The sequence below is a fragment of the Bacillus sp. ISL-55 genome, assembly GCF_018613155.1.
Lineage (GTDB): Bacteria > Bacillota > Bacilli > Bacillales > Cytobacillaceae > Mesobacillus.
Map to the genome: position 1 here is coordinate 1 of NZ_JAGGQU010000034.1, position 54,778 is coordinate 54,778.

Annotated in this window: 71 protein-coding genes and 2 other annotated features (1 of these 73 cut by a window edge); of the genes, 6 read left to right on the forward strand and 65 right to left on the reverse strand. The window is 44.0% G+C overall.

The features are described 5' to 3' along the window. Window positions 1–254 precede the first annotated feature (254 nt). Window positions 255–482 (reverse strand): hypothetical protein, encoded by a 228-nt coding sequence (locus J7E32_RS16085; RefSeq protein WP_214909404.1) that lies wholly within the window; start codon window positions 480–482, stop codon window positions 255–257. Window positions 483–627: 145 nt separating this feature from the next. Here J7E32_RS16085 and pdaB point away from each other — a divergent pair, with 145 nt between their 5' ends. Beyond that, on the forward strand, window positions 628–1,380 hold the full coding sequence (gene pdaB, locus J7E32_RS16090; protein WP_214909237.1) for a polysaccharide deacetylase family sporulation protein PdaB: 753 nt from the start codon (window positions 628–630) through the stop codon (window positions 1,378–1,380). Between the two features lie 8 nt (window positions 1,381–1,388). Here pdaB and J7E32_RS16095 read toward each other — a convergent pair whose 3' ends face one another. Continuing rightward, window positions 1,389–2,060: a KinB-signaling pathway activation protein gene (locus J7E32_RS16095; protein WP_214909239.1), complete on the reverse strand. Its 672-nt coding sequence runs from the start codon at window positions 2,058–2,060 to the stop codon at window positions 1,389–1,391. 148 nt (window positions 2,061–2,208) lie between these two features. Here J7E32_RS16095 and gerD point away from each other — a divergent pair, with 148 nt between their 5' ends. Further along, on the forward strand, window positions 2,209–2,847 hold the full coding sequence (gerD, locus tag J7E32_RS16100) for a spore germination lipoprotein GerD (RefSeq protein WP_214909241.1): 639 nt from the start codon (window positions 2,209–2,211) through the stop codon (window positions 2,845–2,847). Window positions 2,848–2,933: 86 nt separating this feature from the next. On the opposite strand, the gene J7E32_RS16105 is transcribed toward gerD, so the two are convergent. Then, window positions 2,934–3,989 (reverse strand): P-loop NTPase, encoded by a 1,056-nt coding sequence (locus tag J7E32_RS16105; protein WP_214909242.1) that lies wholly within the window; start codon window positions 3,987–3,989, stop codon window positions 2,934–2,936. A gap of 166 nt (window positions 3,990–4,155) precedes the next feature. Between J7E32_RS16105 and J7E32_RS16110 the strand changes: the two genes are divergently transcribed. Then, a complete protein-coding gene (locus tag J7E32_RS16110; protein ID WP_214909244.1) occupies window positions 4,156–4,314 on the forward strand; it encodes a hypothetical protein in 159 nt (52 codons plus the stop codon). Between the two features lie 69 nt (window positions 4,315–4,383). On the opposite strand, the gene cwlD is transcribed toward J7E32_RS16110, so the two are convergent. Further along, window positions 4,384–5,100, reverse strand: a complete 717-nt coding sequence (gene cwlD, locus J7E32_RS16115; RefSeq protein ID WP_214909253.1) for an N-acetylmuramoyl-L-alanine amidase CwlD — start codon at window positions 5,098–5,100, stop codon at window positions 4,384–4,386. A gap of 73 nt (window positions 5,101–5,173) precedes the next feature. Continuing rightward, window positions 5,174–5,617: a YbaK family protein gene (locus J7E32_RS16120; RefSeq protein ID WP_214909255.1), complete on the reverse strand. Its 444-nt coding sequence runs from the start codon at window positions 5,615–5,617 to the stop codon at window positions 5,174–5,176. A gap of 259 nt (window positions 5,618–5,876) precedes the next feature. On the opposite strand from J7E32_RS16120, the gene J7E32_RS16125 reads away from it, so the two are divergent. The 3 genes from J7E32_RS16125 to J7E32_RS16135 all read left to right on the forward strand — a co-directional run bounded on the left by J7E32_RS16125 (window position 5,877) and on the right by J7E32_RS16135 (window position 8,654). Beyond that, the gene (locus tag J7E32_RS16125) at window positions 5,877–6,842 is read left to right on the forward strand and encodes a S8 family peptidase (RefSeq protein ID WP_214909257.1); all 966 of its coding nucleotides are present in this window, start codon (window positions 5,877–5,879) and stop codon (window positions 6,840–6,842) included. Then, on the forward strand, window positions 6,839–7,612 hold the full coding sequence (locus tag J7E32_RS16130) for an endonuclease I family protein (protein ID WP_214909264.1): 774 nt from the start codon (window positions 6,839–6,841) through the stop codon (window positions 7,610–7,612). The genes J7E32_RS16125 and J7E32_RS16130 overlap by 4 nt, the downstream gene beginning before the upstream one ends. 349 nt (window positions 7,613–7,961) lie before the next feature. Then, window positions 7,962–8,654, forward strand: coding sequence for a hypothetical protein (locus J7E32_RS16135; protein ID WP_214909266.1), 693 nt, complete (start codon window positions 7,962–7,964; stop codon window positions 8,652–8,654). A gap of 370 nt (window positions 8,655–9,024) precedes the next feature. On the opposite strand, the gene rpsI is transcribed toward J7E32_RS16135, so the two are convergent. The 60 genes from rpsI to ispD all read right to left on the reverse strand — a co-directional run. Further along, window positions 9,025–9,417 carry a 30S ribosomal protein S9 gene (rpsI, locus tag J7E32_RS16140; protein WP_207503058.1) on the reverse strand — a complete coding sequence of 131 codons (393 nt, stop codon included), beginning with the start codon at window positions 9,415–9,417 and terminating at the stop codon, window positions 9,025–9,027. Window positions 9,418–9,437: 20 nt separating this feature from the next. Further along, window positions 9,438–9,875 carry a 50S ribosomal protein L13 gene (gene rplM / locus J7E32_RS16145; protein WP_041966504.1) on the reverse strand — a complete coding sequence of 146 codons (438 nt, stop codon included), beginning with the start codon at window positions 9,873–9,875 and terminating at the stop codon, window positions 9,438–9,440. A gap of 175 nt (window positions 9,876–10,050) precedes the next feature. Next, window positions 10,051–10,815, reverse strand: a complete 765-nt coding sequence (gene truA, locus J7E32_RS16150) for a tRNA pseudouridine(38-40) synthase TruA (RefSeq protein WP_214909274.1) — start codon at window positions 10,813–10,815, stop codon at window positions 10,051–10,053. A 5-nt stretch (window positions 10,816–10,820) separates the two neighbouring features. After that, window positions 10,821–11,618: a cobalt ECF transporter T component CbiQ gene (gene cbiQ / locus J7E32_RS16155; protein ID WP_214909281.1), complete on the reverse strand. Its 798-nt coding sequence runs from the start codon at window positions 11,616–11,618 to the stop codon at window positions 10,821–10,823. Next, the gene (locus J7E32_RS16160; RefSeq protein ID WP_214909282.1) at window positions 11,615–12,484 is read right to left on the reverse strand and encodes an energy-coupling factor ABC transporter ATP-binding protein; all 870 of its coding nucleotides are present in this window, start codon (window positions 12,482–12,484) and stop codon (window positions 11,615–11,617) included. The genes cbiQ and J7E32_RS16160 overlap by 4 nt, the downstream gene beginning before the upstream one ends. Beyond that, window positions 12,460–13,299: an energy-coupling factor ABC transporter ATP-binding protein gene (locus J7E32_RS16165; protein ID WP_214909284.1), complete on the reverse strand. Its 840-nt coding sequence runs from the start codon at window positions 13,297–13,299 to the stop codon at window positions 12,460–12,462. Before J7E32_RS16165 ends, J7E32_RS16160 begins: the two co-directional genes overlap by 25 nt. A 422-nt stretch (window positions 13,300–13,721) precedes the next feature. Continuing rightward, window positions 13,722–14,084: a 50S ribosomal protein L17 gene (rplQ, locus tag J7E32_RS16170; protein ID WP_214784119.1), complete on the reverse strand. Its 363-nt coding sequence runs from the start codon at window positions 14,082–14,084 to the stop codon at window positions 13,722–13,724. Window positions 14,085–14,161: 77 nt separating this feature from the next. After that, window positions 14,162–15,106, reverse strand: coding sequence for a DNA-directed RNA polymerase subunit alpha (locus J7E32_RS16175; RefSeq protein WP_214909286.1), 945 nt, complete (start codon window positions 15,104–15,106; stop codon window positions 14,162–14,164). Between the two features lie 175 nt (window positions 15,107–15,281). Next, complete coding sequence (rpsK, locus tag J7E32_RS16180; protein WP_044393872.1) at window positions 15,282–15,671, reverse strand: 30S ribosomal protein S11; 390 nt, start codon at window positions 15,669–15,671, stop codon at window positions 15,282–15,284. A 24-nt stretch (window positions 15,672–15,695) separates the two neighbouring features. Then, window positions 15,696–16,061 (reverse strand): 30S ribosomal protein S13, encoded by a 366-nt coding sequence (gene rpsM, locus J7E32_RS16185; RefSeq protein WP_214909288.1) that lies wholly within the window; start codon window positions 16,059–16,061, stop codon window positions 15,696–15,698. Between the two features lie 23 nt (window positions 16,062–16,084). Further along, complete coding sequence (gene rpmJ, locus J7E32_RS16190; protein ID WP_003156543.1) at window positions 16,085–16,198, reverse strand: 50S ribosomal protein L36; 114 nt, start codon at window positions 16,196–16,198, stop codon at window positions 16,085–16,087. A 34-nt stretch (window positions 16,199–16,232) separates the two neighbouring features. Continuing rightward, window positions 16,233–16,451: a translation initiation factor IF-1 gene (infA, locus tag J7E32_RS16195; RefSeq protein WP_019157108.1), complete on the reverse strand. Its 219-nt coding sequence runs from the start codon at window positions 16,449–16,451 to the stop codon at window positions 16,233–16,235. Window positions 16,452–16,678: 227 nt separating this feature from the next. Further along, on the reverse strand, window positions 16,679–17,425 hold the full coding sequence (gene map, locus J7E32_RS16200; RefSeq protein ID WP_214909299.1) for a type I methionyl aminopeptidase: 747 nt from the start codon (window positions 17,423–17,425) through the stop codon (window positions 16,679–16,681). Beyond that, the gene (locus J7E32_RS16205; RefSeq protein ID WP_214909301.1) at window positions 17,425–18,075 is read right to left on the reverse strand and encodes an adenylate kinase; all 651 of its coding nucleotides are present in this window, start codon (window positions 18,073–18,075) and stop codon (window positions 17,425–17,427) included. Before J7E32_RS16205 ends, map begins: the two co-directional genes overlap by 1 nt. 57 nt (window positions 18,076–18,132) lie before the next feature. Continuing rightward, complete coding sequence (gene secY, locus J7E32_RS16210) at window positions 18,133–19,428, reverse strand: preprotein translocase subunit SecY (RefSeq protein ID WP_214909303.1); 1,296 nt, start codon at window positions 19,426–19,428, stop codon at window positions 18,133–18,135. Beyond that, entirely contained in the window at window positions 19,428–19,868 is a 441-nt protein-coding gene (gene rplO / locus J7E32_RS16215; RefSeq protein ID WP_041966516.1) for a 50S ribosomal protein L15, read from the reverse strand. The genes secY and rplO overlap by 1 nt, the downstream gene beginning before the upstream one ends. A gap of 31 nt (window positions 19,869–19,899) precedes the next feature. Beyond that, window positions 19,900–20,082 (reverse strand): 50S ribosomal protein L30, encoded by a 183-nt coding sequence (gene rpmD / locus J7E32_RS16220; RefSeq protein WP_023626413.1) that lies wholly within the window; start codon window positions 20,080–20,082, stop codon window positions 19,900–19,902. Between the two features lie 13 nt (window positions 20,083–20,095). After that, window positions 20,096–20,596, reverse strand: coding sequence for a 30S ribosomal protein S5 (gene rpsE / locus J7E32_RS16225; RefSeq protein ID WP_214909310.1), 501 nt, complete (start codon window positions 20,594–20,596; stop codon window positions 20,096–20,098). 24 nt (window positions 20,597–20,620) lie between these two features. Further along, window positions 20,621–20,980, reverse strand: a complete 360-nt coding sequence (rplR, locus tag J7E32_RS16230; RefSeq protein ID WP_192472775.1) for a 50S ribosomal protein L18 — start codon at window positions 20,978–20,980, stop codon at window positions 20,621–20,623. A 32-nt stretch (window positions 20,981–21,012) separates the two neighbouring features. Beyond that, window positions 21,013–21,549 (reverse strand): 50S ribosomal protein L6, encoded by a 537-nt coding sequence (gene rplF / locus J7E32_RS16235; protein WP_214909312.1) that lies wholly within the window; start codon window positions 21,547–21,549, stop codon window positions 21,013–21,015. Between the two features lie 32 nt (window positions 21,550–21,581). Continuing rightward, entirely contained in the window at window positions 21,582–21,980 is a 399-nt protein-coding gene (rpsH, locus tag J7E32_RS16240; protein WP_023626417.1) for a 30S ribosomal protein S8, read from the reverse strand. A gap of 30 nt (window positions 21,981–22,010) precedes the next feature. Then, a complete protein-coding gene (gene rpsN / locus J7E32_RS16245; RefSeq protein ID WP_009499044.1) occupies window positions 22,011–22,196 on the reverse strand; it encodes a 30S ribosomal protein S14 in 186 nt (61 codons plus the stop codon). 25 nt (window positions 22,197–22,221) lie between these two features. Next, window positions 22,222–22,761 (reverse strand): 50S ribosomal protein L5, encoded by a 540-nt coding sequence (gene rplE, locus J7E32_RS16250; RefSeq protein ID WP_041966519.1) that lies wholly within the window; start codon window positions 22,759–22,761, stop codon window positions 22,222–22,224. 26 nt (window positions 22,762–22,787) lie between these two features. After that, on the reverse strand, window positions 22,788–23,099 hold the full coding sequence (gene rplX, locus J7E32_RS16255) for a 50S ribosomal protein L24 (RefSeq protein ID WP_125482132.1): 312 nt from the start codon (window positions 23,097–23,099) through the stop codon (window positions 22,788–22,790). 34 nt (window positions 23,100–23,133) lie between these two features. Continuing rightward, window positions 23,134–23,502, reverse strand: a complete 369-nt coding sequence (gene rplN, locus J7E32_RS16260) for a 50S ribosomal protein L14 (protein WP_023626420.1) — start codon at window positions 23,500–23,502, stop codon at window positions 23,134–23,136. 40 nt (window positions 23,503–23,542) lie between these two features. Further along, the gene (gene rpsQ, locus J7E32_RS16265; RefSeq protein WP_023626421.1) at window positions 23,543–23,806 is read right to left on the reverse strand and encodes a 30S ribosomal protein S17; all 264 of its coding nucleotides are present in this window, start codon (window positions 23,804–23,806) and stop codon (window positions 23,543–23,545) included. A 19-nt stretch (window positions 23,807–23,825) separates the two neighbouring features. Continuing rightward, a complete protein-coding gene (rpmC, locus tag J7E32_RS16270; protein WP_023626422.1) occupies window positions 23,826–24,026 on the reverse strand; it encodes a 50S ribosomal protein L29 in 201 nt (66 codons plus the stop codon). Next, on the reverse strand, window positions 24,016–24,450 hold the full coding sequence (gene rplP, locus J7E32_RS16275) for a 50S ribosomal protein L16 (protein ID WP_214909320.1): 435 nt from the start codon (window positions 24,448–24,450) through the stop codon (window positions 24,016–24,018). Before rplP ends, rpmC begins: the two co-directional genes overlap by 11 nt. 1 nt (window position 24,451) lies before the next feature. Continuing rightward, the gene (rpsC, locus tag J7E32_RS16280; RefSeq protein ID WP_144481258.1) at window positions 24,452–25,108 is read right to left on the reverse strand and encodes a 30S ribosomal protein S3; all 657 of its coding nucleotides are present in this window, start codon (window positions 25,106–25,108) and stop codon (window positions 24,452–24,454) included. Window positions 25,109–25,111: 3 nt separating this feature from the next. Further along, window positions 25,112–25,453: a 50S ribosomal protein L22 gene (rplV, locus tag J7E32_RS16285; RefSeq protein ID WP_023626425.1), complete on the reverse strand. Its 342-nt coding sequence runs from the start codon at window positions 25,451–25,453 to the stop codon at window positions 25,112–25,114. Window positions 25,454–25,471: 18 nt separating this feature from the next. Beyond that, window positions 25,472–25,750: a 30S ribosomal protein S19 gene (gene rpsS / locus J7E32_RS16290; protein WP_023626426.1), complete on the reverse strand. Its 279-nt coding sequence runs from the start codon at window positions 25,748–25,750 to the stop codon at window positions 25,472–25,474. A 57-nt stretch (window positions 25,751–25,807) separates the two neighbouring features. After that, window positions 25,808–26,638: a 50S ribosomal protein L2 gene (rplB, locus tag J7E32_RS16295; RefSeq protein ID WP_214909322.1), complete on the reverse strand. Its 831-nt coding sequence runs from the start codon at window positions 26,636–26,638 to the stop codon at window positions 25,808–25,810. A 29-nt stretch (window positions 26,639–26,667) separates the two neighbouring features. Further along, window positions 26,668–26,955 carry a 50S ribosomal protein L23 gene (gene rplW, locus J7E32_RS16300; protein WP_176167189.1) on the reverse strand — a complete coding sequence of 96 codons (288 nt, stop codon included), beginning with the start codon at window positions 26,953–26,955 and terminating at the stop codon, window positions 26,668–26,670. Further along, window positions 26,952–27,575 (reverse strand): 50S ribosomal protein L4, encoded by a 624-nt coding sequence (gene rplD, locus J7E32_RS16305; RefSeq protein WP_167834095.1) that lies wholly within the window; start codon window positions 27,573–27,575, stop codon window positions 26,952–26,954. Before rplD ends, rplW begins: the two co-directional genes overlap by 4 nt. Window positions 27,576–27,601: 26 nt before the next feature. Then, window positions 27,602–28,231 (reverse strand): 50S ribosomal protein L3, encoded by a 630-nt coding sequence (rplC, locus tag J7E32_RS16310; RefSeq protein ID WP_023626430.1) that lies wholly within the window; start codon window positions 28,229–28,231, stop codon window positions 27,602–27,604. 38 nt (window positions 28,232–28,269) lie between these two features. Next, a complete protein-coding gene (rpsJ, locus tag J7E32_RS16315; RefSeq protein ID WP_207503082.1) occupies window positions 28,270–28,578 on the reverse strand; it encodes a 30S ribosomal protein S10 in 309 nt (102 codons plus the stop codon). Window positions 28,579–29,668: 1,090 nt separating this feature from the next. Then, on the reverse strand, window positions 29,669–30,856 hold the full coding sequence (tuf, locus tag J7E32_RS16320) for an elongation factor Tu (protein ID WP_214909324.1): 1,188 nt from the start codon (window positions 30,854–30,856) through the stop codon (window positions 29,669–29,671). A gap of 124 nt (window positions 30,857–30,980) precedes the next feature. Continuing rightward, complete coding sequence (gene fusA, locus J7E32_RS16325) at window positions 30,981–33,059, reverse strand: elongation factor G (protein WP_214909331.1); 2,079 nt, start codon at window positions 33,057–33,059, stop codon at window positions 30,981–30,983. A gap of 48 nt (window positions 33,060–33,107) precedes the next feature. After that, window positions 33,108–33,578 carry a 30S ribosomal protein S7 gene (gene rpsG, locus J7E32_RS16330; protein ID WP_214909338.1) on the reverse strand — a complete coding sequence of 157 codons (471 nt, stop codon included), beginning with the start codon at window positions 33,576–33,578 and terminating at the stop codon, window positions 33,108–33,110. Window positions 33,579–33,620: 42 nt separating this feature from the next. Continuing rightward, on the reverse strand, window positions 33,621–34,043 hold the full coding sequence (rpsL, locus tag J7E32_RS16335) for a 30S ribosomal protein S12 (protein ID WP_023626436.1): 423 nt from the start codon (window positions 34,041–34,043) through the stop codon (window positions 33,621–33,623). 101 nt (window positions 34,044–34,144) lie between these two features. Then, window positions 34,145–34,393: a 50S ribosomal protein L7ae-like protein gene (locus J7E32_RS16340; RefSeq protein WP_214909340.1), complete on the reverse strand. Its 249-nt coding sequence runs from the start codon at window positions 34,391–34,393 to the stop codon at window positions 34,145–34,147. A gap of 186 nt (window positions 34,394–34,579) precedes the next feature. Further along, window positions 34,580–38,182 (reverse strand): DNA-directed RNA polymerase subunit beta', encoded by a 3,603-nt coding sequence (gene rpoC / locus J7E32_RS16345; RefSeq protein ID WP_214909342.1) that lies wholly within the window; start codon window positions 38,180–38,182, stop codon window positions 34,580–34,582. Between the two features lie 113 nt (window positions 38,183–38,295). Beyond that, window positions 38,296–41,859, reverse strand: a complete 3,564-nt coding sequence (gene rpoB, locus J7E32_RS16350) for a DNA-directed RNA polymerase subunit beta (RefSeq protein ID WP_214909344.1) — start codon at window positions 41,857–41,859, stop codon at window positions 38,296–38,298. Between the two features lie 245 nt (window positions 41,860–42,104). Continuing rightward, window positions 42,105–42,707 carry a class I SAM-dependent methyltransferase gene (locus tag J7E32_RS16355; RefSeq protein WP_214909346.1) on the reverse strand — a complete coding sequence of 201 codons (603 nt, stop codon included), beginning with the start codon at window positions 42,705–42,707 and terminating at the stop codon, window positions 42,105–42,107. Window positions 42,708–42,865: 158 nt separating this feature from the next. Continuing rightward, window positions 42,866–43,228: a 50S ribosomal protein L7/L12 gene (gene rplL / locus J7E32_RS16360; RefSeq protein ID WP_041966533.1), complete on the reverse strand. Its 363-nt coding sequence runs from the start codon at window positions 43,226–43,228 to the stop codon at window positions 42,866–42,868. 57 nt (window positions 43,229–43,285) lie between these two features. After that, window positions 43,286–43,786 carry a 50S ribosomal protein L10 gene (gene rplJ, locus J7E32_RS16365; protein WP_041966534.1) on the reverse strand — a complete coding sequence of 167 codons (501 nt, stop codon included), beginning with the start codon at window positions 43,784–43,786 and terminating at the stop codon, window positions 43,286–43,288. 32 nt (window positions 43,787–43,818) lie between these two features. Beyond that, window positions 43,819–43,955: a sequence feature (ribosomal protein L10 leader region), on the reverse strand. 50 nt (window positions 43,956–44,005) lie between these two features. Further along, entirely contained in the window at window positions 44,006–44,698 is a 693-nt protein-coding gene (gene rplA / locus J7E32_RS16370; RefSeq protein ID WP_214909348.1) for a 50S ribosomal protein L1, read from the reverse strand. A gap of 282 nt (window positions 44,699–44,980) precedes the next feature. Next, window positions 44,981–45,406, reverse strand: coding sequence for a 50S ribosomal protein L11 (rplK, locus tag J7E32_RS16375; RefSeq protein WP_023626445.1), 426 nt, complete (start codon window positions 45,404–45,406; stop codon window positions 44,981–44,983). 171 nt (window positions 45,407–45,577) lie between these two features. Then, entirely contained in the window at window positions 45,578–46,111 is a 534-nt protein-coding gene (nusG, locus tag J7E32_RS16380; protein WP_214909411.1) for a transcription termination/antitermination protein NusG, read from the reverse strand. A 205-nt stretch (window positions 46,112–46,316) separates the two neighbouring features. Continuing rightward, window positions 46,317–46,499 carry a preprotein translocase subunit SecE gene (secE, locus tag J7E32_RS16385; RefSeq protein WP_041966537.1) on the reverse strand — a complete coding sequence of 61 codons (183 nt, stop codon included), beginning with the start codon at window positions 46,497–46,499 and terminating at the stop codon, window positions 46,317–46,319. 51 nt (window positions 46,500–46,550) lie between these two features. Beyond that, window positions 46,551–46,700 carry a 50S ribosomal protein L33 gene (rpmG, locus tag J7E32_RS16390; protein ID WP_079504286.1) on the reverse strand — a complete coding sequence of 50 codons (150 nt, stop codon included), beginning with the start codon at window positions 46,698–46,700 and terminating at the stop codon, window positions 46,551–46,553. Window positions 46,701–46,847: 147 nt separating this feature from the next. After that, a complete protein-coding gene (gene sigH, locus J7E32_RS16395) occupies window positions 46,848–47,498 on the reverse strand; it encodes an RNA polymerase sporulation sigma factor SigH (RefSeq protein ID WP_214909350.1) in 651 nt (216 codons plus the stop codon). A gap of 68 nt (window positions 47,499–47,566) precedes the next feature. Continuing rightward, a complete protein-coding gene (locus tag J7E32_RS16400) occupies window positions 47,567–48,076 on the reverse strand; it encodes an NYN domain-containing protein (protein WP_214909352.1) in 510 nt (169 codons plus the stop codon). A gap of 2 nt (window positions 48,077–48,078) precedes the next feature. After that, window positions 48,079–48,807 carry a 23S rRNA (guanosine(2251)-2'-O)-methyltransferase RlmB gene (gene rlmB / locus J7E32_RS16405; RefSeq protein WP_214909414.1) on the reverse strand — a complete coding sequence of 243 codons (729 nt, stop codon included), beginning with the start codon at window positions 48,805–48,807 and terminating at the stop codon, window positions 48,079–48,081. Between the two features lie 244 nt (window positions 48,808–49,051). Then, window positions 49,052–49,501 carry a Mini-ribonuclease 3 gene (locus J7E32_RS16410; RefSeq protein ID WP_214909416.1) on the reverse strand — a complete coding sequence of 150 codons (450 nt, stop codon included), beginning with the start codon at window positions 49,499–49,501 and terminating at the stop codon, window positions 49,052–49,054. A gap of 3 nt (window positions 49,502–49,504) precedes the next feature. After that, on the reverse strand, window positions 49,505–50,902 hold the full coding sequence (gene cysS / locus J7E32_RS16415; RefSeq protein ID WP_214909354.1) for a cysteine--tRNA ligase: 1,398 nt from the start codon (window positions 50,900–50,902) through the stop codon (window positions 49,505–49,507). Then, window positions 50,892–51,578, reverse strand: coding sequence for a serine O-acetyltransferase (cysE, locus tag J7E32_RS16420; protein WP_214909356.1), 687 nt, complete (start codon window positions 51,576–51,578; stop codon window positions 50,892–50,894). Before cysE ends, cysS begins: the two co-directional genes overlap by 11 nt. 370 nt (window positions 51,579–51,948) lie before the next feature. Further along, window positions 51,949–52,181: a binding site (T-box leader), on the reverse strand. Between the two features lie 68 nt (window positions 52,182–52,249). Further along, on the reverse strand, window positions 52,250–53,707 hold the full coding sequence (gene gltX / locus J7E32_RS16425; RefSeq protein ID WP_214909358.1) for a glutamate--tRNA ligase: 1,458 nt from the start codon (window positions 53,705–53,707) through the stop codon (window positions 52,250–52,252). 85 nt (window positions 53,708–53,792) lie between these two features. Continuing rightward, window positions 53,793–54,275, reverse strand: a complete 483-nt coding sequence (gene ispF, locus J7E32_RS16430) for a 2-C-methyl-D-erythritol 2,4-cyclodiphosphate synthase (protein WP_214909366.1) — start codon at window positions 54,273–54,275, stop codon at window positions 53,793–53,795. A 41-nt stretch (window positions 54,276–54,316) separates the two neighbouring features. Next, window positions 54,317–54,778, reverse strand: the 3' portion of a protein-coding gene (gene ispD, locus J7E32_RS16435; protein WP_214909368.1) for a 2-C-methyl-D-erythritol 4-phosphate cytidylyltransferase. 234 nt of this gene lie beyond the right edge of the window; only the last 462 of its 696 coding nucleotides appear in the window; its start codon lies off the right edge, out of view; its stop codon occupies window positions 54,317–54,319.

The following is a 54,778-nucleotide window of genomic DNA, read 5'->3' on the forward strand; positions in this document are numbered from 1 at the left end:
ATAATAGAAGCCATGATCATTTATTGTTTGTTGACGCTTGTTTGTTTAGTTTTCAAAGAACAATTTGTTGTCTAGCCGCCCAGAAGCGACTTTCATAATATATCATGTGAATGATTTGATGTCAACCACATTTTTTATTATTTTTCCCGCCGATCACCGTGTTACCGAGTGGCTCAGCAGCGACGTTTATTAATATAACAGGATAATTTATTTACGTCAACTAGTATTACGAAAAAAGTTTCTTTTATTGTTTATTATCCTTTATACATGCTTTTCTTTGCTGGCATATACTTAAGACATTCCTTAGGAGGTGCTACTCTTTTAAAAAGCGAAAAAAGTATTTGGTATCTTTCTTTCATCGACCTCTTTACTACATGATCAATACGATCATCCTTCAGATCGAATAGGATTTCATCCATTTCCCTTTTTATTAAGTATTCTAGCTCTTTCATTTCCTTTTCATTGATCAGAACACCAAGCATACATACACTCCTGTTCATTTTCACATAGTGCTTGTAGTGTTGTCTTTTTTTTGGATATTTATAATCTGATTTTTTTATTATCATATCTTTTTGACCTGCGGAATAAAAATGAGACAAGGAGTGCATTGGACGAGGTGGTGAGAAAATGAATTTCTTTTATGTAATGAATGCTAAGTCGATTAAAACAGTTTTTGTTATTGTGATCGCAGCCTTTTTTACAGCTTGGTTCTTTTACATGGAAAACATGGTCCAACTCCCTGCTTTTTCAGCAAAAGATGGTCCTAAGGCCATTTATAAAGGAGAAAAGGATTTAGCTTTGACCTTTAATATTGGCTGGGGCGATGAGAAAGCGGAACCGATTCTTGACGTTCTGAAGGAAGAGAAAGCAGGAGCTGTCACCTTCTTCTTGTCAGGGTCCTGGGCAGAAAGACATCCAGACCTGGTGAACCGGATGGTGAAAGATGGGTATGAAATTGGCATGCTTGGATATGAGTATAAGGATTATACCGATTTAGAGGAAGATAAAATCAGGCGTGATATCCTAAAAGCTCAGGAAGCATTTAAAAAGCTTAATGTTAAGAACATTGAGCTGCTGCGTGCCCCTACTGGCCATTTTGATCAACGCACCTTAAAAATTGCCGAACGACTCGGGATTACGGTCGTCCACTGGAGTCTTGATACAAAGGATTGGACGAATCCTGGCACTGAGGTCATTGCCGAGAATGCTGCAAAGGCAAAGAAAGGTGATATCCTGTTGATGCATGCTTCTGATTCAGCTAAACAAACAGCCGAAGCACTGCCTCTGGTGTTAAAGGATATCAGATCAAAGAATCTGAAGATGGTCACAGTTTCAGAAATGATTGCCAATGGCGACTCTAAATCATCAGAAATAAAATAACCGTCCAACTATGCGTTGGACGGCTTTTTTTGTGCTTTTTCATTCTTTTTTGTTTTAGTCTTTTTTTCAAGGGCTTTTCGCTCTTGCTGTGATTTCTGATTAAGCTTATGCAAAACCAGCAGCTGATAGGCATTACATGCTAACAATGGAAACAGCATGAGATAAAGCCAGCTGTGCTCGTTCACACGGAGTACAGGCACCCATTCAATTACTGTTACAACAATCATGAAGAACAATGCTGGTATTAAAGCTTCTTTGCTGGTTTGCTTAACCTTCAAAAACGCTACAATCAACCCAGCTGCCAGGACGATTACCGCGAGGCCTATGTAAGGCATGATGCTCTCGCCGCTTTCCGCGAAGGCATTAAAACGCAGATAGACGAGGTCAAACAATACAAAAGCAATCAACAGGACTTGTACCGCATTCCATAGAGATTTAAAAATACCTAGGCCAAAACGATGTACGGTCAAATAAGCGAAGAAGCCCATTTGGCTAAGAATGCTAAATATAAGACCCACACCCATAAGCCATACTAAAATTGAAAGGAATTCAAGAATGTTGAAATCACTTAACAGTTGCTGGAATTCACTCCAGCGGACAATAAAACCAACCACAGCAGTTGTCACCGCTCCAACAACCAGGGTGGTGAGAAATAAGTGTACCCAATTACGGCTAGTCACGATTTTTTCCCCCAAAAGAAAATTAAACTTCACCATTTGATTGTACCAATGCGGGTTTGAAAAATCTAGGTGTCGTTATTCGTGTATAACAATTTGTCATTTTACTCATCCTAAAATTAGGGCTGTCTATGTGAAAGGGGAATGGAAGATGAAGAAGATCATGAAGTTTTTACTCCCTGCTTCCTTTTTACTTTTAGCTGCAGGCTGTGCTTCTCCAGCCGAGTCAGCAGGGGAAGTCGATTATGAGGAAACAAAGAAAATGGTTGTCGACATCCTGAAGACTGATGATGGAAAAAAAGCAATTCAGGAAGTCATGGGCGACGATGGCATGAAGGAAAAGCTAATAATGGACCAGCCGGTCGTAATTGATACAGTCGAAAAGACAATGACCTCTGAAAAAGGCATGGAGTTTTGGAAAAAATCCTTCGAGGATCCAAAATTCGCGGAGAGCGTCGCAAAAAGCATGAAGAAGGAAAATGAAAAGCTGTTAAAGGACCTTATGAAGGATCCAGAATATAAAGGCATGATGATCGAAGTCATGAAGGATCCGGAACTTGAAAAGGAATTAACTAACGTCCTCAAAAGCAAAGAATACCGGGAACATTTACAAAAGGTGATGACTGAAACCTTCGAGAGCCCATTATTCAAAGCAAAGCTGCAGGCATTGATTGTCAAAGCCGCTGAGGAAATGCCAACCCAAAAGTCTGAGGGCGGTGCCGAAGAAGGCGGCGGTTCAGGTGGCGACGGTGGCGGAGCATCTGACAGCGGCGGTTCAGGAGGTCAATAATAATTGCTTTGGTCAGCCCCGACCAGCAAGCAAGCCAAATGATATGAAAGAGCCTCTCCTGATGAAGGAGAGGCTCTCTTGTTTTATTACTTACCAAGCATTTGGACAACTTGCTGGGCAATATTTGTATAAAATGCGCCAATCTTATCGTCTTCTTGATAAATGGATGGTGCAAAGTCTTCTTCATTCCAGGTTGGCTGGCCTAATGGCAGTTTGCCTAACAACTTAGTGTTTAGCTCGTCTGCAAGCTTTTCACCGCCGCCTTGTCCAAAGACATATTCTTTTTCCTCACTCAGCTTGCTCTCAAAGTAAGACATGTTTTCAATGACACCGAGGATTTCATGGTCTGTACGAAGCGCCATCGCACCTGCACGCGCAGCAACGAATGCCGCAGTTGGATGAGGTGTAGTCACAATGATTTCTTTACATGATGGCAACATGGTGTGTACATCCAATGCCACGTCCCCTGTTCCTGGCGGCAAGTCCAACAGGAGATAATCCAGTTCTCCCCACTCTACTTCATTGAAGAAGCTATTAAGCATTTTGCCGAGCATCGGTCCGCGCCAAATAATTGGTGCGTTATCTTCAACAAAGAATCCCATAGAGATAACTTTGACTCCATGTCTTTCTACTGGAATGATTCTTTCTCCTCTTACAACCGGACGCTTTGTGATACCCATCATGTCAGGAACACTGAAACCATAGATGTCAGCATCAACAAGTCCAACTTTTTTACCTAAACGAGCAAGTGAGACAGCAAGGTTGACGGAAACAGTAGATTTACCTACTCCTCCTTTTCCGCTCGCGATCGCGATAAATGTTGTTTGGCTATTAGGAGACAGCAAGCCTTCCTCTTCTTCAGGAGCCGCTGTCTGGAATTTCGATAGAACTTCTGCAGGCAGTTCAGAGAAACGCAATCCTACAGATGCCGCTCCAGCGCTTTTTAAGATATTGACAATTTCCGTTTGCAGCTGCAACTGTTCTGCAGTGCCTGTTTTCGCGATAGCTATTTTAACGCTTACATGGTTCTTCTCTTCTTTAATCTTGATTTCTTCGATTGCATTTATCTCTTCGAGTGTTTTATGTAAAAATGGTTCCTTAAGGTCTTTTAAACTTTCACGCACCTTAGCTTCAGTTAACATAATGACACCTTCCTCTGTAAAAAATTATCTCCAAAGACAGTATAACATATTGATAAAATTCCTAAGTGTTAAACCTATCACACTTTTCTAAAAGAAAAGCGCAAGCGCCTTGGTCAGCCCCGACAAGCGTTGGAGGGCCGACCAGTGAAGTCGTTCTTTGACTTCATTGGGCGGACCGAAACGTCTCGAGGGGCTAGGCGCTGAAGCTGGACAAAGAAAAGCGGAGGCGACTGCCCAACTCCGACAAGCGTTGGAGGGCCTGACAGTGAAGTCGCTCTTTGACTTCATTGGCAGGACCGAAACGTCTCGAGGAGTTAGGAGCTGAAGCTGGACAATTATCAAAGTTAATTTTCCTATTATTACTCAAAGAAAAAGAAGGATCAAGGACCCCTCTTTATTTTTCCCAAAATTTCTGTTCATCGGTAAAATATCTGAGCATACCTTCATAAATTGATCCTGCAACTTTTTCCTGATAAGCCTCATCTCTCAGGTTTGCTGCTTCCTGTGGATTTGATAAGAAACCTATTTCGACCAAAACCCCAGGTTTATTCGTATGCTTCAATAAATAGATGCTATTCGCCGCCTTTGCATCCCGGTCTGTGTTTTCAAGGTTTCGGCGTAACTCATCCTGAATCAGTTTGGCGGCTCGTTTGTTTTCCTTGTAATTCGTGGAGTAGAATGTTTGCGCACCTTTCCATTTGGAGGATGGGATCGCGTTCAAGTGTATCGTTGCAAAAAAATCGGCTTCAGACTCATTTATCAAATCCAGTCGTCTTTTTAAATCCTGGACCTTTCGCTTACTGTAGCCCTTTAGTCCTTTATCCGCGAGATCGACATCTGTCTCGCGAGTCATGATGACAAGGGCTCCCTGTTGCTGCAGATAATCCCGCAATTTCAAGGACACGTTAAGCGCGATATCTTTTTCAAAGGGTTCTTCTTCTCCTGCCCCCGGATCAACGCCTCCATGTCCTGGATCAAGATAGATGATTTTTCCTGAAAGCGGAAGGTTCCAGGATTCCCAGGAGTCATGCTCGGTAAAATCATATTGCAATATAAGGAACAGCACGGCTAGGCCGGCTGCAAATAATACGAATTTTAGTTTCTTAAGCATGTTCTAAACCATCCTTCCCAGCTAGTCCCTGATAATAAACTATATGGGACAGGTCGACGGTTTAGAACTTCTGCTAGTGCAGCCTCATTTTATATTTCTTTTCACCCTTCATGAATCCTTCTCTCCACCAGCTGTCTACATACTGTTCACACAGGTAATAAAGCTCTTCTGAACCTACTCCCTCTTCACCCTTCCCCCAAAAAAGGAAAAAGTTATATAAGGTGTCAATCAAATGCCGCTCTTCTTTTTCACAGCGGGGTTTAACCGCCTCTATCGGTTCACCGAAATATCCAAAACGGCTGAACTTTGCGCCCAGTAAATATGCTTCTATTGCTACATCATAGCAAGCTTCTTCGATTCCTGAATTCATGATGAGATTCGAGGTCAGCCTTGATGAGCCAAAATATTGTTTCACCCTGCCTTGCAGGATGTTGATTGATAATTCACGGAGCATCGATCGCTCATATTTCACTTGTTTTTGTTTTCTTTTATCTATAAATGTCGTTACGACGTTCAAAGTAATCTCACCCCTTAGAAAGTAGTGTTCAACCTTCGAGAGGGAGTAATGCAATTTTGAACGACGAATCCTTTTCCAGTTTTCTCAGACGTTTACTGAATAAAATTTATGTGTTCTCATTAGGATGAAATGCCCAATTATGGATATTTCATCTCTAGTAAATACCCTACTAACGGTCCTGTTCAATAATAGTCAGAATTGTTAGACTTATTATTGCAACTAGAACTAGCTTCAATTTTATCTCTAAGGAGGGAAAGAAATGGAGCAAGGTGTTCGTGTTATTCCTTATACCCTGATTGATGAGGCTGAGGAGATTAAAGAGGTGCCCAAAGGTGTTGAGCTGATCCAGGCACCCAAGCTTTGGAACGAAACGAAAGGAAAGGGAATGAAGGTTGCTGTTTTAGATACTGGCTGCGAAACGGAACATCCAGATTTAAAGGACCGGATAATTGGCGGCCGAAATTTTACAGATGATGACCGAGGCAATCCTGATCTCTATACCGACTATAATGGTCATGGTACACACGTGGCTGGCACGATTGCCGCACAGGAAAATGAGGCAGGCGTCATCGGTGTTGCACCAGAGGCTGGCCTGCTGATCGTCAAAGTCTTGAACAAAGCCGGTTCAGGCAAATATGAATGGATTATCAATGGAATTTATTATGCCATTGAGCAAGAAGCCGATATTATCTCTATGTCGCTCGGCGGACCAGCTGACGTCCCCGAATTGCATCAGGCGATCCATGCCGCTGTAAAAAAGAATATCCTTGTCGTCTGTGCCGCTGGCAATGAAGGAGATGGCGACGATTCAACAAATGAATTTGCCTACCCTGGTGCTTATAACGAAGTCATCAGTGTCGGAGCAGTAAACCTTGAACGAGGTTCATCCGATTTTACCAACTCACATAATGAAATAGATGTCGTGGCTCCAGGCGAGCGGATCACTTCAACTTATCTGAACGGAAAATATGCAACCTTGAGCGGTACCTCTATGGCTGCTCCGCATGTATCCGGTGCACTGGCATTGATCAAGACATATGCAAAAACCCACTTTGAACGAGAACTGACAGAACCTGAACTGTACGCACAGCTGGTCAAGCGTACGGTACCGCTCGGCAATTCACCAAAGCTCGAAGGCAATGGACTCGTATACCTGACTGTTCCTGAGCACCTGGCCGAAATCTTCGACCAGAGCTTCAAAACGATGGTCATGGATGCGATATGATTCTGTCGGCTAGTGAGCTGTATATTCATAACATCGAGCATAAAACGTATTATGATGCAGTGTTGGACGCGAGCAAACGCGATGAGTATTACTGTGACGCTATTTTTACACCGGAAGAACTTCATTCACTGCTGGTCAGAACCCACTCCTACCATTTGAAGTATTCGCCACATGAGTACGTTTATCCATGGGTGGATTTGCAGGAGAACCTGCAGTTGAAGAGCCTTTATTCCGGGCAGGATCTTGACCCGGTGGAGGTGATTGAAGAGGATCTGCGACTCATGAATACTTTAAGAGAAGGAGGCTTCATAGCTAGTTCCGAGATTTTATTCAATACCGAACATGTTGTGCCCCAATCGTGGTTTGATGGCGATGAGCCAATGCGAGGCGATCTCCACCACTTGTTTGCATGTGAACCTGGATGCAATAGCATGAGGAGCAATCTTCCGTATCACGATTTCCAGTCCTATGAACCTGAGTTTGCTGCTTCTGGTATCAGGACAGGCTGCGGCATGGTGGAAGCAGGCAAGTTTGAACCCGAATATGGAAAAGGAGTTGTTTCGAGAGCCGTGTTTTACTTCGCTTTAAGATATAAGGATGTTATCAGGCTTGATGGCCAGATGAACCTCGGCCTTCTGCTTAGCTGGCATCATGAACAGCCCGTCACTATATACGAAAAGCATCGGAATGCAGCTATCCAGGAACTTCAGGGGAATCGGAACCCTTTTATTGATTTTCCGGATTTGGCTGAAGACATGCTTGGCTTGTAGAAGAGAACCGGCCGCCTGGAAACGTGAGCACAGGCGGTTTTTCTTCTGATATTTACTTTGGTTTATTGATAAAAGTGACACTGCTTTTACCCTTTTTCTCCTTCTTCACCCATTTAGGGCAATGCAAGACTTCTGCTTTTACCCTTTTTCTCCTTCTCCACCCATTTTGGGCAATGCAGCGCCTTTCTTTTTACTCTTTTGACTCCATTGTCGCATTTCCGGACAATGCAGGCGTTCATCCTGCTTGTACACAGCCACCTCGAATTTAATTTTCCTTTAATTTACTAACAAGGATATTGTGGACAACAGGGCAAGCTAAACGTGAATACAGATGAAGGGATGGATTTCTATGTCTATGGAATGGTTCGATCGTGTCGTTGGAGAGTTGCAGGATCATCTTGAATCTATTTGTGAAAAGTATGATCAAGAAGGCCAGATGGCAGTTGAGAGAGGCTCGAAGCATCCAAGGATACAGTTCTTTGTGGATTATGCTGATGGGGAAAGAGACTATTTCTATATTTTATATTTTGATCCGCATAATGAAGAATTCTATACGGAAACCATCGATGAGGATCTGGAGCAGCCCGCGCGTGTCATTCTTTCGGATATTGATGATATTGTCGATGCGGTTCATGAAGGTTTTCACGATTACATAAACGATGATGAGGACGATCTTGACGTCATTTATGCAACGGAAGATGATGACACGGTTTATTATGAAGACGAAGGAATCGATGATGATGATGAGCTCTATGTGGCAGAGCTTATAGACGATGACGATATTCTTGAGGAAATCGATGTTGAGTGGGAAACACCTGAAGTTACGGCATTTATAAAAGAAGCTGAAGTCGAGGTTACCTACCAGTTCGGCCTTGTCGAGTCGACGGGCGACGGAGTCCTGCGCCGCATCAACCGGATCTGGACTGAGGATGAAGAAATGATTCGAGACGAAACGAACTTTATTTTCACAAAGGAAGAAGCTCCAACCATCATCGCGATGATCGCAAGCCATATGGATTCAATGCAAGGATATGAGGATTAAAGAGTTTAGGCGGGGGCATAGAATGATGCCTCCGCCTTTTTAGGCTCGTTTCTTACTGCAATTTGCTATTCGGACAATAAAATACTTACGTTCATAGAGCAAACAACAATAATCGCGATCATAAACGACTGTTTTTAGCATACGAAAAATTTTATTGGCGGTTTTCACAACTTTATTGGCGATTTCTTCATTTTATTGGCGATTTACAAATTTTATTGGCGAAAATCACCCACTTATTGGCGAAAATCAAGATATATTGGCGAACTGGAAATTCGGCGCGCTTTTTTCCAGTTGGAGATCCTCCTCCCCGCACCTCCCCCAAAAAAAAGACCCCCAACCAAAGGTTGAGAGTCTTTCCGAAGCGTAAAGATTAACGCTTTGAGAACTGAGGTGCACGACGAGCGCCTTTAAGACCGTATTTCTTACGTTCTTTCATACGAGCGTCACGAGTCAGTAGTCCTGCACGCTTAAGTGTTGGACGGAATTCTGGGTCAGCTTGAAGTAACGCACGAGCGATACCGTGGCGGATTGCGCCAGCTTGACCAGTGTATCCACCGCCATTTACGTTTACAAGGATATCGTAGCTTCCTACAGTTTCAGTAGCCACAAGCGGCTGCTTAACTACTTCACGTAGAGCTGCAAATGGGATATAGTCTTCGATTTCACGATCATTGATTGTAATTTTTCCAGTGCCTGGTACTAAACGAACTCGCGCAACGGAGCTCTTACGACGACCGGTACCGATATATTGAACCTGTGCCAAGTTAATTACCTCCTTAATAATTATCCGCGAAGTTCGTAAACTTCAGGTTGTTGTGCTTGATGTGGATGCTCGTTACCTGCATATACATGAAGCTTTTTAAACATTTGGCGTCCAAGAGAGTTCTTTGGAAGCATGCCTTTGATTGCAAGTTCAAGCATCTTTTCAGCGTAGTTAGTACGCATTTCAAGAGCTGTTCTTTGCTTCAATCCACCTGGGTGCATTGTGTGGCGGTAGTAGATTTTGTCAGTCAATTTCTTACCAGTAAGTTCGATCTGAGAAGCATTGATGATGATTACGTGATCACCAGTGTCAACATTTGGTGTGAAAGTTGGTTTATGTTTACCACGTAGAATAGCTGCAACTTCAGTTGAAAGGCGACCAAGAGTCTTGCCTGCAGCGTCAACTACGTACCATTTACGCTCGATATTGTTGGCATTTGCCATAAACGTTGTACGCATGAGTTTCCCTCCTAAATAGTCAAAAAAAAATCAAGTTCATTGTTGGTATATTTTCAAACACGATAAAGCTCTTCCGGGGCTGATCGTGGGTTTAAAATACATACATATGATATCTTAACCTGTGGTTGAGAGATTGTCAACACCAGGATTAGTTGTCATATCATTTTTTTAAAATTTATTTTGGAATTGCTAAAACTTCTTCGTCATAAAAAACCTTCCACAGGTAGAGTCCGTGACCAGGGGCTGTCTTGCCGGCGAGAGTTCGGTCCTGGTCAGCAAGCAGCTGAGGCATGGTGTCAGCTGATCTCCTGCCTGTCCCTACCTCTAGCAATGTTCCTACAAGTATCCTAACCATATTGTACAGAAAGCCATCACCGACAAACCTGAATACCAGCAGCCCGTTCTCCTCGTAAAAATCGATTTCCTTCAACGTCCTGACCCGGTCTTCTACTTCTGTTTTAGCCGAGCAAAAACTAGTGAAGTCATGTGTCCCAAGCAGCAGGTTGCTAGCTTCCCTCATTGCGTCATGATCGAGTTCATACTGGAACTGGTAGGCATAGTTCCGCTGGAAAGGGTCACGATGCTTTGATAGCAGCAAGAAATAACGGTACTCCTTGCCGACTGCATCAAAGCGTGCATGAAAATCCGGTTTCGCTATGTCTACTGAAAGAACGGCAATATCATCAGGCAGTAATGAATTAAGCGCTATTTGCCACCTGGCAGGCTCAATTTCAAGCGTTGTGTCAAAATGGATAACCTGGCCGAGGGCATGTACTCCTGCATCTGTACGGCCAGATGCATTGACCCTGGTGCTTGTACCCTTGTTCATCTTTTCCAGAACCTTTTCCAGCTCACCCTGGACAGTCCTTTTGCCAGGCTGCACCTGGTAGCCGGAAAAACCAGTGCCATCGTATGAAATTGTGCATTTGATTCGCGGCATATTGATTACCCTCTTAAAACTATTAATAGAACCGTGACAGCAGCCAGGAACAGAATCATCATAGAGTCCGGCACACCCCATGTCAGCTGGCGATATTTAGTGCGTCCTTCGCCACCCTTGTAGCCTCGGGCTTCCATTGCGACTGCCAGTTCCTCAGCCCTCTTGAACGAACTGATGAACAACGGGATCAGCAATGGCACAATCGCTTTGATCCGGTCTTTGATGGGACCGCTGTTATACTCCACTCCCCTGGCAGTTTGAGCCTTCATGATTTTGTCGGTTTCCTGCATGAGTGTCGGAATGAATCTCAGGGAAATCGACATCATCAATGCCAGCTCATGGACAGGGAATTTTAATTTCTTTAATGGGTTCAGCAATGTCTCCAGGCCATCCGTGATTTCGATGGGCGTAGTCGTCAAGGTCAATAGTGACGTGATCAAAATAAGCAGCAGGAACCTCAGTGAAATGAAGATACCTTGCCTGAGACCTTCTTCATATATTTTCAGCCACCCTAATTCAAAGATGACATCGCCTTCTTTTGTCATGAAGATGTGGAGCAGGAACGTAAAAATCACCAGAAAAAATACTGGCTTTAGCCCGCCATATAAGAACCTCAGCGGAATCCTCGACAATCCGACCATAATAAGTGTATAAGCAGCTAACACTCCGTACGTCAGCACATTGTTGGCGATAAATACGACAATCACGAAAAGGAATACGATGATCAGCTTGGAACGCGGATCCATCCGATGAAGGATAGAGTCTCCCGGCACATAACGTCCAAAAATCATTTTTTCCATCATTTTGGACCGCCCCCTTCCATAAACTCTGCCACCATTTCGGCAAGTTCATCCTCGGAAAGGCTGATTTTACTGAACTTAGTATTAAAGGCTTCTTCGATCTTCAACTGCAGGCCAACTACTTCCGGTACATCCAGTCCCAATTCCAATAAAGCCTTAGGATTCGAGAAAATCTGGTCAGGCGTCCCTTTTGTAAAAACTTTTCCCTGATGCATGACGACTATATCATCCGCATAGCGGGCAGCATCTTCCATGCTGTGTGTAACAAGTACAGTAGATAGATTTCTTTTTTTATGAAGTGAATAAAATAAGTCCATTATTTCTTTACGTCCGCGTGGATCCAGACCAGCAGTAGGCTCGTCCAATACAATGACCTCCGGCTCCATTGCCAGCACTCCGGCAATGGCTACACGGCGCATTTGGCCGCCTGAAAGATCGAATGGTGATTTTTCAAGGATTTCTTCCGGTAAACCGACCAGATTGATTGCGGTTCTTGCCCGTGCCTTCGCTTCTTTCTCTGTAACGCCAAAATTCATCGGGCCAAACATAATATCCTTTTCGACCGTCTCCTCGAATAACTGATGTTCCGGAAATTGAAAGACAATGCCCACCTTCTCGCGGACACCCTTTAAATTCTTCTCTTTGCGTCCAGCCTTGATTTCCCTGCTGCCAATCAAAACAGAGCCCTTTGTCGGCTTCAAAAGCGCATTCAAGTGCTGCAGCACAGTGGACTTGCCAGATCCTGTATGGCCAATAACAGCTATATACTTTCCTGAAGGGATATCGATGGATACATCTGTAATCGCGAGACGCTCGAATGGGGAATCTGCCTGGTAACGATATTCTACATTTTTGAGTGAGATGTCCATAATTCCGTCACCAGCTCTTCTTCTGTCAAATATGATTTCGTAAGTGTAATTCCTTTTTCACGCATGATTTTGCTCATTTTTACAGGGAAGGGAATATCCAGGCCCAGCTTAACCAGCTCTTCATCCATTTCAAAAATTTCCTCGGGAGTTCCTTCACGGTATAGCTCCCCTTTGTTCATGACGATGATCCTGTCCGCTTTCGCAGCTTCTTCAAGATCATGGGTTATCGAAATGACCGTAATGTTCTCACGATCCTTCAGCTCACGAACCGTTTGGATTACCTCTGCACGGCCTCTTGGATCGAGCATGGATGTTGCCTCATCCAGGATAATGATCGACGGCTGCAGTGCCAGGACACCAGCAATGGCAACACGCTGTTTTTGGCCGCCAGAAAGATGGTGCGGCTCTTGATTTAGAAAGGTTCCCATATTGACTTTATCAAGTGAAGTCTGCACGCGCTCTACCATTATTTCTCTAGGTATGCCGTGATTTTCCAGACCAAAAGCCACATCATCCCGAACCGTTGTTCCAACGAATTGGTTATCAGGATTTTGAAAAACCATTCCTACATTTTCTCTTACATCCCAAACAGAATCCTCTGACAAAGTGACTCCACAAACCTCAATCAAACCTTGCTGCGGAAATTGCAGACCATTCAAAAGCTTTGCAAGCGTAGATTTGCCAGAACCGTTATGCCCGACAATCGCCAGCCACTCTCCTTCAAAAATATCAAAACTAATATTTTTTAACGCGGGAGTATCCTGCCCTTCATAACTGAAAGATACATTTTCTATTCTAACTAAGGGTTTGTTCATTTCCGCCCTCCTCTCAACTCTTCTTAACTGGCTCTTCTCTTTGTTTTTACTTTTTTATAATATGAAAATTCTTTACATATAAAAAAAGCCTGCACCTCTCCCCGGGCGGAAGCGATCCGCAACTGCAGGTCCTATAAGGACTGGGGAGAGGTACATGAGCTAGACGAGACAGGCAGAACAGCTCCGATTATAAATAGATGAAGCATCTATTCCTAACCGATTCAGGACAGTCCTGAAGTAACCGGCCGATGAGGCCAGTGAACTCATCTTTCCAAGTGGCCTGCTCATCATAACGCTCGTTTTGGCTTGTGCTGCTTTATTAGTTTTCGACAGAGGCGTTTGACCTCAGTATAAGAAAAAAAGGGGATGAAACAAGTTTGTATAAACTGTCCATCGCCCTTGTTTGAGTGTGTTTAATGGTATTAAACTAACTCGATAATTACCATTGGTGCACCATCACCGCGACGTGGTCCAAGTTTCATTATACGAGTGTATCCACCTTGGCGCTCAGCATAGCGTGGAGCGATGTCAGCGAATAATTTTTGAACTGCATCCTGGTTTGTTTCAGCGTTTGCAACTTCGTTACGAACCCAAGAAGCTGCTTGACGGCGAGCATGAAGGTCTCCGCGCTTTCCAAGAGTAATCATTTTCTCAACAACTGAACGAAGTTCTTTCGCACGTGTTTCAGTAGTTTCAATACGCTCATTGATAATCAAATCAGTTGTTAAGTCACGTAACATTGCTTTACGCTGGGCACTTGTGCGTCCTAACTTTCTGTATCCCATGAGTGTTTCCCTCCTTTGTTGAAGTCATAAGCCGGCAGTGTAACGACTGTCAGCAAAATGGCCGGTCAATCAATAACTCAGTCATCTTTGCGTAAGCCTAAGCCTAGCTCTTCTAGTTTTGCTTTTACTTCTTCTAGTGATTTTCTGCCTAGGTTGCGAACCTTCATCATATCTTCCTCTGTCTTATGAGCAAGCTCCTGGACAGTGTTGATACCGGCACGCTTTAAGCAGTTATATGAACGAACAGAAAGGTCAAGTTCTTCAATTGTCATTTCCAGAACTTTTTCTTTTTGGTCTTCTTCTTTCTCTACCATGATCTCAGCGTTTTGAGCTTCGTCAGTCAAACCAACAAAAATGTTCAAGTGCTCAGTCAGGATCTTTGAACCTAGTGCAATAGCTTCCTTAGGACCAGTGCTGCCATCTGTCCATACGTCAAATACCAGCTTGTCAAAATTCGTCATTTGCCCTACACGAGTGTTTTCTACTTGATAAGATACGCGTGAAACCGGTGTATAGATTGAGTCGATTGGAATGACACCGATCGGCTGGTCTTCCCGCTTGTTTTGGTCAGCAGGATTGTATCCGCGGCCTCTTCTTGCATTAAGGCGCATACGCAATGAACCTTTGCTTGAAAGAGTAGCGATATGAAGATCCGGATTAAGGATTTCAACGTCACTATCATGCGTGATTGCAGCTGCAGTTACTGGACCCTCACCCTGTAAGTCGATTTCAAGTGTCTTCTCTTCATCAGAGTAGATTTTCAACGCTAATTTCTTAACGTTTAGAATGATTGATGTTACATCTTCCACGACGCCTTCAATTGTTGAGAACTCATGAAGTACTCCATCGATTTGAATCGATGTGACAGCTGCACCTGGGAGTGAGGATAATAGGATACGACGTAAGGAGTTACCCAAAGTTGTACCATATCCACGCTCAAGCGGTTCTACGACAAACTTGCCGTACTTGGCATCATCGCTGATCTCAACCGTTTCGATTTTTGGTTTTTCTATTTCGATCATCAAATATACCCTCCTTCAAAACGTCGAAACCCCGGCAGGTTCTTACCTTACCGAAATTCCCCCATGTATACGTTCCCGTTTGTGCACAACAACTGGATTAATAATTTCTGTATACCTAGAAAATATTTGTATCATATCCCATTATAGACAGGACTACAAATTCTATACAGAAAAATTAAACACGGCGACGTTTTGGCGGGCGGCAGCCGTTATGTGGAACCGGAGTTACATCTCTAATAGCTGTAACTTCAAGACCTGCAGCTTGAAGAGCACGAATTGCTGCTTCACGACCTGCACCTGGTCCTTTAACAGTTACCTCTAAAGTTTTTAAACCATGTTCCATCGAAGTTTTAGCTGCAGCTTCAGCTGCCATTTGTGCTGCGAATGGAGTGGATTTACGTGAACCCCTGAAACCAAGCGCACCTGCACTAGACCATGATAATGCATTACCATGTACGTCTGTAATAGTTACGATAGTATTGTTGAAAGTTGAACGAATATGCGCAACTCCACTTTCAATATTCTTTTTGACGCGGCGTTTGCGTGTATTAGTTTTACGAGCCATTTAAATGTTACCCTCCTTTACGTATTATTTTTTCTTGTTAGCTACAGTCTTACGTGGGCCTTTACGAGTACGTGCGTTGTTCTTCGTGTTTTGACCGCGAACAGGCAAGCCACGACGATGACGCAAGCCACGGAATGAACCAATCTCCATTAGACGCTTGATGTTTAATGAGATTTCACGGCGAAGGTCTCCCTCAACCTTTAACTTGTCGATGATATCACGGATTTTGTTAAGTTCTTCTTCTGTAAGATCGCGAACGCGAGTGTCTTCAGAAACACCAGCTTCAGCTAGAACCTTCTCAGCAGTTGGTCTGCCGATTCCGTAAATGTATGTTAAAGCAATAACTACACGCTTTTCACGTGGAATATCTACACCAGCAATACGTGCCATCTAGATGCGCACCTCCTTTAATATTATCCTTGTTTTTGTTTATGTTTAGGGTTTTCACAGATCACCATAACTTTGCCTTTTCTGCGAATAACTTTACATTTTTCACAGATTGGCTTAACAGATGGTCTCACTTTCATTACTCTAACCTCCTTGATAGTACGGAGTCACGGTTTATTTAAAGCGGTAAGTAATTCTTCCGCGAGTCAAATCATATGGAGAAAGCTCTACTGTTACTTTATCTCCTGGCAGGATACGAATGAAGTGCATTCTTATTTTACCGGAAACATGAGCCAACACTGTATGACCATTCTCTAATTCTACCTTAAACATTGCATTAGGCAAAGTTTCTAATACTGTGCCTTCAATTTCAATTACATCATCTTTCGCCATAAACTGGTCTCCCTTCTTTATTCAAATCGTATTAAATCAAATACTCCGCGTTGACGGAATGTAGCTTCCTATTTGTGACACGTTCTAAGCAGCATGCAATTGAGAATATCATTGAGAAATACTCAACCTTATGATTATATCATAAAGCTGGCATCCCGTCCGCATAGAAATCACATTTCCGCCTATTTAAAGACTAAAAAACAGATCCAGACGGCCAATCACTGCAATCAGGCTTTGGTTAATATCTCAAAACCAGTTTCTGTGATCGCGATTGTATGCTCAAAATGGGCACACATTTTACCGTCAACCGTTACAACAGTCCAATCATCGGCTAACGTATTAACATAGCGGCTTCCTGCGTTCACCATCGGTTCTATACATAGAACCATTCCAGGCTTCAGCCTAGGTCCTCGGTTAGGAGGTCCGTAATGAGGAATTTGCGGGTCCTCATGCAATTCTTGCCCAATTCCATGGCCGACATACTCACGAACAATAGAAAAGCCTTCTGATTCCACATACGTTTGAATCGCATGGGAGATGTTCGAAAGACGTTCTCCTGGCTTAGCTTCTTTCAAGCCTCTGAACAACGACTCTTCAGTCACGTCCAATAGACGCTGGGCTTCCTCATCTATCTTTCCTACCGGATAAGTCCAAGCAGAGTCCCCGTGGTATCCGTTGTACTTAGCTCCGATATCAATACTGATGATGTCACCTTCATTAAGAACCCGTTCGCCAGGTATCCCGTGAACTAGTTCGTTATTGACTGATGCACAGATGCTGCCGCGAAAACCATTATAACCTTTAAAAGAAGGAGTTGCACCGCGTTTGAGGATAAAATCCTCTGCAATGGCATCCAGCTCTTTAGTTGTAATGCCAGGAGCAATATGCTTTTTCAACTCCTGGTGTGTCATCGCTACAATGCGACCTGCTTCTCGCATAATCTCTATTTCACGAGAGGTTTTACAAACGATCATTAATTTAAGCCCCCAAGCAACTCTTCGATATCAACAAATACGACATCAATGTCTTGCTGACCGTTAATATTGCGTAAGTAGCCTTTATCTTCATAGAAGTTCAACAGAGGCTTTGTTTGCTGGACATTTACATCCAGACGGTTCTGAACAGTTTCGGCGTTATCATCAGCGCGCTGGTAAAGCTCGCCGCCACAACGGTCACATACACCTTCCTTTGCAGGAGGGTTGAACACAAGGTGGTAGGTAGCGCCGCAGTTCTTACAAATCCTGCGTCCTGTCAGACGTTCCATTAAGATGCTTTGATCAACATCAATGTTGATGACATAATCGATTTTTTTGCCAAGATCAGCAAGCATGCTGTCCAGTGCTTCAGCCTGTGCAACTGTACGCGGGAAACCATCAAGAAGGAATCCATTTTCACAGTCTTCTTTGCTTAAGCGTTCCCGGACAATCCCGATCGTTACTTCATCAGGAACGAGCTCTCCCTTGTCCATAAATGATTTTGCCTGTAATCCAAGTTCCGTTCCTTCTTTGATAGCTGCACGGAACATATCTCCTGTTGAGATATGAGGGATGTTGTATTTACCAACAATTTTATCGGCTTGCGTGCCCTTCCCGGCACCCGGAAGCCCCATCAGAACCAAATTCACAAGATTTCCCCCCTCAGTCTCTATTAAAGATTAAGGGAACCAGGAGTCCCCTAAATCTTATTTTATAAAGCCTTTATAATGGCGTTTTACCAGTTGAGCTTCAAGCTGCTTCATCGTTTCAAGCGCAACGCCGACCACGATTAGCAAGCTTGTTCCGCCAATCTGTACAGATTGAGGCAGACCAGCAAACTTAATGAAGAATACTGGCAGCACAGAGATCACTGAAAGGAAGATCGCACCGACAAATGTCAGGCGGTAAAGTACCCTTGTCAAGTATTCCTGTGTGTTTTTGCCCGGACGGATGCCTGGGACATATCCACCTTGCTTCTTCAGGTTTTCGGCAACCTGTTCAGGATTCACCTGGATGAACGCATAGAAATACGTGAACGCAATGATCAATGCCACATAGACGATCATGCCGATCGGCTGTGTATAATCAAACGTCTTCTGGATCCAAAGTGTCACATCATTCGTGCCGAAGAACTGAGCGATTGTCGGAGGTGTAACGATAAACGAAATCGCGAAGATTACCGGGATGACACCAGCAGCATTCACTTTCAATGGAAGGTGAGTGTTCTGGCCGCCAACCGCGTTGTTTCCTGCGCTCATGCGTTTAGCGTACTGGATTGGTATTTTACGATTTGCCTGTTGGATGAAAATAACACCCACAACGATAGCGATAACAGCCAATAGAATAAGCAGCATAGTTACAATGCGAAGGAACAATGCGTCCCCTGCATCTGAAAACTGCTGTGCATAAATCTGGTTGACCATTGTCGGAATACCGGCAACAATACCTGCAAAGATAATGATTGAAATACCGTTCCCTACGCCTTTTGCTGTGATCTGCTCACCGAGCCACATAAGAAATGCAGTTCCGGCAGTCAAGACCGTAGCAATCAGCAAGTAAGTAGTGATACCGGCATTCTGGATTAATAATCCACCTGCCATATTGTTAAAGCCATAAGACATACCAAGTGCCTGGATAAAACCAAGAACGATCGTGAAATAGCGGGTAAACTGAGCTAATTTACGGCGTCCGACTTCTCCTTGTTTCGACCATTCGGTAAACTTTGGCACAACATCCATCTGCAAGAGCTGAATGATGATTGAAGCGGTGATGTACGGCATGATTCCCATCGCGAAGATAGAGAAGTTCTGCAGCGCACCGCCACCGAAAGTATTCAGCACACCGAAGACACTCATGTCATCCTGTGCCTTTAAAATATCTGCATTTACGCTCGGTACAGGAATAAATGTACCAAGACGAAATACAATCAACATTAAAAGGGTGAAGAGAATTTTATTTCTAATTTCACCCACGCGCATAAAATTGGAGATTGTCTGGAACATTAAATCACCTCAGTTTGACCGCCGGCAGCTTTGATCGCTTCTTCGGCTGCAGAGGAGAACTTATGAGCTTTAACAGTTAGTTTCTTTTCAAGGCTTCCTTTAGCAAGTACTTTAATACCCGCTAATTCTTTCCTGACAAGACCTGTTTCAATTAAAAGTTCTGGAGTCACTTCAGTTCCATCTTCGAATACGTTCAAAGCATCAAGGTTAACGACTGCGTACTCTTTGCGGTTGATGTTCGTGAAACCGCGTTTCGGCAAGCGTCGGAATAAAGGAGTTTGACCACCTTCAAAACCAGGGCGTACACCGCCGCCAGAACGAGCGTTTTGACCTTTATGACCTTTACCAGCAGTTTTACCTTGGCCAGAACCGATACCACGTCCTAGACGTTTGCGTTCTTTACGGGAACCTTCTGCAGGCTTTAATTCATGAAGTTTCATGTTGGCACCTCCTTATTTTAAAAAGGATAATTTATTTTTCGTTTACAGTAACAAGGTGAGAAACTTTGTTGATCATGCCGCGGATTGCTGCATTATCTTGTTGCTCAACTGTTTGGTTCATTTTACGTAAGCCAAGAGCCTTAACTGTTTCGCGCTGATCTTGCGGACGGCCGATCAGGCTGCGAGTGAGGGTAATTTCTAATTTGTTAGCCATTTGATTTCCCTCCTTATCCTAACAGTTCTTCCACAGATTTACCGCGTAGTTTTGCTACGTCTTCTGCACGCTTAAGTTGAGATAGACCTTCAAGAGTTGCACGAACCATGTTGATTGGAGTGTTAGTTCCAAGTGACTTAGACAGGATGTCAGCAACACCTGCTAATTCTAGTACCGCACGAACTGGTCCGCCAGCGATAACTCCAGTACCTTCAGAAGCAGGCTTCAGAAGGATCTCACCAGCACCAAAGTGTCCGATGACCTGGTGTGGAATTGTAGTACCAACCATAGGTACTTGGATTAGGTTCTTCTTCGCATCTTCGATAGCTTTGCGAATCGCTTCAGGTACTTCTTGTGCTTTACCAGTACCCATACCGACATGACCGTTTTTATCTCCTACTACTACTAGAGCAGAAAAACGGAAACGGCGTCCACCTTTAACAACTTTAGCAACACGGTTAATCGTAACTACGCGTTCTTCAAGTTCAAGTTTGTTTGGATCAATACGACGCATCTTTGTATGTCCCTCCTTTTTGTATTAAAATTCTAAGCCGTTTTCGCGGGCAGCATCAGCAAGAGCTTGAACGCGGCCATGATAGAGGTATCCGCCACGGTCAAATACTACTGACTTATAACCTTTTTCTACAGCACGCTTAGCGATCAATTCACCGATTTGCTTTGCTGCTTCCAGGTTATTGCCTTCAACATTAACTTCTTTATCTAAAGTAGAAGCACTCGCTAGAGTTACTCCCTTTACATCGTCGATTAGTTGAGCATAAATGTGCTTGTTTGAACGGAACACATTTAGACGAGGACGAGCTTCAGTTCCGCTAAGTTTCGCACGGACACGACCATGTCGTTTACGGCGAGTAGCGTTTTTATCAGCCTTCGTAATCATTTACGTCACTCCTTTCGTTAACCTATGCGGCATTACTTACCTGTTTTACCTTCTTTGCGGCGTACATATTCGCCTTCATAACGAATACCTTTGCCTTTGTAAGGCTCTGGTGGACGTACGTCACGGATGTTAGCTGCCAATGCGCCAACACGCTCTTTGTCAGTTCCTTTTACAATCACCTTAGTGTTTGTAGGGACTTCGATTTCAAGGCCTTTTTCTGCCTCGATTTCAACCGGATGAGAGTATCCTACGTTAAGTACAAGCTTGTTACCTTGCTTAGAAGCACGGTAACCGACACCTACTAGTTCAAGACCTCTTTCGAATCCTTTAGATACACCCTCAACCATGTTAGCAAGAACCGCACGAGTCGTTCCGTGCAATGCACGATGTTCTTTGTTATCAGTTGGACGAGAAATGTTGATTACGTTCTCTTCGATCTTGATTTCGATGTCAGAGTGAAAAGTACGAGACAATTCACCTTTTGGTCCTTTTACTGTTACGTGATTGTTATCAAGAGTAACAGTAACACCAGCTGGAATTTCAATTGGTTTTTTACCTACGCGTGACATTTGTTGCACCTCCATTCATTCAGAAAAATCTATTACCAAACGTATGCTAGAACTTCTCCGCCCACTTGCTTAGCGCGAGCTTCTTTGTCAGTTAAAACGCCGTTTGAAGTTGAAACTAGAGCAATACCTAAACCGTTAAGTACGCGTGGTACTTCAGTTGATTTTGCATAAACGCGAAGACCTGGCTTACTGATTCTCTTAAGACCAGTGATAACACGCTCATTGTTTGCACCGTACTTCAAGAAGATACGGATGATACCTTGCTTATTGTCTTCGATATATTCAACGTCACGCACGAAACCTTCACGCTTAAGGATTTCAGCGATTTCTTTTTTAATGTTAGAAGCAGGTACTTCTAATTTTTCGTGACGAACCATATTCGCATTACGAATACGAGTTAGCAAATCTGCAATCGGATCTGTCATGACCATTTAATTTACCTCCTTCCAGAGCTTTCAGTTTTACCAGCTAGCTTTTTTCACACCAGGAATTTGTCCTTTGTATGCTAATTCACGGAAACAAATACGGCAAAGCTTAAATTTGCGGTATACAGAGTGCGGACGGCCGCAGCGCTCACAGCGAGTGTACTCTTGTACTTTGTATTTAGGCGTGCGTTTTTGTTTCGCAATCATTGATTTCTTAGCCACGTTTTCGCCTCCCTCTTATTAGAGATTACTTTTGAAATGGCATTCCGAATTGTGTTAATAGTTCACGAGCTTCTTCATCAGTGTTAGCAGTCGTTACAATAACAATGTCCATGCCACGTACTTTATTTACTTTATCGTAATCAATTTCAGGGAAGATTAACTGTTCTTTAACACCAAGTGTGTAGTTGCCGCGACCATCGAAAGACTTCTTAGAGATTCCGCGGAAGTCACGTACACGTGGTAAAGATACTGAAATTAACTTGTCGATGAATTCGTACATGCGCTCACCGCGAAGTGTTACTTTCGCACCGATTGGCATACCTTCACGAAGACGGAAGCCAGCGATTGATTTCTTAGCACGAGTCACGACCGGCTTTTGACCAGTGATCGTTGCTAATTCCTCAACTGCAACATCAAGAGCTTTAGCGTTGGCAACAGCGTCACCTACACCCATGTTGATTACGATCTTTTCAAGTTTAGGAACTTCCATGATTGACTTATAGTTAAACTTGCTCATAAGAGCAGGAGTAATTTCATTGTTGAACTTTTCTTTTAGGCGGTTCATCGATTGTACCTCCCTTCTTCAATAGACTATTTATCTAGAACTTCACCGGATTTTTTAGCAACGCGTACCTTCTTGCCGTTCTCGACAGTGTAACCAACTCGGGTTGGCTTGCCAGATTTCGGATCTACAGGCATTACGTTTGATACATGGATAGGTGCTTCCTGGTTCAAGATTCCACCTTGTGGATTTACTTGAGAAGGCTTAGCGTGTTTTTTCACGATGTTAATTCCTTCTACAAGAACACGGCTTTGCTTTGGAAAAGCTTCAAGGATGATCCCTGTTTTGCCTTTGTCCTTACCAGAGATGACCATTACTTTGTCACCTTTTTTTACATGCATCTGTGTGCACCTCCTTAAAGGCATTTGAAATAGATTATAGTACTTCTGGAGCTAATGAAACGATCTTCATGAAGTTGTTGTCACGAAGCTCACGTGCAACTGGTCCGAAGATACGAGTACCACGAGGACTCTTATCGTCACGGATGATTACACAAGCATTCTCGTCAAATTTGATGTAAGAACCGTCAGTACGGCGCATACCAGTTTTTGTACGAACGATAACTGCTCTGACAACGTCACCTTTTTTAACAACGCCACCTGGTGTTGCCTGTTTCACTGTGCAAACGATAACGTCTCCGATATTAGCAGTCTTACGGCCGGAACCGCCAAGAACCTTAATAGTAAGAACTTCACGAGCACCTGAATTGTCAGCAACTTTTAAACGTGTTTCCTGTTGGATCATGCGAGTAACCTCCCTTCGGAATAAACCTTAATCCGAACAATTAGATAATAACAGCTTTTTCCACCACTTCTACAAGGCGGAAGCGTTTTGTGGCAGATAGCGGACGAGTTTCCATGATACGTACTACGTCGCCGATTTTTGCCTCGTTTTGCTCATCATGAGCTTTGAATTTCTTAGAGTATTTTACACGCTTGCCGTATAAAGGATGCTTTTTGTATGTCTCAACAAGAACAGTAACAGTTTTGTCCATCTTGTCAGATACTACGCGTCCAGTATAAACTTTGCGTTGGTTGCGTTCACTCATTGTGAGAACCTCCTCTCAATTATCTGTTAACGCCGATCTCTCGTTCACGAATTACAGTTTTCATGCGAGCAATCGCTTTGCGTACTTCACGAATGCGAGCTGTGTTTTCAAGTTGTCCAGTCGCTAATTGAAAGCGCAGGTTGAATAGCTCTTCTTTTAATGATTTAACTTTTTGTTCAATTTCAGCAGTGGTAAGGTCACGAATGTCATTAGCTTTCATTAGATTCACCACCAATTTCTTCTCGTTTAACAAACTTGCACTTTACAGGAAGCTTGTGTGCTGCAAGGCGTAATGCTTCGCGTGCGATTTCTTCAGAAACGCCAGCAACTTCGAACATTACTTTGCCTGGTTTAACAACTGCTACCCAACCTTCAGGAGCACCTTTACCAGAACCCATTCGGACTTCTAGAGGCTTTGCAGTATATGGCTTGTGAGGGAAAATCTTAATCCAGACTTTACCGCCACGTTTCATGTAACGAGTCATTGCAATACGGGCAGATTCGATTTGACGGTTCGTGATCCAAGAAGCTTCAAGAGATTGCAAACCGAATTCACCGAAGTTTACTTCAGTACCGCCTTTAGCTTGACCGCGCATCTTGCCACGGTGTTGACGGCGATATTTAACGCGTTTAGGCAATAACATATTATTTGCCTCCTTCCTCAGTTTTCTTCTTCGTAGGAAGGACCTCTCCACGATAAATCCATACTTTAACGCCTAGCTTACCGTAAGTTGTATCTGCTTCAGCAGTAGCATAATCGATATCGGCACGAAGAGTATGAAGTGGAACTGTTCCTTCGCTGTAGTGTTCTGAACGAGCGATGTCTGCACCGCCAAGACGTCCTGAGACCATTGTCTTGATACCTTTAGCGCCAGCACGCATTGCACGTTGGATAACTTGCTTTTGTGCGCGACGGAAAGATACACGGTTTTCCAATTGGCGTGCAATGTTTTCTGCAACCAATTTCGCATCGATATCAGCTTTTTTGATTTCAAGAATGTTTATATGAACACGTTTCCCTGTCAGTTCGTTTAGCGCTTTACGAAGTGCTTCAACTTCTGTACCACCCTTACCGATTACCATTCCTGGCTTCGCTGTGTGGACAGTTACATTCAAGCGGTTTGCAGCGCGCTCGATTTCTACTTTAGAAAGAGAAGCATCGCGTAAACGCTTAGTGATGTACTCACGAACCTTAAGGTCTTCGTGTAAAAGATCAGCGTAGTCTTTGCCTGCGTACCATTTTGATTCCCAATCACGAATGATTCCGACACGCAAACCGACTGGATTTACTTTTTGACCCACTGATTATCCCTCCTTCTTTTCTGATAAAACGATAGTAATGTGGCTAGTACGTTTGTTAATAGCACTTGCACGGCCCATAGCACGTGGACGGAAACGTTTCAACGTTGGTCCTTCGTTAGCGTAAGCTTCCGATACGACAAGGTTATTAACATCCATCTCATAGTTGTGCTCTGCGTTTGCTAATGCAGATTTTAACACTTTATCTACGATTGGAGAAGCTGCCTTAGGGGTAAGGTTTAAGATAGCTACCGCTTCACCAACTTGCTTTCCTCGAATTAAATCTAGAACTAGTCGAGCTTTACGAGGAGCAATACGAACTGTTCTTGCAACAGCTTTAGCTTGCATTTGGATGCCCTCCTCTCATTAACGTCTTGTTTTCTTATCGTCATTACCATGTCCTTTGTAAGTACGAGTTGGAGCGAATTCTCCAAGCTTGTGGCCTACCATGTCTTCAGTGACATAAACAGGTACATGTTTGCGACCATCGTAGACAGCAATCGTGTGTCCGATGAATTGTGGGAAGATCGTTGAACGGCGAGACCAAGTCTTAACAACTTTCTTCGCTTCAGTTTCATTTAACTTTTCGATCTTTGTGATTAAGTGCTCATCAACAAAAGGTCCTTTTTTTAAGCTACGACCCATGATTGAACCTCCCTTCGTGATTGCCCTACGGTTCCCGCGAACCGTAGCCCAATCCCGTTATTTTTTACGACGACGTACAATAAACTTGTCGGATTTGTTTTTCTTCTTGCGAGTCTTGTAACCAAGAGTCGGCTTGCCCCATGGTGACATTGGTGATTTACGTCCGATTGGGGAGCGTCCTTCACCACCACCGTGTGGGTGATCGTTAGGGTTCATTACAGATCCACGTACTGTTGGGCGCTTGCCTAACCAGCGTGAACGACCTGCTTTACCGATGTTGATCAATTCGTGTTGTTCGTTACCAACTTGACCTACAGTCGCGCGGCACTCAGAAAGGATCATACGTACTTCGCCTGAGTTCAAACGAATCAATACATATTTGCCTTCTTTACCAAGAACCTGTGCTGAAGTACCAGCAGAACGAACTAATTGTCCACCTTTTCCAGGCTTCAATTCGATGTTGTGTACTACTGTACCAACTGGGATGTTTGCTAGCGGAAGAGCGTTACCTACTTTAATGTCAGCTGTTGGGCCAGACATAACTTCCATACCTACTACTAGGTTTTTAGGAGCTAGGATATATCTCTTTTCACCATCTACATAATTAATTAACGCAATGTTTGCTGAACGGTTTGGATCATACTCAATTGTGGCAACGCGTCCTGGAATGCCATCTTTTGTACGTTTAAAGTCGATGATTCTGTACTGACGCTTATGGCCGCCACCTTGATGACGAACAGTTAACTTACCCTGGTTGTTACGACCGCCTTTTCTGTGCAACGGAGCAAGCAAGGATTTTTCCGGCTTGTCAGTTGTAATCTCAGCAAAATCAGATGCTGTCATATTACGACGACCGTTGGAGGTAGGTTTGTACTTTTTAATCGCCATTTCGTTTCCCTCCTCTTCTTATTGGATTATTATACTTCGAAGAATTCGATTTCTTTGCTGTCTTGAGTAAGTTTAACGATTGCTTTACGACGCTTATTTGTGTAACCGCCGAACTTGCCCATACGCTTAAACTTACCTTTGTAATTCATGATGTTAACTTTTTCAACGTTAACGCCGAAAATAGTTTCGATCGCGTCTTTAACTTGAGTTTTGTTAGCTCTAGTGTCAACCTCGAAAGTGTACTTCTTCTCAGTCATTAGATCAGAAGAACGTTCTGTAATAACGGGGCGCTTAATGATATCGCGTGCATCCATTATGCAAGCACCTCCTCTACTTTTTCAACAGCTGCTTTTGTCATGATCAGCTTATCATGATTTAGAACATCCAATACGTTGATTCCATCAGCAGTAACAACAGTTACTCCAGGAATATTACGTGCTGAAAGTGCTACGTTCTCTTCAAGACCTGCTGTTACAATCAAGGCTTTCGTGTTAACTGAAAGACCGCTAAGTACGTTTTTGAATTCCTTTGTTTTTGGAGCTTCAAAAGCAAGGCTTTCAAGAACAAAAATGTTTTCAGATTGTACTTTTGATGATAAAGCAGATTTGATTGCTAAACGACGAACTTTTTTAGGCAATTTATAGCTATAGCTGCGTGGAACAGGACCGAATACAGTACCGCCGCCGCGCCATTGTGGAGAACGGATAGATCCTTGACGAGCACGTCCAGTACCTTTTTGTTTCCACGGCTTACGTCCACCGCCCGCTACTTCAGAACGAATTTTAGTTTTATGAGTTCCCTGACGTAATGAAGCTCTTTGCATAACTACAGCTTCGAACATTACGTGGTTGTTAGGCTCAATGCCAAATACTGAATCATTAAGTTCGATTTCTCCAACTTGTGAACCAGTTTGGTTAAATAATGCTACTTTAGGCATTCTTGTTTCCTCCTTTCCTGTAAAAATTACTTAGCTTTTACAGCACCTTTGATTTTTAGAAGGGCTTTTCTAGCACCAGGAACGTTTCCTTTGATTAGAAGAAGGTTACGCTCTGCGTCAACTTTAACGATTTGCAGGTTTTGAACAGTGATCTGCTCTCCACCCATGCGTCCAGGTAGCAATTTACCCTTGAATACGCGGTTTGGAGCAACAGGACCCATTGAACCAGGGCGGCGGTGGTAACGAGAACCGTGAGCCATTGGTCCGCGAGATTGTCCGTGGCGCTTGATTACACCTTGGAAACCTTTACCCTTTGAGATTCCTGTAACATCTACGATATCGCCTTCTGCGAAAATATCAACTTTGACTTCCTGACCAACTTCATATCCTGCTACATCGACTCCGTTTAATTCTTTAACGAAGCGCTTAGGAGCAGTGTTTGCTTTTGAAACGTGGCCTTTTTCAGGTTTGTTGGAAAGCTTTTCGCGCTTGTCTTCAAATCCAAGCTGGATCGCTTCGTAGCCATCTGTCTCAGCAGATTTCACTTGAAGCACTACGTTTGGAGAAGCTTCAACCACAGTAACCGGGATAAGGTCGCCGTTTTCAGCAAATACTTGAGTCATACCGATCTTTCTTCCTAAGATTCCTTTGGTCATTTCAGTCACACCTCCTGTGATTTATAATGATTTATTTATTAAAGTTTGATTTCGATATCTACACCTGATGGCAGGTCTAAACGCATTAGTGAGTCGACCGTTTGTGGAGTCGGATTGATGATGTCAATCAGACGCTTATGCGTACGCATTTCGAACTGCTCACGTGAATCCTTGTACTTATGCACCGCACGAAGAATTGTGTAAATCGTCTTTTCAGTAGGTAGTGGGATTGGACCAGACACCGCCGCACCAGAACGTTTTGCTGTTTCAACAATTTTCTCTGCTGATGTATCAAGAATTCTGTGATCATAAGCTTTCAAACGGATACGAATTTTTTGTTTTGCCATTACTTTCCCTCCTTTTCGCCTATTTTTAAAATAGACATTCTCAGCGAAAATTTCCCACACACTCGCCATGGCAAAGCGGCCGGGTGTGTCAGCAACCTTTCGCTTCATCGCAGTCAAAGACCAACATTGTCTATTATACATAAAACATAACCCAAACGCAAGAAGTATTCCGCTTTTTAATTATGTTTAACACACTTTTACTATTATAGCGGGCGCAATCGTATTTTACAAGTGGAGAAAGAGATTTCTAACTATTTGGACGCGGAGAAAATAATTCCTTTTGAAAGCGAGGACATGATTTCGGAGATTAGTGGCAGTGTATTGGATTGTAGTTATATTATAGAAGGAACTGATTTGAGTATTTGAAAGGAAGTTAATAATGCGTGCGAAAGAGTAGCGTTTACCAGGTTGCATTTAAATTGCTGTCTGGATATCCAGCTATATAGATTCTGATGAAGATTAGCTTAGAAATGTGACGATATACTATTTAAATTCCTTTTTACCTGCACATTATTGGCTTTAATGTGACGATAATCCCTCTGGATTCCTTTTTATCCGCACATTATCAGCTTTAATGTGACGATAACTTCCTCTGGTAACCTTTTTATCCGTACATTATCGGCTTTAATGTGACGATAATCTCTCTAGTTTCCTTTTTATCCGCACATTATCAGCTTTAATGTGACAATTTACCTACTTGATGCTTTATAATCCCCACAATGCCACAGTTGATAAGCCAAGGATCTGTTTGTATCTCTAACAACGGTTTATATTCTATTAATATATTCATAAACACTCTTGTCAAAAATTTTCTATCGGAAACCTTTCAACTCCTACTAAAAAGAATAAACAAACGCTGTTTTGTTAAAATTGCTGTTAAAATCCTAAAGCCGATTTAAACGTAATAAAAACCATTTTGAAGGTCGGTACTAAGTTTGCATGCTCTTCTCTCATAGAAAGAATCAACTTTACGAAAAATAAAGGTCTTGAAATTCTAAATTGTATTCAATAGCTATAAAGTTTAAGAAAAGAGCGTAAATAAAAAAGCAGCTGGATCGTCATCCAGCTGCTTTCATTGTTTTTATAAAAATTACTCTTGAATTGAAGCTACAACGCCAGCGCCTACAGTACGGCCGCCTTCACGAATAGAGAACTTAGTTCCTTCTTCGATAGCGATTGGAGCGATTAGTTCAACAGTCATCTCGATGTTGTCGCCAGGCATAACCATTTCTACGCCTTCAGGAAGGTTACAAATACCAGTTACATCAGTTGTACGGAAGTAGAACTGTGGACGGTAGTTTGTGAAGAATGGAGTGTGACGTCCACCTTCTTCTTTTGAAAGAACGTATACTTCAGCAGTGAACTTTGTGTGTGGCTTAACAGAACCTGGCTTAGCAAGTACTTGACCACGTTGGATATCTTCACGAGCTACCCCACGAAGAAGTGCACCGATGTTGTCTCCAGCTTCAGCATAGTCAAGAAGCTTACGGAACATTTCAACACCTGTTACAGTAGTTGATTTTGGCTCTTCAGTCATACCGATGATTTCGATTACGTCACCGACTTTAACTTGTCCACGCTCAACACGACCTGTAGCAACTGTTCCACGGCCAGTGATTGAGAATACGTCCTCAACAGGCATCATGAATGGCTTTTCAGTGTCACGTGTTGGTGTTGGGATGTACTCGTCAACTGCAGCCATAAGCTCGTTGATTTTTTCTTCCCATTCTGGCTCTCCTTCAAGAGCTTTAAGAGCAGAACCTTTGATAACTGGGATGTCATCGCCAGGGAAGTCGTACTCAGAAAGAAGGTCACGTACTTCCATTTCTACTAATTCAAGAAGTTCTTCGTCGTCAACCATGTCACACTTGTTCATGAATACAACAAGGTAAGGTACGCCTACCTGACGAGAAAGAAGGATGTGCTCACGAGTTTGTGGCATTGGGCCGTCAGCAGCAGAAACTACAAGGATACCGCCGTCCATTTGTGCAGCACCAGTGATCATGTTCTTAACATAGTCAGCGTGGCCTGGGCAGTCAACGTGTGCATAGTGACGAGTTGCAGTTTCGTACTCAACGTGTGCAGTTGAGATTGTGATTCCGCGCTCGCGCTCTTCTGGAGCAGCGTCGATTTGGTCATATCCGCGTGCTTCACCGCCGCCTACTTTTGAAAGTACAGTAGTGATAGCAGCAGTTAGAGTTGTTTTACCATGGTCAACGTGACCAATTGTACCGATGTTAACGTGTGGCTTAGAACGATCGAATTTAGCTTTTCCCATTAGAAAAATCCTCCTTTAATATATGAAAATTAAGTATATTTTAATGTGCTATGGAACAGGAACCCCTATTCCACAGCGTTATGCTTACATTAGTAGTTATACTTGATTAATAGGTGAAAATCAATTATTCACCTTTATTTTTTTTGATGATTTCTTCAGAAACAGATTTAGGAACTTCTTCGTAGTGGTCGAAGTGCATTGAGAACACACCGCGTCCTTGCGTGCTTGAACGAAGGGCAGTTGCATAACCGAACATTTCTGAAAGTGGAACCATCGCACGAACAACTTGAGCGTTACCACGAGCATCCATACCTTCGACGCGTCCGCGACGTGCAGTAATCATACCCATGATATCTCCAAGGTATTCTTCAGGAATAACAACTTCTACCCTCATGACAGGCTCAAGGATAACTGGCTTACACTTGGAAGCAGCATTCTTAAGTGCCATTGAAGCAGCGATTTTAAACGCCATTTCAGAGGAGTCAACATCGTGGTAAGAACCGTCAAACAGTCTTGCCTTGATGTCTACAAGTGGATATCCTGCAAGAACTCCGCGATCTAGAGCATCTTCTAGACCAGCTTGAACCGCTGGGATGTATTCACGTGGAACTACACCACCGACGATACCGTTCTCGAATTCAAAACCTTTTCCTTCTTCGTTTGGAGAGAACTCGATCCAAACGTGTCCGAATTGACCACGTCCACCTGACTGACGTGCGAATTTACCTTCAACAGATGCTGATTCGCGGAAAGTTTCACGGTATGCAACCTGAGGCGCACCTACGTTAGCTTCCACTTTAAATTCGCGCTTCATGCGGTCAACGATGATGTCAAGGTGAAGTTCACCCATTCCAGCGATGATAACCTGTCCAGTTTCCTGGTCAGTGTGTGCGCGGAATGTAGGATCTTCTTCTTGAAGCTTTTGCAATGCAGTTGTCATCTTGTCCTGGTCAGCTTTTGACTTAGGCTCAACTGATAACTGGATTACAGGCTCTGGGAACTGCATGGACTCTAAGATAACTAGAGACTTTTCATCACATAGAGTGTCACCAGTAGTTGTATCTTTCAAACCAACAGCTGCAGCGATGTCGCCAGCGTAAACCGTTGAGATTTCCTGACGGCTGTTCGCGTGCATCTGAAGGATACGTCCGATACGCTCACGCTTTCCTTTGGTAGAGTTCTGGACATAAGAACCAGAATCAAGAGTACCAGAGTAAACGCGGAAGAATGTTAATTTACCAACATAAGGGTCAGTCATAACTTTGAACGCAAGTGCTGAGAATGGCTCGCTGTCATCAGAGTGACGCTCAACTACATCTTCTGTGTCCGGAAGATGGCCCTGGATCGCAGGTACATCAAGAGGAGATGGAAGGTAGTCGATAACAGCGTCAAGCATTAGCTGAACACCTTTGTTTTTGAACGCTGAACCACAGATAACTGGGTAAAACTCAACATTTGTAGTACCTTTACGGATTGCAGCTTTGATCTCTTCGACTGTCAGCTCTTCTCCGCCAAGGTATTTTTCCATTAACTCTTCGTCAAGCTCAGCTACCGCTTCAACTAGCTTTTCACGGTATTCTTCAGCTTGTGCCATATATTCTTCTGGAATTTCCCCAACAGTGATTTCTGTTCCAAGGTCATTACCATAGAAGATTGCTCTCATTTCAACTAAGTCAATGATTGCTTCAAACTCATCTTCAGCACCGATCGGAAGTTGGATCGGGTGAGCGTTAGCTTGGAGACGATCATGAATTGTTGATACAGAGTATAGGAAGTCCGCACCTAGCTTATCCATTTTGTTAACGAATACTACACGTGGAACTCCATAAGTTGTAGCCTGGCGCCAAACTGTTTCTGTTTGAGGCTCAACACCTGACTGTGCGTCAAGTACTGCTACTGCACCATCAAGTACACGTAGTGAACGTTCAACTTCAACAGTGAAGTCTACGTGTCCTGGTGTATCGATGATGTTTACGCGGTGTTCTTTCCAAGAAGCTGTTGTTGCAGCAGAAGTGATCGTGATTCCACGCTCTTGTTCCTGCTCCATCCAGTCCATTTGAGAAGCACCTTCGTGTGTTTCGCCGATTTTGTGAATACGGCCAGTATAATAAAGAACACGCTCAGTTGTTGTTGTTTTACCAGCATCAATATGAGCCATGATCCCAATATTACGAGTTTTTTCTAAGGAGAACTCTCTTGCCATTTGGTCTTTCTCCTTCCTAGTATGAATGTTTTTAGGTTGAAGGTAATTTTACCAACGATAGTGAGCGAATGCTTTGTTTGCTTCCGCCATTTTGTGTGTATCTTCGCGCTTCTTAACAGCAGCACCAGTGTTGTTAGCAGCGTCAAGAATTTCGTTAGCAAGACGCTCTTCCATTGTCTTTTCCCCACGAAGACGTGAGTAGTTAACCAACCAGCGAAGACCAAGAGTTGTACGGCGGTCTGCGCGCACCTCAACTGGTACTTGGTAGTTAGCTCCACCTACACGGCGTGCTTTTACTTCTAGAACAGGCATGATGTTCTTAAGAGCTGCATCGAATACTTCGATTGGCTCTTTGCCTGAACGCTCACGAATGATATCAAAAGCTGAATAAAGGATCTTTTGTGATTTACCTCTCTTGCCATCGATCATCATCTTGTTAATCAAGCGAGTGATAAGCTTTGAGTTATAAATCGGATCCGGCAATACGTCTCTCTTTGCAACTGGACCTTTACGTGGCATGTAATTTCCTCCTTTCAAAAAGGGTTGATAGTTTTTAGTTTATTATTTCTTAGCTGCTTTTGGTCTCTTAGTACCGTACTTAGAACGGCCCTGCATACGGTTGTTTACACCAGCAGTATCAAGAGCACCACGAACGATATGGTAACGTACACCCGGTAAGTCTTTTACACGTCCTCCGCGGATAAGAACAACACTGTGTTCTTGAAGGTTGTGCCCGATTCCTGGGATATAAGCTGTTACCTCGATTCCGTTAGTCAAACGTACACGAGCGTATTTACGCAACGCTGAGTTCGGCTTCTTCGGAGTCATAGTACCAACACGAGTACATACACCACGCTTTTGTGGAGATGAAACGTTAGTTTGTGCTTTCTTAAAGCTGTTGTAACCTTTATTTAGCGCAGGAGATTTTGACTTCTCCTCCTTTGAGCTACGTGGCTTGCGCACTAATTGGTTAATTGTAGGCATGATCTTTTTCCTCCCTTCACATTTTGTGTAAGCCCACACATCCAGGTGGTTCATTTTTTTACAAAAAACAAAGTTCTTGCAGTCCACTGCAAAAACAGTTTTTACTTGGTTATCGCTACAGCTGAAGCTCCTACGGCAATACCGCATGCCTTACCCAACTTTTTCATGGAGTCGACATAGGTGATGGCGGTGTTCATTTCCCTGGCAGTCTGCAATAGATTTGCTGTTACTTTCATATCAGCGTCCGTCGCAATGACCAGTTCAATTACTTCGCCAGCCTTCAGTGCTTTCACTGTTTGCTTTGATCCTACTATAATCTTTTTAGCATGAGCTACTTTTTCATAAGACATGATATCCTCCAAAGTAACCGGTAAATAGGAGCACCTTTGAAATATTAACACCTAGCGCCAGGGATGTCAACAGCATTGAAAAACTTTTTTCGCTAAGAATGTAACTTTATTCATAGAGAAACTCTTTTTTTCTTTAAAAAGGCGGCACTTTCTGCCGTGGCAGAGAGCGCCGCGCTATTTATTTCTTTACTCTACAGTGATTGCATCTTCGGCATTTTCTTCTTCCATTGAGATTGGCTCAGCTCTTCTGTAGCGCTGCATGCCTGTTCCTGCAGGAACGAGTTTACCGATGATAACATTTTCCTTCAAGCCGAGAAGCTCATCGCGCTTGCCTTTGATTGCAGCATCTGTAAGCACTCGTGTTGTTTCCTGGAAGGATGCTGCAGACAGGAATGAATCCGTCTCAAGTGATGCTTTTGTGATACCAAGCAGTACTGGACGTCCTGTTGCTGGCATTTTGCCTTCAAGAAGTGCTTTGCGGTTAGCGTCAGTGAACTGATGGATTTCAAGCAATGTGCCTGGCAGTACATCTGTTTCACCGGCGTCGATCACCCTGATTTTGCGCATCATCTGGCGCACCATTACTTCTACGTGCTTGTCGCCGATTTCAACACCCTGCATACGGTATACCTTTTGAACTTCTTTCAATAAGTATTCCTGCACGGATTGAACATCTTTGACTCTTAAAAGTTCCTTAGGGTCAATCGAACCTTCTGTGAGTTCCTGACCGCGTTCTACATGGTCATTTATAGCAACCTTCAGGCGTGCTGTATATGGCGCATTGTATGTGCGGCTTTCGATTTCACCTTGAATGACGATTTCCTGCTGACGATCTTTTCCTTCGTTGATGCCGACTACGACACCTTCCAATTCAGAGATGACTGCTTGCCCTTTAGGATTACGTGCTTCGAACAATTCCTGGATACGCGGAAGACCTTGTGTGATATCGTCTCCTGCAACGCCGCCCGTATGGAATGTACGCATTGTAAGCTGTGTACCTGGCTCACCGATTGACTGGGCAGCAATGATACCGACTGCTTCGCCAACTTCAACTTCCTGGCCAGTCGCAAGGTTGCGTCCGTAACACTTCTTACACACCCCGTGGCGTGTATTACATGTGAATGCAGAGCGAATCCATACTTCTTCAATCCCTGCTTCGACTACTTCAACAGACAAGTCTTCTGTAATCAATCCGTTTTCAGGTACAATCACAGCCTTTGTTTCAGGATGCTTGATTGCCTTTCTTGCATAACGGCCAATTAAACGCTCATCTAGAGGTTCGATTACTTCAGTACCATCTTTAAGCGACTTGATAAATAAGCCTCTATCTGTTCCGCAATCGTCTTCGCGCACAATGACATCCTGCGCTACGTCTACAAGACGGCGAGTCAAGTAACCTGAGTCAGCAGTCTTAAGTGCTGTATCGGCAAGACCTTTACGAGCACCGTGAGTGGAGATGAAGTACTCCAATACTGTCAGGCCTTCACGGAAACTTGACTTGATCGGCAACTCGATGATTCGTCCAGCCGGGTTGGCCATCAGACCACGCATACCAGCAAGCTGCGTGAAGTTGGACGCGTTACCACGGGCACCGGAGTCACTCATCATGAAGATAGGGTTTGAATTATCCAGTGATTTCATCAGCTTAGCCTGGATATTATCCTTCGCCTGGCTCCAGATAGAAATTACGCGATCATAACGCTCATCCTCGGTAATCAAACCGCGTCTGAACTGCTTAAGAACATTATCTACCTTTGTTTGTCCATCTGAAATGATTTCCTGCTTCTCTTTAAGAACCACGATATCAGCCACACCAACCGTAATACCCGCTTTAGTAGAGTATGTGAAGCCAAGTCCCTTCATACGGTCAAGCATTTTTGATGTTTCAGTGATTTTGAACTTCTTGAATACTTCAGCAATGATGTTTCCAAGAATTTTCTTCTTGAACGGATCCACCAATGGCATAGACTTGATGACTGCCTTCACGTCTGCGCCTTTTTCCACAAAATACTTTTCTGGAGTTTTCTCCTCAAGGTTTTGCTTCGATGGCTCATTGATGTAAGGGAATGACGCTGGAAGGATTTCATTGAAAATCAGCTTTCCAACTGTCGTGATCAATAGCTGGCCATTTTGTTCTTCAGTGAATGTCTGGTTGCCAAGTGATGATGCGGCAACAGCAACACGAGTATGAAGGTGTACATAGCCATTCTGGTATGCAATCAATGCTTCGTTCGCATCTTTAAAGACCATGCCTTCACCAACAGCATCTTCTCTTTCCAGAGTCAGGTAATAGTTACCTAAAACCATATCCTGTGAAGGAGTAACAACCGGCTTTCCATCTTTAGGGTTCAGGATGTTCTGAGCAGCAAGCATCAATAGGCGCGCTTCTGCCTGTGCTTCAGCAGAAAGTGGAACGTGAACCGCCATCTGGTCACCATCGAAGTCAGCGTTGTAAGCTGTACATACGAGCGGGTGAAGACGGATTGCGCGTCCTTCGACCAATGTTGGCTCGAACGCCTGAATTCCAAGTCTGTGAAGTGTCGGGGCACGGTTCAGCAATACTGGGTGCTCCTTGATTACATCTTCAAGCACATCCCAAACATCAGGGCTAACGCGCTCAATTTTACGTTTAGCAGACTTAATGTTGTGCGCTAAACCTTTTTGCACTAATTCTTTCATTACGAATGGCTTGAACAGCTCAAGTGCCATTTCTTTAGGCAGACCGCACTGGTACATTTGAAGGTTAGGACCTACGACGATAACCGAACGGCCTGAGTAGTCAACACGCTTACCAAGAAGGTTTTGACGGAAACGGCCTTGCTTACCCTTCAGCATATGAGAAAGGGACTTCAATGGACGGTTACCTGGTCCAGTTACCGGACGACCGCGGCGGCCGTTATCGATCAAAGCATCAACAGCTTCCTGCAGCATACGCTTTTCGTTCTGGACGATGATGCTAGGAGCACCAAGGTCTAGAAGACGCTTAAGGCGGTTGTTACGGTTGATTACACGTCGGTACAGGTCATTCAGGTCGGAGGTTGCGAAACGTCCACCGTCAAGCTGTACCATCGGGCGAAGCTCCGGCGGGATAACAGGGAGCACATCAAGGATCATCCAAGACGGCTCATTCCCTGAACCACGGAATGCTTCCACTACTTCGAGGCGCTTGATCGCACGAGTACGACGCTGGCCTTGTGCTGTTCTTAATTCTTCTTTGAGCATATCTGCTTCTTTATCAAGATCGATATCTGAAAGCAGCTTTTTAATGGCTTCAGCTCCCATTGCAGCCTGGAACTTGTTGCCGTATTTTTCGCGGTAAGCACGGTATTCTTTCTCTGACAACAATTGCTTCTTTTCAAGAGCAGTGTCGCCAGTTTCCGTTACTACATACGAAGCAAAGTAAATAACTTCTTCGAGCGCGCGCGGAGACATATCAAGGACTAGTCCCATGCGACTAGGAATTCCTTTGAAATACCAAATGTGAGAAACAGGAGCAGCAAGCTCGATGTGTCCCATTCTTTCACGACGGACTTTTGCACGTGTTACTTCAACACCGCATCGGTCACAGACTACGCCTTTATAGCGGACTCTTTTGTACTTTCCGCAGTGACATTCCCAGTCCTTCGTCGGTCCGAAGATACGTTCACAGAATAAGCCGTCTTTTTCTGGCTTTAAAGTACGATAGTTGATTGTTTCCGGCTTTTTAACCTCACCGAAAGACCAAGAACGGATCTTGTCGGGTGAAGCGAGGCCAATTTTCATGTACTCAAAATTATTAACATCTAGCAAGGGGCCTACCTCCCTTTTAATCTAGGGTTTTACCCTTATGGTCTTCCAAAAAGAAACACACGTGGACAATACTGTTATTCAACTGTTTGTTCACGTGTGCCAATTAGATGGACCTATTCTTTCATTCCTACCTTTTCAGAACTCATTTCCTCTGTTTCAGGAGCAATTGTCAATGATTCTGCATGCTGCAATTCTTCTTCATCATCAAAATCGCGCATTTCGATCTCTTTTTCATCGCCTGATAGGATCTTGACGTCCATACCAAGACTTTGCAATTCTTTCATCAGTACTTTGAATGATTCAGGAACGCCTGGTTCTGGTACGTTTTCACCTTTTACAATTGCTTCATATGTTTTGACACGTCCAACAACATCATCGGACTTGACAGTTAAGATTTCCTGCAATGTGTAAGCAGCGCCGTATGCTTCAAGCGCCCAAACCTCCATCTCCCCGAAACGCTGTCCGCCGAACTGGGCTTTACCGCCGAGTGGCTGCTGCGTAACAAGTGAGTATGGTCCAGTAGAACGAGCATGTAGCTTATCGTCTACCATGTGAGCAAGCTTGATCATATACATGACACCGACAGATACACGGTTATCGAATGGTTCACCTGTACGTCCATCGTATAGGACTGTTTTCGCATCACGGGCCATACCCGCTTCCTGGATCGTTGACCATACGTCTTCCTCACGAGCGCCATCGAAAACCGGTGAAGCAACGTGAATTCCAAGGTAGCGTGCTGCCATACCAAGGTGAAGCTCAAGAACCTGACCGATATTCATACGTGATGGTACCCCTAGTGGGTTAAGCATGATATCGACTGGTGTTCCGTCCGGCAGGAAAGGCATATCCTCTTCCGGAAGGATTTTAGAGATAACCCCTTTGTTACCGTGGCGTCCTGCCATTTTGTCACCTTCAGAAATCTTACGCTTCTGAACGATGTAAGCACGGACAAGCTGGTTAACGCCAGGAGGAAGTTCGTCGCCATCTTCACGGTTGAACACTTTGACGTCAAGGACGATTCCGCCGCCGCCGTGTGGAACACGCAATGAAGTATCACGGACTTCCCTTGCTTTTTCACCGAAGATCGCATGAAGGAGACGTTCTTCCGCAGTCAATTCAGTAACCCCTTTAGGCGTTACCTTACCTACTAGAAGATCTCCATCTTTCACTTCAGCACCGACACGGATGATTCCGCGCTCGTCTAGGTTTCTCAAGGCATCTTCCCCGACGTTCGGGATATCGCGTGTGATTTCTTCAGGTCCAAGTTTCGTATCGCGGGACTCTGATTCATATTCTTCTATATGGATAGATGTATAAACATCATCCTTAACGAGGCGCTCACTCATGATGATCGCATCCTCGTAGTTATAACCATTCCAAGTCATGAAGCCGACAAGGACGTTACGTCCTAGTGCCAGTTCACCTTTTTCCATTGACGGTCCGTCAGCAAGGATTTCACCCTTCACCACACGGTCACCAAGGCTTACGATCGGGCGCTGGTTATAGCAAGTACCTTGATTGGAACGAATGAACTTAAGCATGCGGTATTTATCAAGGTCACCCTTAACTTCCTGACCATCTACTTCAGTAACACGGCGAACCCATACTTGACGTGCTTCAACATGTTCGACAATTCCTTCATGCTTACAGATTACTGCAGCACCGGAATCCTTTGCATTCACGTGCTCCATTCCCGTACCTACGATTGGTGCTTCCGGCTGCAATAACGGAACAGCCTGTCGTTGCATGTTCGCACCCATCAGCGCTCGGTTGGAGTCATCGTTTTCTAAGAACGGGATACACGCAGTCGCTGCGGAAACAACCTGTTTAGGTGATACGTCCATATAATCGACGCGGTCACGCTTAACAACAGTGTTTTCACCGCGGAAACGCGCTATTACTTCATCATCAATGAAAGAACCATCATCAGCAAGCCGAGCATTCGCCTGTGCCACTACATAGTTATCTTCTTCATCAGCTGTTAAGTAATCGAAATGTCTTGTCACTTTACCTGTTTCCGGGTCAACGCGACGGTACGGAGTCTCGATGAATCCGAAGCGGTTAACCTTGGCGAAACTTGAAAGTGAGTTGATCAAACCGATGTTTGGACCTTCCGGCGTTTCAATCGGACACATACGTCCGTAGTGGGAATAGTGAACGTCACGCACTTCGAAACCAGCGCGCTCACGTGTAAGACCACCAGGTCCCAATGCAGAAAGACGCCTTTTATGTGTCAATTCAGCCAGCGGATTCGTCTGGTCCATGAACTGTGAAAGCTGGGAGCTTCCAAAGAACTCTTTTATGGACGCAATTACCGGGCGGATATTGATTAATTGCTGCGGTGTAATCGTATTAGTGTCCTGGATGGACATCCTCTCACGGACTACACGCTCCATTCTGGACAAACCAATACGGAATTGGTTTTGCAACAGTTCACCTACAGAACGAAGGCGTCTGTTTCCTAAATGGTCGATGTCATCCGTGTCGCCAACACCGTGCAGCAAGTTAAAGAAGTAGCTGATGGATGAAATGATATCAGCAGGTGTGATATTTTTAATCGGTTCAGGGACATAAGCGTTTCCTAGAACATTAATTTCCTTCTCGCCCTCAACATCGTTCGGAGAGTAAATTTTAATGCTTTGGAGCGTTACGTTCTCTTCCACCACGCCGCCATATGGGCTGAAATCCTTGAAGCCAACATTCTTCTCCAGCGCAGGTATAATCTTATCGAGTGTACGGCGGTCTAAAGTGACACCCTTCTCGGCAATGATTTCTCCTGTTTCAGGATCGACTAATGTTTCTGCAAGCTTTTGCCCGAATAGACGGTTCTTAATATGAAGCTTTTTGTTGATTTTATAACGCCCTACATTTGCAAGGTCATAGCGCTTTGGATCAAAGAATCTTGATACCAGCAGGCTTTTTGCGTTGTCAACTGTAGGCGGTTCGCCTGGACGGAGACGCTCGTAAATTTCAAGGAGCGCTTTTTCCGTACTTTCCGTATTGTCTTTTTCAAGAGTATTACGGATATATTCGTTATCACCGATCAGATCAATGATTTCTTGATCAGAACCGAACCCTAATGCACGCAAAAGAACCGTAACAGGGAGTTTCCTCGTACGATCGATCCTTACATATACAACATCCTTGGCATCTGTTTCATACTCTAACCAGGCGCCACGGTTAGGAATAACGGTCGCAGTGAACCCTTTCTTCCCGTTCTTATCAAGTTTTCCGCTGTAGTACACACTTGGTGAACGCACTAACTGGGAAACGATAACCCTCTCAGCACCGTTAATTACAAACGTGCCAGTTTCTGTCATAAGCGGGAAATCGCCCATGAAGACATCCTGGTCCTTAACTTCACCTGTTTCCTTATTTACAAGGCGGACCTTTACTCGCAATGGTGCAGAGTAAGTGACGTCTCTTTCTTTTGATTCTTCCACTGGATATTTCGGTTCGCCAAGACTGTAATCGATAAACTCTAACGATAAGTTACCAGTAAAGTCTTCAATCGGTGAAATGTCCTGGAACATTTCACGGAGGCCCTCATCAAGAAACCATTGATAGGAAGAGGTTTGAATTTCAATCAAATTCGGCAATTCCAAAACTTCACTGATGCGAGCATAACTTCTACGTTGGCGGTGTCGTCCATACTGAACTAGTTGACCTGTCAACTGATTCACCCCTCAAATCAAGCGTTATTATTCATCTATCCCTGTCTTGTCCATGAAGTTTCCTCCATTTCAAAAGACAAAAAGAAAAAGGGTTTTTACCTAAAAACCACATTTCCTGCAACGAACAATTATTTTGTTAGTTTTCCCTTTATGCCCAAAATTATACAACTTTCGATGAAAATAGCAATTGAAAAGAAAACTAATATATTGGCATTTTATAATATTAACATAGCGGTTTTCTCACGTCAACATTTAACAGATTTGAGAATAAAGTATCCTTTACTTTTTGCCGCAATGTCTACTTCACCAAACAACTCTTTCATTTTTTCCATTGCAGATGGCGCACCCTGTTTTTTTTGGATGACCACCCAAAGCTCTCCACCTTCAGCTAAATGCAGAAAACTTTGTTCAAAAATATCATGCACAACCTTTTTTCCGGCACGGATCGGCGGGTTCGTTAGAATTGCATCGAATCCCTTTTCCTCCACTCCAGTCAGCCGGTCACTTTCATAGATTTTCACGTTGGCCACTTTATTTTCGGACGCATTTTGCTCAGCAAGCATAATCGCTCTTTCATTGACATCCACCATGTGGACCATTGATTCTGGATAAGCCTTCGCTAGCGAAAGGCCGATCGGTCCATAGCCGCAGCCGACATCAAGAATCAATCCATCAGCTTTATTCAAATCGAAAGTGTCGATCAATAACCTTGACCCAAAATCGACTTCCTTTTTCGAAAAAACTCCATTGTCAGTCTTAAAGCGGAAGCTATTCCCCTTCAATTCACTTTGCCATTTCGCAGGATTGCTTTCGGTACTGGGTTTGCGGGAGTAATAATGTTCAGACAAAATCTCTCACCTCCACGGGGACTCATTTGAAGAATGCGATCGCGGATTGCATTGCTACTGCGGTATTATAAGCTTTTTGAAATTAAAAAGCAAAATCAGAAACTGATAAAGCGAAAAAAAAGCCCGCTTTAGCAGCGAGCTTTTTATTGTAAGGTTGATTACTTAACTTCGACGTTAGCTCCAACTTCTTCAAGCTTAGCTTTGATTTCTTCAGCTTCTTCTTTAGAAACGCCTTCTTTAAGAGCTTTAGGAGCGTTGTCAACAACTTCCTTCGCTTCTTTAAGACCAAGACCTGTGATTTCACGAACAACTTTGATAACCTTGATCTTCTGGTCGCCAGCAGATGCAAGTACTACGTCAAATTCAGTTTGTTCTTCAGCAGCAGCTCCAGCAGCTCCACCCATCATAGCAACTGGTGCAGCAGCAGTTACGCCGAATTCTTCTTCGATTGCTTTTACTAGATCGTTAAGTTCTAAAACAGTCATATTTTTAACTGCTTCAATGATTTGTTCTTGAGTCATGATTTGTTTCCTCCTAATAGGTTAGTTTTTTATTGTTAAACGGTAATTATTTTTAACTTACGCGCCTTGCTCTTCTTTCTGTTCTGCAACAGCTTTTGCAGCAAGAGCAAGATTGCGGATTGGAGCTTGAAGTACGCTGAGTAGCATAGAAAGTAGACCTTCGCGAGACGGTAGGTCTGCAAGTGCCTTGATTTCTTCTACTGTAACGATGTTGCCTTCAACTACACCCGCCTTGATTTCAAGCGCTTCGTGCTTTTTAGCGAATTCGTTAAGAATCTTCGCTGGTGCTACTACATCTTCAGTACTGAACGCGATTGCGTTAGGACCAGTTAAAGATGTGTTTAAGTCAGCAAGTTCAGCAGCTTCAGCAGCACGGCGTGTCATAGAGTTTTTGTAAACTTTGAATTCTACGCCAGCTTCACGAAGCTCTTTACGAAGTTCTGTTACTTCAGAAACTGTAAGTCCGCGGTAATCAACAACGATTGTTGATTTGCTTTCTTTTAGTTTGCCAGCAATCTCGTCAACGATTTGCTTTTTCACTTCGATGATATTGCTCATCCTTACACCTCCTGTAGATTTTTGCATTTATACCGATCAAATAAAAACCTCCGCATCAAGACAGACACGGAGGAAGTATACAATAGTAAAATTGTTGCTCTATCGTATGACCTCGGCAGGTTATTAAGCTATAAGCCCCTGCTGTCTGCGGTACAAATGTTATTTTATTTTCACAACAAGAAGAATTATATCTAATGCTTCTTTAATTGTCAAATACTATTATTTTACAGTTGAAGGATCTACTTTAACGCCAGGTCCCATTGTAGTAGAGATCGTAACGTTTTTCATGTAAGTCCCTTTAGCTGCAGCAGGCTTAACCTTCATCATAGTTTCGAAGATTGTGTTGAAGTTTTCAACAAGCTTTCCATCTTCGAAAGAAACTTTTCCGATAGGTACGTGGATGTTACCAGACTTATCAACGCGGTATTCTACTTTACCAGCTTTGATTTCGTTAACTGCTTTCGTTACATCGAAAGTAACTGTGCCAGTCTTAGGGTTTGGCATTAAGCCTTTAGGTCCCAATACGCGGCCAAGCTTACCAACTTCACCCATCATGTCAGGTGTTGCAACGATTACGTCAAAGTCGAACCAGCCTTGCTGGATCTTAGTGATGTATTCTGCATCGCCAACATAGTCTGCGCCAGCAGCTTCTGCTTCTTTTAACTTTTCGCCTTTAGCGAATACTAGTACACGTTGAGTTTTACCAGTACCGTTTGGAAGCACAACTGCTCCACGGATTTGCTGGTCAGCTTTCTTAGGGTCTACGCCCAAACGGAAAGCAGCTTCAACTGTAGCGTCAAATTTAACTGTGCTTGTCTTTTTAGCAAGCTCAATTGCCTCAGCAGCTGTATATGCTTGAGAGCGATCTACAAGCTTAACAGCTTCAAGATACTTTTTACCTTTTTTAGCCATTTTTATTTCCTCCTAGAATGTGGTTTTAACGGAATAACCTCCCACTTTGAAAAGCGGAGGCACCTCGATCAGCACCGACAGGCACTGGAAGACCAGACAGTAAAGCTGGGCTGAAGTGTCCTGAAGGGCTAGGTGCCAGAGCTAGACACAACGAAAAGCGGTGGTACCTGGGGTACCAGAGCTCAAAAAGCAAAGGCGCTTCATGAGCGCCATATCGGACAGATAAAAGGTTGCGAGTGAAATCCATCAGCTTCGCAACCCCATCAATCCACTGTAGCAAAATTAGTCTTCGATCGTGATACCCATGCTGCGAGCAGTACCTTCAACCATGCGCATTGCTGCTTCAACGCTAGCTGCGTTAAGGTCAGGCATTTTCTGTTCAGCAATTTCGCGTACTTTATCACGCTTAACTGTCGCTACTTTATTACGGTTTGGTTCACCAGAACCAGACTGAATTCCAGCTGCTACCTTCAAAAGAACTGCAGCAGGAGGAGTTTTCGTAATAAATGTAAATGAACGGTCTTCAAAAACCGTAATCTCAACAGGAATGATTAGTCCAGCTTGGTCAGCTGTACGAGCGTTAAACTCCTTACAGAATCCCATGATGTTAACACCGGCTTGACCTAGTGCAGGTCCAACTGGTGGTGCCGGATTGGCTTTGCCAGCAGGGATTTGCAATTTAACCATCTTAATTACTTTTTTAGCCACGAGACACACCTCCTTAAAGTCCGTGATGTGGTAATAGGGGATTTTCCCCTCCCACTCATCTTAAAAGTCTTTATATAAAATAAAGAACTTGAATATATCTGTCAATCGTCCAAGACATACTGACCTATGAAATATTAACACTTTTTAAAGTTGAATTCAAGTTATTTCAGATTATATTTTTTCAATCTGTGAAAATTCGAGTTCCACCGGAGTATCGCGACCGAACATATTGACAAGAACTTTAAGCTTTGCCTTGTCCTTATCAATCTCTTCGATTGTTCCTGTGAAGTTGGCAAATGGCCCTTCGCTTACCTGAACAGTTTCACCAAGTTCGAAATTGATATCAACCTTCTTCTCCTCAACTCCCATGCGCTTGAGGATGAACGTTACTTCGTCAGGCAATAACGCGGTTGGTTTTGATCCTGCACCAGAAGAACCAACGAATCCAGTTACTCCTGGAGTGTTGCGGACAACATACCATGAATCATCGGTCATGACCAATTCTACCAGGACATAGCCCGGGAAAGTCTTTCTCTTAACAACTTTCTTTTTACCATTTTTGAAATCTGTTTCTTCTTCTTCAGGTACGATAACCCGGAAGATCTTATCTTGCATGCCCATTGTTTCTACACGCTTTTCAAGATTTGTCTTGACCTTGTTCTCGTAGCCTGAGTAAGTATGCACTACATACCAATTCTTTTCCATCATAGAGGACTAAATCGTCCGTCCCTCCCTATTTCCAAATGCACTAGAAAAGCGTGAGTGCCTTGGTCAGCCTTGAGGGCTAGGCACTGGAGCTTTCAACATCTAATGTAAAGGTGAATTTTTCAAGCAAATAAAAAACCCGTTATCCGGGCTTTTAAACTTGTCCTGCGTTTATATTTTCCATTATACCATGAGTTCGTAGTGGTTATTCAAGAATTAAGCGAATCAATTCAGAAATACCAAGGTCTAACACTGCGAAGAATAGAGCCGCAAAAGCAACTGTAGACAGAACCGTAATCGTGTAGCGAGTCAGTTCTTTGCGTCTAGGCCAGCTGACCTTCCTCATTTCACGTCCAACTTCACTGAAAAAATTTGTGATGCGCTGCATTTTGTAACCTCCAACTTATCGGGATTCCATATGATGATCTATCTGAAAACCTTATTTCGTTTCCTTATGAACTGTATGGGCACCGCAGTTGCTGCAGTACTTTTTCAGCTCCAGTCGTTCTGTTTGCGTTTGCTTGTTGCTCGTTGTGGAATAATTGCGGGAACCGCATTCCTGACAAGCAAGAGTCACTTTGTTATTCATTGACATCTACACCCGCTTTAACAGGCCAGTTTCTATGAAACCGCCATCTATATATATCTTTAAAAAGATACCACGGCAGATAGCTTGTGTCAATAAGTGGTTACGAGATTAAAAGTCAGTTTTGTGGCTATTTTTCGTCAATTCAGGCTACACCGACAGCTCTCTCAGCTCAAGATACCGTTCAAGTTTCCGCTTCACGCGCTGAAGCGCATTGTCGATTGACTTGACATGGCGATTCAGCTCTTCGGAAATTTCCTGGTAAGACTGTCCGTCCAAATATAATGCGAGCACTTTTCGCTCAAGGTCACTCAGCAGCTCTGTCATTTTCACTTCAATCTGGTCAAACTCTTCCTGGTTGATAAATAACTCTTCGGGGTCCATCACTTTGGCTCCGGATAAAACATCCATCAGCGTCCTGTCCGATTCTTCATCATAAATCGGCTTGTCCAGGGAAACATAGGAGTTAAGCGGGATGTGTTTTTGCCTTGTGGCCGTCTTGATGGCCGTAATGATCTGACGGGTAATGCATAGTTCTGCAAATGCTTTGAATGATGTTAGCTTGTCCTCCCGGAAATCACGGATTGCTTTATATAAGCCGATCATTCCTTCTTGCACGATGTCCTCTTTATCTGCTCCAATCAGGAAGTATGACCGTGCTTTCGCCCGAACAAAATTCCTGTATTTGTGAATCAGATAATCAAGTGCGTCACTTTCTCCTCTGTGCACTGCTTCTACAATTTCTTCATCTTCCAGCAACAAATAAGCTTCATTTAAACGATTACCGATGTCAGCACTCATTAAGATCCCCCCGCCCGCACATACAGTTAGAAATATTATACAGCAGGCTTTTTTAAGGCGTCAACAGGTCAATGCTCTCCTCTGCGCCATTTTTCAAAAATTTCTGCCACTTCTTTTGTAAGCGGAATCTTGGCACTTGGCTTTTTTTCCTGGATTACTTTCACTCGTTTTTCAATTTTTTTGCTGATTAAATTTGTTTCGTTAAGCAGCTCCCTTGCTGATTTTCTTAGGGCTCCCTGTCCAAAAATCGCCCACTGCTCGGTGTAGTCTGAGGTGGCTACATGGATCTGCGTTTTGCGGTTGCTGAGGTCGATCGCCAGCCTTTCAATCCGCTCATCCGCTGTTTCATTTTCTTTTGTAAAAATAACTTCTACCTTGTAGTTTTTGTATTTCTTTTGGTTACCCGATACAAAATGTGCATCAAAAACAATGATGACGCGATAGCCGGTATAGGCCTGATATTCAGCCATAATTTCCACCAGGCGGTCCCTGGCAGCTGAAAGCTCTCTCTTCTTCAAGCTGACCAGCTCCGGCCATGCGCCGATAATGTTGTAGCCGTCAACAAGCAGGATATCCATTCCTATTCCCCTAGCGGATGACGTTTGCGGTGAACTTCATACATCAAGAGTGCTGCGGCAACTGATGCATTCAGGGAAGTAACATGTCCAACCATTGGAAGACTTAAAAGAAAATCACACTTGTCCCTGATCAGCCTTCCCATTCCTTTTCCTTCGCTGCCGATCACCAGGCCAAGAGGAAAAGTTCCATCGATTTGACGAAAATCCTGTTTTGCCGAAGCATCCGTTCCAGCGATCCAGACACCGCGTCCCTTCAATTCATCGATTGTCTGCGCCATATTCGTGACTCTCGCAACCGGGATATATTCGATGGCACCAGTTGATAATTTTGCAACTGTAGTTGTCAGTCCAACAGCTCTTCTTTTAGGAATGATAATCCCGTGAGCCCCTGAGGCATCAGCTGTCCTCATGATGGAACCTAGATTGTGCGGATCCTCAATTTCATCGAGGAGCAAAAAGAAAGGAGGCTCATTTTTCTTTTCTGCTGCCGCGAATAAATCATCGATCTCCGCATATTCATAGGCTGCCACCTGGGCGATGACACCCTGGTGATTTCCATCCGCAAGCTGGTCGATTTTCTTTTTCGGGACGAATTGGACGATGACATTGGCTTCCTTCGCCATCCCGATGACCTGTTGCATCTGTCCGCTCTGGGAGCCCTCCGCAATCAGGATTTTGTTAATGTCCCGTTCCGATTTCAAGGCTTCGATCACCGGATTTTTTCCGATTATGTAATCCTGGTTTTCGTGTTGTTCTTGAAGCTGGTCAGGTTTTTGTCCGTGTTTCTGATCGCGTTTTGGTTCGAGTTTTTGGTCTAGTCTTGGCTCGTGTTTCCTATCACGTCTTTGCTCGTGTTTTTGATCACGCTTTGCCTCATGTTCCTGGCCCCTGGCTGCTCTGTTCTTTGGCTTATCATCCTGTCTTTGCGCCTGGTTCCGAGCTGGTTTGCGCTTCTTGTCATCAACGGGCTTTTGCCTATTGTTCCGGCTTTGTTTCTGGCTCATGGAATCTTTCCTCCCTTCTTTCTTCAGCAAGTGTAAATATTGTGGTTATCAGTTCTTCTATCCGTTGCTCATTGCCTGCCAGATATAGAGAACCAATCAAGGCCTCAAAGGCTGTGCTGTAACGGTAAGTTTGGACATCGGTGTTCCTCGGAACAGATCCTGACTTCGCATTCCTGCCCCTTTTTACAATTGTCATTTCCGCTTCGGACAGAATCTCCATGTCGATCAGTTTGTGGAGGTATTTCGCCTGTGATTTTGCCGATACATAAGCGGTCGCTTCTTTATGCAGCTTATTTGGCCGAACCTTGCCGCTTTGCAGCAGGTGATGCCGGACATACAGTTCATATACAGCATCACCCATGTAGGCAAGCGCCAGGCTATTCAATTGTTTTTCATCTACTTTTTGTTCGTAATGCAGCATCATTTAGCCTCTTTTCCATCTGATGCCTTGCGGAGTGTCTTCGATGATGATATTCATTTCCTTCAACTGGTCACGGATCTCATCTGCCAGCTGGAAATTCCTGTCCTTGCGAGCCTGCGTTCTTTTTTCGATCAAGGCTTCGATATCTTCATCAAGCAATTCCTCATCTTTAAGCGACAGGCCGAGGACGTCGAACAAAATCTCAAATTCCTTTAAGAATGCGTTAATTACTTCCTCGGAAGTGTTTTTCTCCATCAAGTACAGATTAGATAACTTTGAAAGTTCAAACAGAGTGGATACGCCATTTGCGGTGTTAAAGTCATCATCCATATCCTTGATGAACTGCTCACGGAGCCCGGCGATTTTATCCAGCCATTCCTGGTTGTCATCAGTAAGATTAGCGCTTGTTTCGAGTCTGTGCTTCAGATTTTGGTAAGATGTTTTCAAGCGCTCGAAAGCAGCACTTGTCTTTTCAAGTAGCTCCTGGCTGTAATTGATCGGATTCCGGTAATGAACTGAAATCATGAAAAATCTTAATACCTGTGGATCAACCTGCTTAATGATGTCATGAACTGTGACAAAATTGCCAAGTGACTTGGACATCTTTTCATTGTCAATATTGATGTATCCATTATGCATCCAGTAGCGGGCAAATGTCTGCCCTGTCAGCGCCTCTGACTGAGCGATTTCATTTTCATGGTGCGGGAAGGCCAAATCCTGTCCGCCAGCATGGATATCGATTGTATCCCCAAGATATTCGCGGGCCATCGCCGAGCACTCAATATGCCAGCCTGGACGGCCTTTCCCCCAAGGACTATCCCAGGAAATCTCGCCTTCCTTTGCAGTCTTCCAAAGCACGAAGTCAAGGGCATCCTGTTTCTTTTCCCCAACCTGGATTCTTGCTCCTACCTTCAGCTCTTCAATGGATTGATGGGAAAGCTTGCCGTATTCTTTGAACTCTCTCGTGCGATAGTACACATCTCCGCCTGATTCATAGGCAAAGCCCTTGTCAATCAGCGCGCTGATAAAGTCAATAATCAAATCCATCGTTTCCGTTACCCTTGGGTGCGCATCAGCTTTCTTGCAGCCAAGCGCATGGACATCCTCAAAGTAAGCATCGATGAATCTTTGCGCGATTGTCGGGACATCTTCCCCGAGTTCATTCGCTGCTTTGATCAGTTTGTCATCGACATCAGTGAAGTTCGAAACAAAATTCACATCATAGCCGCGGAATTCAAGATAGCGGCGGACCGTATCAAAAACGATGGCCGGGCGGGCATTTCCGATGTGAATATAGTTATAAACGGTAGGACCGCAAACATACATTTTCACTTTTCCCTCTTCTAGCGGGATAAACTCTTCCTTGTTACGAGTGATTGTATTATAGATTTTAATTCCCATTTTCCATGCCCCTTCCTTGCTTCGCAACTTCAAGTTCTTCATTTAATTTGACTAATTCAAGTTCCTTTTTCAATTTAACCAATTCCATTTCGATTTCCTTGCATCGATCTGCTACGGGATCAGGCAAATCGCGATGGTTAAAGTCCTTCTTGACTCTTACGCCATCCTGGATGACGATTTTCCCAGGGATGCCAACAACCGTGGAGTTTGGAGGCACATCCTTCAGGACAACCGACCCGGCCCCCACCTTAGAATTCTCCCCAATCGTGATCGAACCTAAAACCTTCGCCCCGGTGGCTATCAGCGCATTGTCATTGACAGTAGGGTGGCGTTTCCCCTTTTCCTTGCCAGTACCGCCCAGGGTCACCCCCTGGAACACAGTCACATTATCACCAATCTCACATGTCTCACCAATGACGACCCCCATTCCATGGTCGATGAAAAAACGTCTGCCAATCTTGGCTCCTGGATGGATTTCTACCCCCGTGAAGAAACGGCTGATTTGCGAAATGGCTCTAGCGATAAAGTAAAACTTCCGCTTGTAGAAAGCATGTGCCAAGCGATGGGACCAAATCGCATGCAGGCCAGCGTAGGTCAAAACCACTTCGAGCACGCTCCTGGCAGAAGGATCCTGATCAAAAACAACATCTATGTCTTCCTTCATCATCTTAAACATGGTGAAATCCTCCTTCTTAATAATTTTTTATTGCATTCTTGCTCAGTAGTGAGCACCCATAAAGCTGAAATTTGGTTAAAGCCCTACTAATTTGTTCTATGTGATCGTAATGTGGCGTTACCATTTTTTTGAGCCACATAATCCAAATCGCCTGACAGTACATCATGAACAAAAAGCGCAAGTGCCTCGTTCAGCCCCGACAAGCGCTGGAGGGACGCCCAATGAAGTCGTTCTTTGACTTCAATGGGCGGCTCGAAGCGACTCGAGGGGCTAGGCGCTGGAGCTGGATTAAGAAAACCACAGGCAGTTATCCACACCTAAATAACTTTATAATTTCCTTAACAAATAAAAAAGCGCCCCTGTCGTATACGACAGAGACGCTTGTTATGCGCGGTTCCACTCTGTTTAGGCTACCTAAAGCAATAGCCTCAACTTTCACCTGTTAACGGGAGGACCCGCCCGATACTACTCAGGCACGATTGCCTTTTCGCAAAGGGACTCCGAGGCGCATTTCGAAAAATGAGAGGCCTGAACCACTTTCAGCCGGTGATGGTTCTCTCTAATAAGCGTCATTCTTCTACTTTTCCTCTTCAACACTTTGGTTATATAGAATTACTCTTACTATATTACATTTTTGTATTTCTGTTAACTAAAATAGCTTAAAAAAGTTATTAGCCTAAAAGCTTCTGGACTCTTTCCATCACTTTTTCTTTGCCGATCAGTTCCATCGCAAGCATCAGGTCCGGTCCATGTGTTTGCCCTGTTGCTGCTGCACGGATTGGCATGAACAGCTTCTGACCCTTATGGCCAGTTCCTTTTTGGACAGCCTTGACTGCTGCCTTGATTCCATCAGCCTTGAACTCTTCAAGCTTATCGATCTCGGCAAGGAATGCATTCAGCACTTCTGGAACCTGTTCACCTGCAAGGACTTCTTTTGCCTCTTCATCATAGTTTACCTCAGCGCGGAAAAATAAATCCGACATCTCAACGATTTCCGCTCCGAAGCTCATTTTATCATGGTAAAGGGAAATCAGGCCGCGAACCCATGCATCCTCTTCCGCTGTACGAGTTCCGCTGACTTTTCCAGCTTTAACAAGATGCGGAAGAGCTAGCTCGACAACACGGTCCAGATCGGCTTTTTTCATATATTGATTGTTCATCCATGCAAGCTTCTGCTGGTCAAAGAGCGCAGGGGACTTTGAAAGTCTTGCCGGATCGAAAATCTCGATGAACTCATCTTTGGAGTAAATCTCTTCTTCACCTGTTGGTGACCATCCAAGCAGGGTAATGAAGTTGAACAACGCTTCAGGCAGATAGCCTAGCTCTTCGTATTGCTCGATGAACTGGATGATGGACTCGTCACGCTTACTCAGCTTTTTGCGGCTTTCGTTGACAATCAGCGTCATATGGCCAAACACCGGCGGCTCCCAGCCAAGAGCTTCATAAATCACAAGCTGCTTAGGAGTATTGGAGATATGGTCATCCCCGCGAAGTACGTGGGAAATCTTCATCAAGTGGTCGTCAATGACAACCGCATAGTTATAAGTAGGCGTGCCATCTTTCTTGACGATGACATAATCACCCATCCCGTCGGACTCAAAGCTAACCTCACCTTTTACCATATCATCGAATTTAAGGATTTTGCCTGCTGGCACCTTGAAACGAAGGCTCGGCTGGCGACCTTCTTTTTCAAACTGTTCCTTCTGTTCTGCTGTCAGGTTGCGGCAGCGTCCTGAGTATTGAGGAGTTTCATTGCGTGCAGCCTGCTCTTCGCGCTCAGCTTCCAGCTCTTCCTCGGTGCAATAGCACTTGTAGGCGTGGCCTTTTTCAAGAAGCTCCTTATTGTATTGCTCATATATGTGGTTGCGTTCTGATTGGCGGTACGGTCCGTATTCGCCGCCAACATCGACGCTCTCATCCCAGTCGATTCCAAGCCACTGAAGATACTTCAACTGGCTTTGCTCTCCGCCTTCGATATTGCGTTTTTTATCTGTATCTTCAATGCGGATGATGAACTTTCCGCCTCTGTTGCGTGCAAATAAATAATTGAATAGTGCTGTACGCGCATTCCCGATATGTAAATGTCCAGTCGGACTCGGCGCATAACGCACCCGGATATCTGATGACATATTGAATCCTCCTCTAATATAGCTGTTCATTATTGTATCACTATCGATATATAAATCGGAAGTGGCTTATCAAGCTGCCTGCGATTTATTTCTCAGTCTCCTTTAACAAGACGGTTGCCTGGGAAGCGATACCTTCTCCCCGCCCCGGGAAACCGAGCTTCTCTGTTGTCGTCGCCTTGACGTTCACCTGGTTAGGAGTGCCTTCCAATAAACCTGCAATCCTATCACGCATCGCTTCGATATGCGGTGCCATCTTAGGCTGCTGGGCGATAATCGTGCAGTCTATGTTCACAAGCTCGTATCCTTTATCTTTCACAATCTTCCATACATGTTCAAGCAATTTAGCTGAATCAGCGTCCTTGAATTCAGGATCAGTATCCGGGAAATGTCTGCCGATGTCTCCTTCGCCGATTGCTCCAAGGCATGCATCAGCTACCGTATGTAAAAGCACATCGGCATCAGAGTGGCCAAGAAGCCCCTTTTCATATGGAATCGTGATTCCGCCAATGATCAGCGGGCGTCCTTCCGTCAGTTGATGCACATCGAAACCTTGTCCAATTCGAAACATAATGAATTACTCCTTTTAATTATCTGGGTTTATATACTCTATCAAACACCGGATTCCTTCCGCTTGCGCAGAATCGCCTGTGCAAAATATAAATCTTCTGGTGTTGTCAGCTTAATATTATCATAGTCCCCTTCAATGATGCTGACATGATGCGGGATCCGTTCGACTAGGCTAGATTCATCTGTACCGATGAATTGCTCCCCCATCGCCTTGTTATGGGCCTCACGCAATACGGAAGCACGGAAAGCCTGCGGGGTCTGGACTGACCACAAGCTTGAACGCTCAATTGTTTCGGCTACCATGCCGTTTGCCGCTTTCTTGATGGTATCTTTTACAGGAACAGCCACGATTGCCCCGCCATCCTTGCTTGCTGCCTCCACAAGTCTGTGGATGGTTTCTAGTCTGATGAATGGACGGGCAGCGTCATGGACAAGCACGATCCCATCCTGTGAATGGACTGCCCTCAGTCCGTTATATACACTGTCCTGGCGTTCCTTGCCGCC

What these genes read in the sequence shown, in the direction of transcription:
- secY (WP_214909303.1), bottom strand. Translation starts at nt 19,428, where the DNA reads ATGTTCCAGACAATCTCCAATTTTATGCGCGTGGGTGAAATTAGAAAT.
- pdaB (WP_214909237.1), top strand. Translation starts at nt 628, where the DNA reads ATGAATTTCTTTTATGTAATGAATGCTAAGTCGATTAAAACAGTTTTT.
- rpsL (WP_023626436.1), bottom strand. Translation starts at nt 34,043, where the DNA reads ATGCCTACAATTAACCAATTAGTGCGCAAGCCACGTAGCTCAAAGGAG.
- rplR (WP_192472775.1), bottom strand. Translation starts at nt 20,980, where the DNA reads ATGATTACGAAGGCTGATAAAAACGCTACTCGCCGTAAACGACATGGT.
- rplN (WP_023626420.1), bottom strand. Translation starts at nt 23,502, where the DNA reads ATGATCCAACAGGAAACACGTTTAAAAGTTGCTGACAATTCAGGTGCT.
- J7E32_RS16125 (WP_214909257.1), top strand. Translation starts at nt 5,877, where the DNA reads ATGGAGCAAGGTGTTCGTGTTATTCCTTATACCCTGATTGATGAGGCT.
- fusA (WP_214909331.1), bottom strand. Translation starts at nt 33,059, where the DNA reads ATGGCAAGAGAGTTCTCCTTAGAAAAAACTCGTAATATTGGGATCATG.
- cwlD (WP_214909253.1), bottom strand. Translation starts at nt 5,100, where the DNA reads ATGCTTAAGAAACTAAAATTCGTATTATTTGCAGCCGGCCTAGCCGTG.
- rplX (WP_125482132.1), bottom strand. Translation starts at nt 23,099, where the DNA reads ATGCATGTAAAAAAAGGTGACAAAGTAATGGTCATCTCTGGTAAGGAC.
- J7E32_RS16340 (WP_214909340.1), bottom strand. Translation starts at nt 34,393, where the DNA reads ATGTCTTATGAAAAAGTAGCTCATGCTAAAAAGATTATAGTAGGATCA.
- tuf (WP_214909324.1), bottom strand. Translation starts at nt 30,856, where the DNA reads ATGGGAAAAGCTAAATTCGATCGTTCTAAGCCACACGTTAACATCGGT.
- J7E32_RS16410 (WP_214909416.1), bottom strand. Translation starts at nt 49,501, where the DNA reads ATGCTGCATTACGAACAAAAAGTAGATGAAAAACAATTGAATAGCCTG.
- rpmG (WP_079504286.1), bottom strand. Translation starts at nt 46,700, where the DNA reads ATGAATAACAAAGTGACTCTTGCTTGTCAGGAATGCGGTTCCCGCAAT.
- J7E32_RS16165 (WP_214909284.1), bottom strand. Translation starts at nt 13,299, where the DNA reads ATGAACAAACCCTTAGTTAGAATAGAAAATGTATCTTTCAGTTATGAA.
- ispF (WP_214909366.1), bottom strand. Translation starts at nt 54,275, where the DNA reads ATGTTTCGAATTGGACAAGGTTTCGATGTGCATCAACTGACGGAAGGA.
- secE (WP_041966537.1), bottom strand. Translation starts at nt 46,499, where the DNA reads ATGCAGCGCATCACAAATTTTTTCAGTGAAGTTGGACGTGAAATGAGG.
- truA (WP_214909274.1), bottom strand. Translation starts at nt 10,815, where the DNA reads ATGCCGCGAATCAAATGCACAATTTCATACGATGGCACTGGTTTTTCC.
- J7E32_RS16105 (WP_214909242.1), bottom strand. Translation starts at nt 3,989, where the DNA reads ATGTTAACTGAAGCTAAGGTGCGTGAAAGTTTAAAAGACCTTAAGGAA.
- rplV (WP_023626425.1), bottom strand. Translation starts at nt 25,453, where the DNA reads ATGCAAGCTAAAGCTGTTGCAAGAACAGTTCGTATTGCTCCTCGTAAA.
- rpmJ (WP_003156543.1), bottom strand. Translation starts at nt 16,198, where the DNA reads ATGAAAGTGAGACCATCTGTTAAGCCAATCTGTGAAAAATGTAAAGTT.
- rpsQ (WP_023626421.1), bottom strand. Translation starts at nt 23,806, where the DNA reads ATGAGTGAACGCAACCAACGCAAAGTTTATACTGGACGCGTAGTATCT.
- rplO (WP_041966516.1), bottom strand. Translation starts at nt 19,868, where the DNA reads ATGAAACTTCATGAATTAAAGCCTGCAGAAGGTTCCCGTAAAGAACGC.
- infA (WP_019157108.1), bottom strand. Translation starts at nt 16,451, where the DNA reads ATGGCGAAAGATGATGTAATTGAAATTGAAGGCACAGTATTAGAAACT.
- rpmD (WP_023626413.1), bottom strand. Translation starts at nt 20,082, where the DNA reads ATGGCTAACAAATTAGAAATTACCCTCACTCGCAGCCTGATCGGCCGT.
- rplQ (WP_214784119.1), bottom strand. Translation starts at nt 14,084, where the DNA reads ATGGGATACAGAAAGTTAGGACGCACAAGTGCCCAGCGTAAAGCAATG.
- rplF (WP_214909312.1), bottom strand. Translation starts at nt 21,549, where the DNA reads ATGTCACGCGTAGGTAAAAAACCAATTGAAATTCCAGCTGGTGTTACT.
- J7E32_RS16130 (WP_214909264.1), top strand. Translation starts at nt 6,839, where the DNA reads ATGATTCTGTCGGCTAGTGAGCTGTATATTCATAACATCGAGCATAAA.
- rplD (WP_167834095.1), bottom strand. Translation starts at nt 27,575, where the DNA reads ATGCCTAAAGTAGCATTATTTAACCAAACTGGTTCACAAGTTGGAGAA.
- gerD (WP_214909241.1), top strand. Translation starts at nt 2,209, where the DNA reads ATGAAGAAGATCATGAAGTTTTTACTCCCTGCTTCCTTTTTACTTTTA.
- rpsS (WP_023626426.1), bottom strand. Translation starts at nt 25,750, where the DNA reads ATGGGTCGTAGCTTAAAAAAAGGACCTTTTGTTGATGAGCACTTAATC.
- J7E32_RS16160 (WP_214909282.1), bottom strand. Translation starts at nt 12,484, where the DNA reads ATGGACATCTCACTCAAAAATGTAGAATATCGTTACCAGGCAGATTCC.
- rpsK (WP_044393872.1), bottom strand. Translation starts at nt 15,671, where the DNA reads ATGGCTCGTAAAACTAATACACGCAAACGCCGCGTCAAAAAGAATATT.
- rplJ (WP_041966534.1), bottom strand. Translation starts at nt 43,786, where the DNA reads ATGAGCAATATCATCGAAGTGAAAAAGCAAATCGTTGACGAGATTGCT.
- J7E32_RS16085 (WP_214909404.1), bottom strand. Translation starts at nt 482, where the DNA reads ATGCTTGGTGTTCTGATCAATGAAAAGGAAATGAAAGAGCTAGAATAC.
- nusG (WP_214909411.1), bottom strand. Translation starts at nt 46,111, where the DNA reads ATGGAAAAGAATTGGTATGTAGTGCATACTTACTCAGGCTACGAGAAC.
- map (WP_214909299.1), bottom strand. Translation starts at nt 17,425, where the DNA reads ATGATCGTTTGTAAAACCTCTCGTGAAATAGAGATTATGCGAGAAGCA.
- cysS (WP_214909354.1), bottom strand. Translation starts at nt 50,902, where the DNA reads ATGGGAATTAAAATCTATAATACAATCACTCGTAACAAGGAAGAGTTT.
- rpsE (WP_214909310.1), bottom strand. Translation starts at nt 20,596, where the DNA reads ATGCGTCGTATTGATCCAAACAAACTTGAACTTGAAGAACGCGTAGTT.
- rplC (WP_023626430.1), bottom strand. Translation starts at nt 28,231, where the DNA reads ATGACCAAAGGAATCTTAGGAAGAAAGATCGGTATGACTCAAGTATTT.
- rpsG (WP_214909338.1), bottom strand. Translation starts at nt 33,578, where the DNA reads ATGCCACGTAAAGGTCCAGTTGCAAAGAGAGACGTATTGCCGGATCCG.
- rplE (WP_041966519.1), bottom strand. Translation starts at nt 22,761, where the DNA reads ATGAACCGCCTAAAAGAAAAGTTCAACAATGAAATTACTCCTGCTCTT.
- rplM (WP_041966504.1), bottom strand. Translation starts at nt 9,875, where the DNA reads ATGCGTACAACGTTTATGGCAAATGCCAACAATATCGAGCGTAAATGG.
- sigH (WP_214909350.1), bottom strand. Translation starts at nt 47,498, where the DNA reads ATGAGTGCTGACATCGGTAATCGTTTAAATGAAGCTTATTTGTTGCTG.
- J7E32_RS16135 (WP_214909266.1), top strand. Translation starts at nt 7,962, where the DNA reads ATGTCTATGGAATGGTTCGATCGTGTCGTTGGAGAGTTGCAGGATCAT.
- cbiQ (WP_214909281.1), bottom strand. Translation starts at nt 11,618, where the DNA reads ATGATGGAAAAAATGATTTTTGGACGTTATGTGCCGGGAGACTCTATC.
- rplP (WP_214909320.1), bottom strand. Translation starts at nt 24,450, where the DNA reads ATGTTATTGCCTAAACGCGTTAAATATCGCCGTCAACACCGTGGCAAG.
- rpsH (WP_023626417.1), bottom strand. Translation starts at nt 21,980, where the DNA reads ATGGTCATGACAGATCCGATTGCAGATTTGCTAACTCGTATTCGTAAT.
- J7E32_RS16400 (WP_214909352.1), bottom strand. Translation starts at nt 48,076, where the DNA reads ATGGATATCCTGCTTGTTGACGGCTACAACATTATCGGCGCATGGCCG.
- rpmC (WP_023626422.1), bottom strand. Translation starts at nt 24,026, where the DNA reads ATGAAAGCTAATGACATTCGTGACCTTACCACTGCTGAAATTGAACAA.
- rplA (WP_214909348.1), bottom strand. Translation starts at nt 44,698, where the DNA reads ATGGCTAAAAAAGGTAAAAAGTATCTTGAAGCTGTTAAGCTTGTAGAT.
- rplB (WP_214909322.1), bottom strand. Translation starts at nt 26,638, where the DNA reads ATGGCGATTAAAAAGTACAAACCTACCTCCAACGGTCGTCGTAATATG.
- rpsJ (WP_207503082.1), bottom strand. Translation starts at nt 28,578, where the DNA reads ATGGCAAAACAAAAAATTCGTATCCGTTTGAAAGCTTATGATCACAGA.
- rpsM (WP_214909288.1), bottom strand. Translation starts at nt 16,061, where the DNA reads ATGGCACGTATTGCTGGTGTAGATATTCCACGTGAAAAGCGTGTAGTT.
- gltX (WP_214909358.1), bottom strand. Translation starts at nt 53,707, where the DNA reads ATGTCATCAGATATCCGGGTGCGTTATGCGCCGAGTCCGACTGGACAT.
- cysE (WP_214909356.1), bottom strand. Translation starts at nt 51,578, where the DNA reads ATGTTTAAGATGATGAAGGAAGACATAGATGTTGTTTTTGATCAGGAT.
- J7E32_RS16175 (WP_214909286.1), bottom strand. Translation starts at nt 15,106, where the DNA reads ATGATCGAAATAGAAAAACCAAAAATCGAAACGGTTGAGATCAGCGAT.
- rplL (WP_041966533.1), bottom strand. Translation starts at nt 43,228, where the DNA reads ATGACTCAAGAACAAATCATTGAAGCAGTTAAAAATATGACTGTTTTA.